Annotated in this window: 54 protein-coding genes; 27 read left to right on the top strand and 27 right to left on the bottom strand. The window is 58.6% G+C overall.

Annotation, left to right across the window (positions count from 1 at the left end):
* Window positions 1-12: 12 nt before the first annotated feature.
* The 4 genes from ACGKZZ_RS13395 to ACGKZZ_RS13410 form a co-directional block, all read right to left on the bottom strand.
* Window positions 13-531: a hypothetical protein gene (locus ACGKZZ_RS13395; protein WP_411224081.1), complete on the bottom strand. Its 519-nt coding sequence runs from the start codon at window positions 529-531 to the stop codon at window positions 13-15.
* Between the two features lie 275 nt (window positions 532-806).
* Window positions 807-1,040 (bottom strand): helix-turn-helix transcriptional regulator, encoded by a 234-nt coding sequence (locus ACGKZZ_RS13400; protein WP_411224082.1) that lies wholly within the window; start codon window positions 1,038-1,040, stop codon window positions 807-809.
* A gap of 124 nt (window positions 1,041-1,164) precedes the next feature.
* Complete coding sequence (locus ACGKZZ_RS13405; protein WP_411224083.1) at window positions 1,165-2,283, bottom strand: hypothetical protein; 1,119 nt, start codon at window positions 2,281-2,283, stop codon at window positions 1,165-1,167.
* A 101-nt stretch (window positions 2,284-2,384) separates the two neighbouring features.
* Entirely contained in the window at window positions 2,385-3,566 is a 1,182-nt protein-coding gene (locus tag ACGKZZ_RS13410; RefSeq protein WP_411224084.1) for a tyrosine-type recombinase/integrase, read from the bottom strand.
* A 581-nt stretch (window positions 3,567-4,147) separates the two neighbouring features.
* Between ACGKZZ_RS13410 and ACGKZZ_RS13415 the strand changes: the two genes are divergently transcribed.
* From ACGKZZ_RS13415 to ACGKZZ_RS13425, 3 genes are read left to right on the top strand one after another with little or no spacing between them, the layout of a single operon-like run.
* The gene (locus ACGKZZ_RS13415; RefSeq protein ID WP_411224085.1) at window positions 4,148-4,666 is read left to right on the top strand and encodes a 2Fe-2S iron-sulfur cluster-binding protein; all 519 of its coding nucleotides are present in this window, start codon (window positions 4,148-4,150) and stop codon (window positions 4,664-4,666) included.
* A complete protein-coding gene (locus tag ACGKZZ_RS13420; RefSeq protein WP_411224086.1) occupies window positions 4,663-5,622 on the top strand; it encodes an FAD binding domain-containing protein in 960 nt (319 codons plus the stop codon). Before ACGKZZ_RS13415 ends, ACGKZZ_RS13420 begins: the two co-directional genes overlap by 4 nt.
* Window positions 5,623-5,626: 4 nt before the next feature.
* Window positions 5,627-7,813 carry a xanthine dehydrogenase family protein molybdopterin-binding subunit gene (locus ACGKZZ_RS13425; RefSeq protein WP_411224087.1) on the top strand — a complete coding sequence of 729 codons (2,187 nt, stop codon included), beginning with the start codon at window positions 5,627-5,629 and terminating at the stop codon, window positions 7,811-7,813.
* Between the two features lie 182 nt (window positions 7,814-7,995).
* On the opposite strand, the gene ACGKZZ_RS13430 is transcribed toward ACGKZZ_RS13425, so the two are convergent.
* Together ACGKZZ_RS13430 and ACGKZZ_RS13435 are read right to left on the bottom strand one after the other, a co-directional pair.
* Window positions 7,996-8,397: a hypothetical protein gene (locus ACGKZZ_RS13430; RefSeq protein WP_411224088.1), complete on the bottom strand. Its 402-nt coding sequence runs from the start codon at window positions 8,395-8,397 to the stop codon at window positions 7,996-7,998.
* Window positions 8,398-8,440: 43 nt separating this feature from the next.
* Window positions 8,441-10,366 carry a PHA/PHB synthase family protein gene (locus ACGKZZ_RS13435; protein WP_411224089.1) on the bottom strand — a complete coding sequence of 642 codons (1,926 nt, stop codon included), beginning with the start codon at window positions 10,364-10,366 and terminating at the stop codon, window positions 8,441-8,443.
* A 172-nt stretch (window positions 10,367-10,538) separates the two neighbouring features.
* Between ACGKZZ_RS13435 and ACGKZZ_RS13440 the strand changes: the two genes are divergently transcribed.
* From ACGKZZ_RS13440 to ACGKZZ_RS13460, 5 genes are read left to right on the top strand one after another with little or no spacing between them, the layout of a single operon-like run.
* Window positions 10,539-10,949: a hypothetical protein gene (locus tag ACGKZZ_RS13440; protein ID WP_411224090.1), complete on the top strand. Its 411-nt coding sequence runs from the start codon at window positions 10,539-10,541 to the stop codon at window positions 10,947-10,949.
* On the top strand, window positions 10,946-11,590 hold the full coding sequence (locus tag ACGKZZ_RS13445) for a TetR/AcrR family transcriptional regulator (RefSeq protein ID WP_411224091.1): 645 nt from the start codon (window positions 10,946-10,948) through the stop codon (window positions 11,588-11,590). The genes ACGKZZ_RS13440 and ACGKZZ_RS13445 overlap by 4 nt, the downstream gene beginning before the upstream one ends.
* Window position 11,591: 1 nt before the next feature.
* Window positions 11,592-12,647 carry an HlyD family secretion protein gene (locus tag ACGKZZ_RS13450; protein ID WP_411224092.1) on the top strand — a complete coding sequence of 352 codons (1,056 nt, stop codon included), beginning with the start codon at window positions 11,592-11,594 and terminating at the stop codon, window positions 12,645-12,647.
* On the top strand, window positions 12,644-15,418 hold the full coding sequence (rbbA, locus tag ACGKZZ_RS13455; protein ID WP_411224093.1) for a ribosome-associated ATPase/putative transporter RbbA: 2,775 nt from the start codon (window positions 12,644-12,646) through the stop codon (window positions 15,416-15,418). The genes ACGKZZ_RS13450 and rbbA overlap by 4 nt, the downstream gene beginning before the upstream one ends.
* A 2-nt stretch (window positions 15,419-15,420) precedes the next feature.
* On the top strand, window positions 15,421-16,545 hold the full coding sequence (locus tag ACGKZZ_RS13460) for an ABC transporter permease (RefSeq protein WP_411224094.1): 1,125 nt from the start codon (window positions 15,421-15,423) through the stop codon (window positions 16,543-16,545).
* A gap of 83 nt (window positions 16,546-16,628) precedes the next feature.
* Here the strand turns inward: ACGKZZ_RS13460 and ACGKZZ_RS13465 are convergent, their stop codons facing one another.
* Both ACGKZZ_RS13465 and ACGKZZ_RS13470 read right to left on the bottom strand, forming a co-directional pair.
* Window positions 16,629-18,548 (bottom strand): heavy metal translocating P-type ATPase, encoded by a 1,920-nt coding sequence (locus tag ACGKZZ_RS13465; protein ID WP_411224095.1) that lies wholly within the window; start codon window positions 18,546-18,548, stop codon window positions 16,629-16,631.
* Between the two features lie 63 nt (window positions 18,549-18,611).
* On the bottom strand, window positions 18,612-18,842 hold the full coding sequence (locus ACGKZZ_RS13470; RefSeq protein ID WP_411224096.1) for a heavy-metal-associated domain-containing protein: 231 nt from the start codon (window positions 18,840-18,842) through the stop codon (window positions 18,612-18,614).
* Window positions 18,843-18,938: 96 nt separating this feature from the next.
* On the opposite strand from ACGKZZ_RS13470, the gene ACGKZZ_RS13475 reads away from it, so the two are divergent.
* The gene (locus tag ACGKZZ_RS13475) at window positions 18,939-19,826 is read left to right on the top strand and encodes a LysR family transcriptional regulator (protein WP_411224097.1); all 888 of its coding nucleotides are present in this window, start codon (window positions 18,939-18,941) and stop codon (window positions 19,824-19,826) included.
* Window positions 19,827-20,096: 270 nt separating this feature from the next.
* Here the strand turns inward: ACGKZZ_RS13475 and ACGKZZ_RS13480 are convergent, their stop codons facing one another.
* The gene (locus ACGKZZ_RS13480; protein WP_411224098.1) at window positions 20,097-20,288 is read right to left on the bottom strand and encodes a hypothetical protein; all 192 of its coding nucleotides are present in this window, start codon (window positions 20,286-20,288) and stop codon (window positions 20,097-20,099) included.
* 93 nt (window positions 20,289-20,381) lie between these two features.
* Complete coding sequence (locus tag ACGKZZ_RS13485; protein WP_411224099.1) at window positions 20,382-20,657, bottom strand: hypothetical protein; 276 nt, start codon at window positions 20,655-20,657, stop codon at window positions 20,382-20,384.
* Between the two features lie 419 nt (window positions 20,658-21,076).
* Between ACGKZZ_RS13485 and ACGKZZ_RS13490 the strand changes: the two genes are divergently transcribed.
* On the top strand, window positions 21,077-22,072 hold the full coding sequence (locus ACGKZZ_RS13490; RefSeq protein ID WP_411224100.1) for an alpha/beta hydrolase family esterase: 996 nt from the start codon (window positions 21,077-21,079) through the stop codon (window positions 22,070-22,072).
* Between the two features lie 212 nt (window positions 22,073-22,284).
* Window positions 22,285-22,581 carry a PRC-barrel domain containing protein gene (locus tag ACGKZZ_RS13495; RefSeq protein WP_411224101.1) on the top strand — a complete coding sequence of 99 codons (297 nt, stop codon included), beginning with the start codon at window positions 22,285-22,287 and terminating at the stop codon, window positions 22,579-22,581.
* A 68-nt stretch (window positions 22,582-22,649) separates the two neighbouring features.
* Here the strand turns inward: ACGKZZ_RS13495 and ACGKZZ_RS13500 are convergent, their stop codons facing one another.
* Complete coding sequence (locus ACGKZZ_RS13500; protein WP_411224197.1) at window positions 22,650-23,702, bottom strand: LacI family DNA-binding transcriptional regulator; 1,053 nt, start codon at window positions 23,700-23,702, stop codon at window positions 22,650-22,652.
* 135 nt (window positions 23,703-23,837) lie between these two features.
* Here ACGKZZ_RS13500 and ACGKZZ_RS13505 point away from each other — a divergent pair, with 135 nt between their 5' ends.
* From ACGKZZ_RS13505 to ACGKZZ_RS13540, 8 genes are all read left to right on the top strand, one after another.
* A complete protein-coding gene (locus tag ACGKZZ_RS13505) occupies window positions 23,838-24,023 on the top strand; it encodes a hypothetical protein (protein ID WP_411224102.1) in 186 nt (61 codons plus the stop codon).
* Window positions 24,024-24,046: 23 nt separating this feature from the next.
* Window positions 24,047-25,195 carry a TRAP transporter substrate-binding protein gene (locus ACGKZZ_RS13510; RefSeq protein ID WP_411224103.1) on the top strand — a complete coding sequence of 383 codons (1,149 nt, stop codon included), beginning with the start codon at window positions 24,047-24,049 and terminating at the stop codon, window positions 25,193-25,195.
* Between the two features lie 131 nt (window positions 25,196-25,326).
* Entirely contained in the window at window positions 25,327-25,839 is a 513-nt protein-coding gene (locus ACGKZZ_RS13515) for a TRAP transporter small permease (protein ID WP_411224104.1), read from the top strand.
* Window positions 25,840-25,851: 12 nt separating this feature from the next.
* On the top strand, window positions 25,852-27,177 hold the full coding sequence (locus ACGKZZ_RS13520; protein ID WP_411224105.1) for a TRAP transporter large permease: 1,326 nt from the start codon (window positions 25,852-25,854) through the stop codon (window positions 27,175-27,177).
* A gap of 12 nt (window positions 27,178-27,189) precedes the next feature.
* Entirely contained in the window at window positions 27,190-28,497 is a 1,308-nt protein-coding gene (gene hisD / locus ACGKZZ_RS13525) for a histidinol dehydrogenase (RefSeq protein ID WP_411224106.1), read from the top strand.
* Entirely contained in the window at window positions 28,490-29,251 is a 762-nt protein-coding gene (locus ACGKZZ_RS13530; RefSeq protein ID WP_411224107.1) for an SDR family NAD(P)-dependent oxidoreductase, read from the top strand. Before hisD ends, ACGKZZ_RS13530 begins: the two co-directional genes overlap by 8 nt.
* The gene (locus ACGKZZ_RS13535) at window positions 29,248-30,228 is read left to right on the top strand and encodes an alcohol dehydrogenase catalytic domain-containing protein (protein ID WP_411224108.1); all 981 of its coding nucleotides are present in this window, start codon (window positions 29,248-29,250) and stop codon (window positions 30,226-30,228) included. Before ACGKZZ_RS13530 ends, ACGKZZ_RS13535 begins: the two co-directional genes overlap by 4 nt.
* A 28-nt stretch (window positions 30,229-30,256) precedes the next feature.
* Window positions 30,257-30,667 carry a universal stress protein gene (locus ACGKZZ_RS13540; RefSeq protein ID WP_411224109.1) on the top strand — a complete coding sequence of 137 codons (411 nt, stop codon included), beginning with the start codon at window positions 30,257-30,259 and terminating at the stop codon, window positions 30,665-30,667.
* 44 nt (window positions 30,668-30,711) lie between these two features.
* On the opposite strand, the gene ACGKZZ_RS13545 is transcribed toward ACGKZZ_RS13540, so the two are convergent.
* From ACGKZZ_RS13545 to ACGKZZ_RS13570, 6 genes are all read right to left on the bottom strand, one after another.
* On the bottom strand, window positions 30,712-31,077 hold the full coding sequence (locus ACGKZZ_RS13545; protein WP_411224110.1) for an Hpt domain-containing protein: 366 nt from the start codon (window positions 31,075-31,077) through the stop codon (window positions 30,712-30,714).
* A complete protein-coding gene (locus tag ACGKZZ_RS13550) occupies window positions 31,077-32,021 on the bottom strand; it encodes a response regulator (RefSeq protein ID WP_411224111.1) in 945 nt (314 codons plus the stop codon). Before ACGKZZ_RS13550 ends, ACGKZZ_RS13545 begins: the two co-directional genes overlap by 1 nt.
* A 577-nt stretch (window positions 32,022-32,598) precedes the next feature.
* Complete coding sequence (locus ACGKZZ_RS13555; RefSeq protein ID WP_411224112.1) at window positions 32,599-33,051, bottom strand: response regulator; 453 nt, start codon at window positions 33,049-33,051, stop codon at window positions 32,599-32,601.
* A gap of 9 nt (window positions 33,052-33,060) precedes the next feature.
* On the bottom strand, window positions 33,061-34,803 hold the full coding sequence (locus tag ACGKZZ_RS13560; protein ID WP_411224113.1) for an ATP-binding protein: 1,743 nt from the start codon (window positions 34,801-34,803) through the stop codon (window positions 33,061-33,063).
* Window positions 34,804-34,872: 69 nt separating this feature from the next.
* Window positions 34,873-36,897 (bottom strand): ATP-binding protein, encoded by a 2,025-nt coding sequence (locus tag ACGKZZ_RS13565; protein ID WP_411224114.1) that lies wholly within the window; start codon window positions 36,895-36,897, stop codon window positions 34,873-34,875.
* Between the two features lie 369 nt (window positions 36,898-37,266).
* Entirely contained in the window at window positions 37,267-37,767 is a 501-nt protein-coding gene (locus tag ACGKZZ_RS13570) for a MarR family winged helix-turn-helix transcriptional regulator (protein ID WP_411224115.1), read from the bottom strand.
* Between the two features lie 237 nt (window positions 37,768-38,004).
* On the opposite strand from ACGKZZ_RS13570, the gene ectA reads away from it, so the two are divergent.
* Genes ectA through ACGKZZ_RS13590 form a run of 4 tightly spaced genes read left to right on the top strand, consistent with a single transcriptional unit; the run spans window position 38,005 to window position 41,725 of the window.
* Window positions 38,005-38,538, top strand: a complete 534-nt coding sequence (ectA, locus tag ACGKZZ_RS13575; RefSeq protein WP_411224116.1) for a diaminobutyrate acetyltransferase — start codon at window positions 38,005-38,007, stop codon at window positions 38,536-38,538.
* Window positions 38,539-38,594: 56 nt separating this feature from the next.
* Window positions 38,595-39,887 (top strand): diaminobutyrate--2-oxoglutarate transaminase, encoded by a 1,293-nt coding sequence (ectB, locus tag ACGKZZ_RS13580; protein WP_411224117.1) that lies wholly within the window; start codon window positions 38,595-38,597, stop codon window positions 39,885-39,887.
* Window positions 39,888-39,893: 6 nt separating this feature from the next.
* Window positions 39,894-40,289: an ectoine synthase gene (locus tag ACGKZZ_RS13585; protein ID WP_411224118.1), complete on the top strand. Its 396-nt coding sequence runs from the start codon at window positions 39,894-39,896 to the stop codon at window positions 40,287-40,289.
* Window positions 40,290-40,291: 2 nt separating this feature from the next.
* Window positions 40,292-41,725, top strand: a complete 1,434-nt coding sequence (locus tag ACGKZZ_RS13590) for an aspartate kinase (protein WP_411224119.1) — start codon at window positions 40,292-40,294, stop codon at window positions 41,723-41,725.
* Window positions 41,726-41,780: 55 nt separating this feature from the next.
* Here the strand turns inward: ACGKZZ_RS13590 and ACGKZZ_RS13595 are convergent, their stop codons facing one another.
* The 7 genes from ACGKZZ_RS13595 to ACGKZZ_RS13625 form a co-directional block, all read right to left on the bottom strand.
* A complete protein-coding gene (locus ACGKZZ_RS13595) occupies window positions 41,781-42,746 on the bottom strand; it encodes an ABC transporter ATP-binding protein (RefSeq protein WP_411224120.1) in 966 nt (321 codons plus the stop codon).
* Window positions 42,743-43,720 carry an ABC transporter ATP-binding protein gene (locus ACGKZZ_RS13600; protein WP_411224121.1) on the bottom strand — a complete coding sequence of 326 codons (978 nt, stop codon included), beginning with the start codon at window positions 43,718-43,720 and terminating at the stop codon, window positions 42,743-42,745. The genes ACGKZZ_RS13595 and ACGKZZ_RS13600 overlap by 4 nt, the downstream gene beginning before the upstream one ends.
* Window positions 43,721-43,724: 4 nt before the next feature.
* Window positions 43,725-44,630, bottom strand: coding sequence for an ABC transporter permease subunit (locus ACGKZZ_RS13605; protein ID WP_411224122.1), 906 nt, complete (start codon window positions 44,628-44,630; stop codon window positions 43,725-43,727).
* A 1-nt stretch (window position 44,631) separates the two neighbouring features.
* Entirely contained in the window at window positions 44,632-45,639 is a 1,008-nt protein-coding gene (locus tag ACGKZZ_RS13610) for an ABC transporter permease subunit (RefSeq protein ID WP_411224123.1), read from the bottom strand.
* Window positions 45,633-46,742, bottom strand: a complete 1,110-nt coding sequence (locus ACGKZZ_RS13615) for a M24 family metallopeptidase (RefSeq protein WP_411224124.1) — start codon at window positions 46,740-46,742, stop codon at window positions 45,633-45,635. Before ACGKZZ_RS13615 ends, ACGKZZ_RS13610 begins: the two co-directional genes overlap by 7 nt.
* Window positions 46,743-46,811: 69 nt before the next feature.
* Window positions 46,812-48,398 (bottom strand): ABC transporter substrate-binding protein, encoded by a 1,587-nt coding sequence (locus ACGKZZ_RS13620; RefSeq protein ID WP_411224125.1) that lies wholly within the window; start codon window positions 48,396-48,398, stop codon window positions 46,812-46,814.
* A 114-nt stretch (window positions 48,399-48,512) separates the two neighbouring features.
* Window positions 48,513-49,442 carry a LysR family transcriptional regulator gene (locus tag ACGKZZ_RS13625; RefSeq protein ID WP_411224126.1) on the bottom strand — a complete coding sequence of 310 codons (930 nt, stop codon included), beginning with the start codon at window positions 49,440-49,442 and terminating at the stop codon, window positions 48,513-48,515.
* Window positions 49,443-49,553: 111 nt separating this feature from the next.
* Between ACGKZZ_RS13625 and ACGKZZ_RS13630 the strand changes: the two genes are divergently transcribed.
* From ACGKZZ_RS13630 to ACGKZZ_RS13645, 4 genes are read left to right on the top strand one after another with little or no spacing between them, the layout of a single operon-like run.
* Window positions 49,554-50,714, top strand: coding sequence for an acyl-CoA dehydrogenase family protein (locus ACGKZZ_RS13630; protein WP_411224127.1), 1,161 nt, complete (start codon window positions 49,554-49,556; stop codon window positions 50,712-50,714).
* Window positions 50,715-51,809 (top strand): CaiB/BaiF CoA transferase family protein, encoded by a 1,095-nt coding sequence (locus ACGKZZ_RS13635; protein ID WP_411224128.1) that lies wholly within the window; start codon window positions 50,715-50,717, stop codon window positions 51,807-51,809.
* Window positions 51,809-52,651: a MaoC family dehydratase N-terminal domain-containing protein gene (locus ACGKZZ_RS13640; RefSeq protein ID WP_411224129.1), complete on the top strand. Its 843-nt coding sequence runs from the start codon at window positions 51,809-51,811 to the stop codon at window positions 52,649-52,651. Before ACGKZZ_RS13635 ends, ACGKZZ_RS13640 begins: the two co-directional genes overlap by 1 nt.
* On the top strand, window positions 52,645-53,433 hold the full coding sequence (locus ACGKZZ_RS13645) for an HpcH/HpaI aldolase/citrate lyase family protein (RefSeq protein ID WP_411224130.1): 789 nt from the start codon (window positions 52,645-52,647) through the stop codon (window positions 53,431-53,433). Before ACGKZZ_RS13640 ends, ACGKZZ_RS13645 begins: the two co-directional genes overlap by 7 nt.
* Before the next feature lie 49 nt (window positions 53,434-53,482).
* Here the strand turns inward: ACGKZZ_RS13645 and ACGKZZ_RS13650 are convergent, their stop codons facing one another.
* The 3 genes from ACGKZZ_RS13650 to ACGKZZ_RS13660 form a co-directional block, all read right to left on the bottom strand.
* Window positions 53,483-54,631 carry a CaiB/BaiF CoA transferase family protein gene (locus ACGKZZ_RS13650; protein WP_411224131.1) on the bottom strand — a complete coding sequence of 383 codons (1,149 nt, stop codon included), beginning with the start codon at window positions 54,629-54,631 and terminating at the stop codon, window positions 53,483-53,485.
* A complete protein-coding gene (locus ACGKZZ_RS13655) occupies window positions 54,631-55,845 on the bottom strand; it encodes an acyl-CoA dehydrogenase (RefSeq protein ID WP_411224132.1) in 1,215 nt (404 codons plus the stop codon). The genes ACGKZZ_RS13650 and ACGKZZ_RS13655 overlap by 1 nt, the downstream gene beginning before the upstream one ends.
* A gap of 207 nt (window positions 55,846-56,052) precedes the next feature.
* The gene (locus ACGKZZ_RS13660) at window positions 56,053-56,223 is read right to left on the bottom strand and encodes a PLD nuclease N-terminal domain-containing protein (protein ID WP_411224133.1); all 171 of its coding nucleotides are present in this window, start codon (window positions 56,221-56,223) and stop codon (window positions 56,053-56,055) included.
* Window positions 56,224-56,389: the final 166 nt, after the last annotated feature.

A 56,389-nucleotide genomic window follows, 5' to 3' on the forward strand; every position in this document is an offset into this window, starting at 1 on the left:
GCTATGTGAGGGCTACGCAGCGCCGGGCCTGCTCAGCACAAAGGGGTCAATATTGGACGCCGATAGGGGGTCAAAGTTCAATGCCGATTGACACTTCGGGCGGTTCTTCCGTATCGCCCAGTGAGGCGCTCGCCGACGCGATAATTTTTTGGTCTTCCAGTACGTAGACCGCCAGTTGAAGATGGGCTTCATGCAGTAAGATGTAGCCTTGGTTTCCTCGCCAACTTTGACGTCCTTCACACGGAGTGCTTTTCGCTTAGCCCCGAGAGAAAACCGTTTTTCGATCTGAGAGCGCAGCGCCTTTGCAGAGGCACCTTCAGCGAGGCCCAAGACGGCCACATGGGCGTGGACTACCCATTCGAAATCGGCGTTCGCTTTGCTGTTGATCGATACATCTATCCCGCCAATGGCAATCAGATCAGGCGGAAGAACGTCACGAAGTCCACGCGCAATCCATTTTTTCGCTTGGACAAGATCAATCCTATAAAGTTCACCTCGTTGAGCTGTAAAGGTGATCGGTACAAGGGTCATGCTCTCGGACCGCAAAGACCGACAGATGTAGGCCCATGCCTCCTCAAGATACTGCAGTCGCTGGTTCCTCATGCATACGTGGCATGCACCTGAGCCGCAGAAATGACCTTCAGTTTCGTTACAGCCTTCAAGGATTACGGCCAAATTAATGGCTTCATTGGTACCAAGACGACGGAGTCGCCTGATGAGCAAAGCGTTTCTGATCCTTGCTGTTACCCTGTGTTCAAACTTGTCATGGATATACGGAGGCTTTTTGCGCTTGCGACGGGAGGTCATTAGCTGTCTCCCTCCATCGATGTGACGTAGGCAAGGATATCTGACTTCCACCAGCAAGAGATGCGTGGTCCGAGCTTAACAGGTTTTGGTATCTCGCCAGATTTGACCAAGTTGTATAGCGTTGAGCGAGAAACAGGGAGAAGCCCATCATCCCCGATAATTTGGCTAAGGCGCAGCAAAACGTCTTTGCTAGGGCGGGTATCTTGTGCGTCTTTCTGTGGAGAGGTTAACATGTTGAAGTTCCTTTCAATGAACACCGTTGTTGGCGTTGAAAGAGAGGTACTTCCTGTTCAGCCTCTTAAAAATTGTCCGACCGGACATGGATAGTCCATCTGTGTATGGACCAATGTGCGCCCATCAAGTCCTTGATTTTGTTGGTTTAGTTATAACTTCCCGAACCAACCCCTCTTCGAAAGGATGCAGTTTTCTCGCTCGAAATTCTATCGGTTCAACCAGTTCTGAAGCAAGGTTCAGTATCTCGCTCTGTCCTGCATCGCCAATTTGGGACAAATAGGTGGTCGAGAAGTAGACTGCCTTGCCGATCCACTCTCTTAGTTTGGGTAGTGACATTTCGGGATCAAAGTCAGCCGTGAGGATCGTATCAAGAAGCGTTCTTTTCTGACTCACACGTACGTGAGCGGCTGCATGCAGCAATGCAAGGGATTCCGTGTTTCTGGACCAAATCTCATGTATCTTCGAGCGTCTCTGGAGATAGGAGGGGAAATGTGGGAATTTCTTCGCCCGCTCAGCCATTTTGTTGACCCATTCGGCTTTTTTCTGTTTCCGTTGAGTTTCATTCCTCCCCTTTTTAAGTTCTTCTTTGAGCTGATTCTCTTCTTTTTTAAGCCTTTCAGTTCTTATCTTAATAGCCTTGTCCGCAAACAGAATTACACGGTTCTTGCTAAGCGCGTATTTATCGCCGGACACTTCAATATCCTGCATCGTTCGCAGGATATTTAGATAATATGATATCGACTGAATACTTAAGGTATCGGCACTCAAGAAATTCTCGATATCGTACTCACTGCCTGTATAGAGAACAGCAATGTTGCCACCCAATGGATGAAAGATGTCTTGGTCAAAATCTTCGCCAGTCAGGATATAGCGTGCGATAATGTCAAGACCGTCAGAACCTTCATCGTCATCGATTTCATAGAGCCCTTCGCTTCTGACAATGTGGCGTTTAGCTTCGAGTTCCATAAGAAAGTGTGAGTGGACGTTATCTGTTGGATCGACAACACATCCGCAAAAGCCCGCAAACAGGAAATTCTTAAAAACACCGTTGCTCTCAGTGTTGTCGAGAAGAATGGGAAGAGCAGCCTTCGCGTTAAATTTCTTGCCCAAGCAAATCTTGGCGAACTCCGCTTGCATCGGGTGTTTAGGGGGGATGTCTATTTTTGATCGAAGGTCTGCAAGCAGATCGTTGATCGCAGCTATTTCATCGCGTTTAACGTAAACATATTTTGAATTCGCCATTTAGGTAGATCGCTCTTTAAGTTGGGATTGTGACTTGATGAGGGGTTGCATTCGGTGACGAGGATTTTGTGTTAGGATAGAAGGTGTCAATCGGAAATAGCTCAATCGTTATTCAAGTAGGATGCCCATTTTTCCATCATTGCTCGACGGCGATCAAGCATGTCTCCACGTCTATAGGCGGCCTCTACTTTGTTCCCCACAGAGTGCGCCAAGGCCATCTCTGCAAGTTCGTTGGGATAGTCTGTGGTTTCGGCAACCCAATCCCGGAATGATGATCGGAAGCCATGCGCAGTGAAGGGCACCTCTAGCCGTCTGAGCATCATTGCGAATGCCATGTTAGACATTGGGCGCTTAGGTTTGGTTCCGGGAAAAACATAAGAGCCCTGCAGGCCCAAGGCTGACACTTCCTCGACAATTTCGAGAGCCCGCTGGGGAAGGGGGATGCGATGCTCGCGCTCCATCTTCATGCGTTCGGCAGGGATGACCCACAGCCCCTCTTCGAGATCAAACTCCGACCAGTCGGCCTTCAAAACTTCTGACGTGCGTGTTGCCGTCAGGATCAATAGTTCAAAGGCGCGTCTGGTGATAAGGCCATCCTTATCGGCCCGCTGCAGCCCCTGCACAAAGGCGGGGACATCCGCGAAAGGCATGGCAGCGTGGTGTTCGACCTTCGCGGTCTGTTTGGGAAGACCTCGCTCAATTCCATCAACAGGATTGTCTGTCGTGCGAAACCCAGATGCCTTGGCCCAATCAAACACAGTCTTCAAGCGTTGTCGCACCCGTCGCGCCGTCTCCGGCTTTTCCAGCCAGATCGGTGACAAAACACGCAAGACATCACCTGACTTGATGTGATCCAGTTGCAAGTTGCCAATATGGGGCACCGCGTAGGTCTCTAGAGTGTTGATCCACTGTTGAGCGTGTTTAGGATTCTTCCACGTTGGCGCGGTTTCAGAATGAACCTGTCGCGCTGCTTCAGCAAAAGTAGGTGTTGTAGCGCGCTCTTTACGACGCTCTTCCAGTGGATTGCCCCCGTTACGCGCAATTGTCCGATACTTGACGGCCAATTGCCGAGCATCTGCGAGAGTCACCAAGTTTGCGCCACCCAAACCCATGTCTCGCCTCCGACCATGAACCATGATCCTCAGCATCCACCGCTTGGCACCGGTGTCTGATACCACGAGGTAAAGACCTTGACCGTCAGAATAGCGTCCCGCTTTGGTCACCTGCCGCACCTTGAGAGCAGAGAGGGCCTTGTCTGGATGCAAACCGCGCCGTTTTGTCATTCTAACACCTGCCAAGCAAAAACCACCCACATTACAGCCCACATTTCGAAGCCAGTTGCAATGGTTTTAGCTGGTTTCTGCTGGACGACCTACTTCGTTTTATCGTATTGATTCAATGCAGTAAACGAACGACTCTGCATCTGCTTGCACTTTGATTGGGGTTCTCCTCGGTCCGCCACTTACAGAGAATTCCCCGTTTTTATTGAATAATTCGCCAGATTGGTTGCTTCGGTTCTCGGAGTTGGAACTTTCCGTTCTGGCAACGATCTTCTTGAGGTCTGTGGACTTGCTGTTTCGCGCCGCGTCGGCGGCGGGCGCGGCTTGCGGTGCTGGGCCTGCGTCAGGCAGCCATGGCGTTATGCAAGAATTTGCCTTGCGTGGGCTAAAGGTACGAGATCGCTCCCGCGGAGGTGCCCTTAGCGAGTGAAGCGTGATGATTGCGACGCGCGATACCAACGAGTTCATTGAAAATGCGCGCCGCGCCAAGCGAACATGCGCGCATCCGACTGACATCAATAGTCCAGGCATCGGAACCATTTTTCAACGGTCGCGTTGAAAGTCACAAGGTTTTGGAGGACAGCATGGAAATGACGCTAAACATCAACGGGGAGGCCCGTGCGCTTGATGTTGATCCTCGAACGACATTGCTCGATGCGCTGCGCAACCACCTTGGCCTTACTGGCTCGAAGAAGGGATGCGATCACGGTCAATGCGGTGCCTGCACGGTCATCGCCGACGGTCGGCGGATCAATTCCTGCCTGACCCTCGCCTGCATGATGGACGGTGTCGAAATCACCACCGTGGAAGGGCTCGGCAAACCGGGCGACCTGTCGCCGTTGCAAGATGCTTTCGTGCGTCATGACGGGTTCCAGTGCGGCTATTGCACCCCCGGACAGATTTGCTCGGCGACCGCGATGCTCGACGAGGTCCGCTCCGGCTGGCCGAGCGTCGTGACCGAGGACCTGGAGGGGGAGACGGTGAGCCTCGACAACGACGAGATCGCCGAGCGAATGTCCGGCAACCTGTGCCGGTGCGCGGCCTATCCCAATATCGTTGATGCGATCCGTGAAGTCTCTGAGCGCAAGTTGGCCGCGGAATGAATCCTTTTGAGTATGTCCGAGCCGACGAAATCAGCGATGCCGTGGGCAAGCCGCGGTTCATCGCGGGCGGTACCAACCTGCTCGACTTGATGAAGTTGGGGGTCGAGACGCCCGACCGCCTTACCGACATCACGCGGCTCGACCTGAAATCCATCGAAGATTACGAAGGTGGTCTGCGGATCGGCGCGCTGGTCTCGAATTCCGACCTTGCCGCCGACATGCGCGTGCGTCGGGATTATCCGGTGCTGCCGCGCGCGCTGCTCTCGGGGGCCAGCGGCCAGTTGCGCAACATGGCAACCACCGGCGGCAACCTTCTTCAACGCACGCGATGCTATTACTTTCAGGACACGGATTCGCCATGCAACAAGCGCACGCCCGGATCGGGATGCAGCGCCATCGGTGGCGTCACGCGCCTCCATGCGATCTTTGGGACAAGCGAGCATTGCATCGCCACCCATCCCAGTGACATGGCCGTGGCGATGCAGGCTCTGGATGCGTCGGTCGAGGTCGAGGGTGGGGACGGATCGCGCCGGATCGCGCTGTCGGATTTCTACCGCCTGCCGGGGGATCGCCCGGATCTCGAAACGGTGCTTGAACCCGGTGAGTTGATCACCGCCGTGGTGCTGCCACCGGCACCTCCGGGCAGACAGACCTATCGCAAGGTCCGCGACCGCGCCTCTTATGCTTTTGCGCTGGTCTCCGTTGCCGGGATCGTTTCGATGGAAAACGGCAAAATCAAACAGGCGAAGCTGGCTTTCGGCGGTGTCGCCCCACGTCCGTGGCGTGACCGGGAGTTCGAAGCCGCGCTGGCAGGTCAGGCGCCCACGAAAGAGACCTTCGACGCTGCGACCGACATCCTGCTGCAAGATGCGGTCGGGCAGGGCGGAAATGATTTCAAGATCCCGCTGCTGCGGCGCACGCTGCGCGCCGTTCTGACCGAACTCTGCGAGGAATGACGCCATGAACCTGCATCACAAGATGGACGAGGCCGACCGTCGCAACCGGCTCGACGAGATGGCGCAGGGCGTGTTGTCCACGCCAATGGATCGCCCTGAGGGGCCGCTCAAGGTTTCGGGCACTGCCACCTATGCCCACGAGGCCCAGCCCGACGGCATGTTACACGGGGTGTTCGCGCGCGCGCCTCGCATTGGCCGGCTGATGGGAATGGACGATACCGCCGCACGTGGCATGGATGGCGTCAAGACGATCATCTCCGGTGAAAGACTGTTGCGCAATCCCGCCCAGGGCACCGCGAACGAAGCTCCGGTCCAGGGCGCATCGGACGTGCATTACGTCGGCCAACCGATCGCGCTTGTTGTCGCCGACAATTTCGAGACCGCCCGCGCCGCGGCCCAGACGATCTCTTTCGACATCGCTGACGCCGATCGCGCCCCCAGCACCCCTCGCGATTATGAAAGCCCTGACGACCAGCAATCCAGTCAGGGCGACCTCGACCGGGCAATGAACGAGGCGGCCGTAAGTATCGACCAAACCTATACGACGCCCTCTCACAACTCTGCGGCGATGGAGCCCCATGCGTCCATCGCGCAATGGGATGGCGAAAAACTGGTTCTGCGCGGCAGCTATCAGATGCTGAAGTACAACCGCAACGAACTGGCCGATGCGCTGGGGGTCGATCCCGAGAATGTCAGAATCGTCTCGCCCTATGTGGGCGGCGGCTTTGGCTCCAAACTTGGTATTGCACCCGAAGCCGTCGCGGCGGCTCTTGCGGCCAGGGAGACCGGTCACCCTGTCGGCGTGGCGATGACACGTCAACAAGTGTTTGAGAGCACCATGCGCCGCTCGGAGACCAGGCAGCGGGTCCGGCTGGCCGCCGATGCCGACGGGCGCCTGAGTGGCGTCGGGCACGATGCCTGGGTGTCGAACCTGCCGGAGGAGACGTTCTTTGAACCGGTGACCCAAGCCACGCCGTTTACCTATCGCGGCGAGAACCGCGTGATCGGAACCCATGTCACCCGTGTCAGCCGTACCTGCGCCGGCTCGGTCCGCGCGCCCGGTGAGGCGGTGGGCGTCACCTGTTTCGAGATCGCCATGGACGAGCTGGCTCATGCCGCCGGGATCGACCCGGTTGAACTGCGCCGTCGCAACATCGCCGAGCAAGACCCCTCGGAGAACAAGCCCTATTCCTCGAACAAGCTCGACGCCGCGTTGACCTCGGGTGCTGCGGCCTTCGGCTGGGATGACAGCCGCCCCGAGCCTGCAAGCCGTCGCGAGGGCGAATGGCTGATCGGGCAAGGCATGGCCTCGGCGGTGCGCGTGAACACCCTCATGGGTTCAAAGGCACGCGTGACGCTTGATCCGGGTGGCACCGCGGTGGTCGAGACCGACATGACCGACATCGGCACGGGCACCTACGCGATCCTGACACAGCTCGCCGCCGAGATGCTGGGCCTTGAGTCGGGCGCCGTCGAGGTCAGGCTCGGCGACACCGATCACCCGCCGGGGTCTGGCTCGGGCGGATCATGGGGCGCGTCCTCGGCCGGATCTTCGGTCTTCCTCGCGTGCCAGAGCCTTCGCCGGCACATCGCGGACGCGCTCGGGACCAGCGAAGAGAACCTGACCCTCAAGGATGGACAGGCGATTGCCGACAACCGCTCGGTGCCGCTGTCGGAGGTACTGGACGCACCCCTCGAAAGCACCGGCGAGATCGAGCCTGGAGACACGGGGGATGACGTCAGGCAGGCCACTTGGGGTGCCTATTTCTGCGAAGTTGCGGTCAATTCCGTGACGGGCGAGACGCGGGTGCGTCGCATGCATGGCACTTTTGCCGCCGGTCGCATCCTGAACCCCAAAACCGCGCGCTCGCAATGCCTGGGCGGAATGACTTTCGGCATCGGCATGGCCTTGACGGAGGAACTGATGCACGATCCGCGTGATGGGCACGTCGTCAACCGCGACTTTGCCGAATACCACCTGCCGGTCAACGCCGATGTGCCGCAAATAACGGTCGAGTTGTTGGATGAACGCGACCCTTGGGCCAACCCGATGCAGGCCAAGGGGATCGGCGAGCTGGGCATTTGCGGAGCCGCCGCGGCCATCCTCAACGCTATCCACAACGCGACCGGCGTGCGGGTGCGCGATCTACCTGCGACGCTGGACAAGGTGCTGGCGGAAATGGCGGATTGATCGCGGCCGATTTTCCGAAACCAAAGCTTCAAACCAGTTTGGTTTGCTCAACGCTTTTCTTCAGGGTCATTTCGCACAAGTTCAGGACGTCGTTCTCATCGCACAATTCGGCCAACCGATGCGGTGGCGCGAGCACAGGAAAGCCGTAAGAATTGGCAACAAACCGGTGCCAAGCATCGGTTTCAGGGTTTGGGAGCTTGCCTGATGTGCTTCCAAGCCACGACCGATATAACCGCCCAAACTCCCGTTCTTAGGATCATCGCCCCAACGGTGCGCATCTCGTAAGCGCCGCCTTCACTTATATGCAGCGCAAAGGCCAGCATCACCAAAAACGTGCTGGCAAGAATACCAATTGATACCCAGACCGCAGGAGAGTGCCGGAGGAACAACCCGATTCCAGCGACAACATAAGCGAAACCAGCCAGAAAATTGAACCACAGCACGAATGGCACGGCATTGCCGACAGCCGCTCGGGCCTCAGCGCCGCCGAACAGGGCACGACCACCGGACAAAATCGTTAACAGTCCGAAAATGAAGGCCACGCCTGCCGCGACCACCAGGCTGGTGTTTCGATTGGTGTTCATCTGCTTAGTCCTTCGTTGTGCCACGCCCGGCAAAGAAAGTGTCCTACGTTTGGAACACATACGTCCCCGGAGCATCGGCCATGGCCGTATAGCCCGCCTCCGGCGCACCCATGGCAGGCGGTTTTGTCAGCGCGCCTGAATGCCCGTCCAGCCACGCCACCCATGCTTCCCACCACGATCCATCCTGCTTGTCAGTCGCGGCTTCCCATGATTGCGGATCGAGATGGCGATCCATTTTATTCATAGTTGCGATCTGAAAGGACCGGCGCGGATGGCCGACGCGACTGACAATGCCTGCGTTGTGGCCTCCGCTGGTCAACGCAAAGGTCACATCGGTATCTGTCAGCGCCCGTATTTCGAAAACCGAAGGCCAGGGCGCGACGTGGTCTTTTACCGTTCCGACCGCGAAAATGGGGGCACGGATGTCGGTCAATGACACCGGACGGCCATCGACGTCGAACCGGCCCTCGGCCAGATCGTTGTTGAGGTAGAGCTTGCGCAGATATTCCGAATGCATGGCGTAAGGCATGCGTGTGCCATCCGCGTTCCAGGCCATGAGGTCGTTCATGAACGGTTCCTCGCCCTTCAGATAATTTTGCGTCACGCGAGACCAGATAAGGTCGTTCGAGCGCAGCATCTGGAACGCTCCGGCCATCTGCGTGGTGTCGAGGTAACCCTGTTTCCACATCACGCTGTCCAAGAAGGAAAGTTGGCTTTCATTGATGAACAGCTGCAATTCGCCGGATTCGGTGAAATCAACCTGACTTGCCAGCAAGGAGAGCGACGCGAACGGATCGTCGTCCTCGCGCGCAATCGCGGCTGCGCCAATCGACAGCAGCGTGCCGCCCAGACAATACCCTGTCGCGTGGATCTTCTGGCCGGGAACGATCGCCTTGATCGCGTCGAGTGATGCGTTCACACCCAGTTGGCGATAATCCTCCATCGTCAGGTCGCGGTCCTCCGCGTCGGGGTTTTTCCAGGAAATCATGAAGACCGTGTATCCTTGGCTGACAAGATATTTCACCAGCGAATTTTCGTGCGACAGATCGAGGATATAATATTTCATGATCCAGGCCGGAACGATCAGGATCGGCTCGGGATGTACGGTCTTTGTGAGTGGGGCATACTGAATGAGCTCGATCAACCGGTTGCGATAGACGACTTTTCCCTTTGTGATCGCGACGTCGCGACCCGGTTGATAATCCTCAGTGCCCTCGGGCGGGAGGTCAGTCATCATCGCTTGCACGTCTTTCGCAAAGATCCGCGCTCCACGAACCAGATTCTGCCCGCCATCGGCGCGGGTCTGTTGCAGGATCTCGGGATTGGTGGCGAGGAAATTGGACGGCGAAACCGTATCAAGCAGCTGCCGCATCAAAAATTGCAATTGGCGCTCATGCTCGGCCGTGACGCCGGGCACGTCAGTCACCACATTGTGCCACCATTGTTGCTGGAGCAGGAAGCCCTGATAGATCAAGTTGAACGGAGTCGACTGCCAAGCCTCACCGCTGAACCGGTTGTCCTGCGGCAATGGCTCGATGCAGGGTTCGGTCTTGTCGGTCGTATCGGCGCATCTGATTGCAAACTGTGCATACCGGCGGGCCTTGTCGGCGGCCTTTTCGGCAAGTTGCAATTGTTTGCCTGGTGCTGACGCGATGTGTGTGGCCCAGTCAAACCAAGCACCCATCACTGCGGCTGGCGACAACCCATGTGTGAAACGGGCGATAGACGTGTTGGCGGCATGATCAAGCGTTTCATGGACGATCGACATTGCGCCATTGTCCTTGGGTGTATGCGCTTGTGCTTTGGCTTGGACCTTTGGAAGGGCCGTTGACTTTGTCTTCTGTCCATCAGGGGCAACCGGACGCGGCAGGGTTTCGTCTGATTTGCGGCGATCCGCTTTCGTACCAGCTGCACGTTCATCACCATCCTTGTGCAGCGACACCACTGTATCCTTGCTCGCATTATCCATGACTCACGGCCTCCTGGGCTTGCATCGAAACGGTTTTGACAATGAAAAAAGCCGAACCGCACATCGTGACAGAATCGTTTCGCTAAAAAGATAGTAATTGATTACTAACTAAATTCAAGCCATGCTGGGATTGGAGCGGAAATCCACCTGTCGCATGTAAAAGAGGGCGATCATGTTTGCCGGCAAATCCAATATCTCAGCAGGGTTCCTGTTTCTCAGCTTGTTCATGCTCTACGGGTTTTTCCTGATTTACCTGCGCGATTTCGCCCCCGGAAAAGAACAGTGGATCGCCGATTATGGTGTTGGCGCGCACTTTGAATCGCGACTGGCCCATGTGCATGGCAATTTGTTCGCGCTGCTCAACGTCGCGGTCGGTCTGGTGCTGTTGCGAATGCAATTGTCCCCCACCTCGACCCGCTGGATTTCCGGACTCGCGCTGGTGGGCATGTTGATGCCGCTGGGCATTCTCGCCGAGGTTCTGTTCGGCGTGCCGCCGATCTTCGTCATTGTTGGTGGGGTGTCGATGGTTCTGGCCTTGGGCTGGCTCTCATTCGAGGTTTGGCAGGCAGAGATTCGGCCATGAACGCATATGTCCGGCAAAAGAACCTGCCAGCTGACGAACGCCGCAACGTCACCGTCGAAGCGGTTGTGGAGCTTGCCGCGCGCACCAATCCCAGCGAGATCACGACGGCTGCGATTGCCAAGCATATGAACCTCACTCAAGGCGCCTTGTTTCGCCATTTTCCGAACAAGGAGGCGATCTGGAAAGCCGTGATGAGTTGGGTGGCCGAACGCCTGATGGCGCGGATCGACACAGCCGCCGAAGGCATCACATCGCCGCTGGACTCCATGCAGGCGATGTTTCATGCCCATGTGACATTCGTTGCAGAACATCCGGGTGCGCCGCGTATGTTGTTTGGCGAGCTTCAGGGCGCAAAGGCAACGCCCTCGAAGTTGCTCGCACGCGAATTGATGGAACAATACGCCGCCCGCCTGACCCGCGTGATCGAAGCGGGGAAAGCCTGCGGGGAATTGCCAGACGAGTTGAATTCCAAGTCCGCAGCAACGCTCTTTATCGGTATGATTCAGGGGCTCGTCATGCAGTCTTTGATCGCGGGCGACACGGAGCGAATGCGAGCCGACGCGCCGCATGTCTTTGCGATCTTCCGGCGCGGTATTGAAACGGCGCAGACGGCAAACAGCGACGTCGAAGGAATCTCTTGATATGTCACGAAAACTGTCCGTAATCCTTGCCTTGGCAGTGTTGGCCGCTTTTCTGGGCTTTTCAGCGTGGAAGGTGCTTCTGGCGCCGGATGATATGCCGCCAGACGGCTTCGCACGCGGCAATGGCCGGATTGAAGCCGATCTGATCGACATCTCGACGCGCCTGACCGGCCGTGTCGCCGAAATCTCAGTGCGCGAAGGTGATCTGGTGCAGCCCGGCGATCTGCTTGCTGTCATGGATACAAGCGAGCTTGAAGCGCAGCAGATGCGCGCACAAGCTGCTGTGGCAAGTTCAGAAGCTGCCGTGACGGTTGCTGAAGCGGGCGTGACACAGGCGGAGGCCAGGCTTGCCCTGTCGCAGAGCGAATTGGCGCGAACCGAGACGCTGAGCACTCGCGGTGTGGTCACTGGCGAGGAATTGGACATCAGGCGCACCGAGGCGCAATTGGCCGAGGCGGGTCTTGCCGCAGCGCGCGCGGGTGTCGTGGCTCAACAACGTACCGTGGACGCCGAAAACGCGGCTCTTCGCGAAATCGAGGCGCGGATCGCCGACAGTGCGCTTTACGCTCCTGCGGCGGGGCGCGTTCTTTACCGGCTCGCGCAGCCCGGCGAGGTGATCGGCAGCGGCGGCAAGGTTCTGACACTGGTCAGTCTTGGCAAGATCTACATGGAATTCTTTTTGCCTGCCAGCGCCGCGCCACGGGTTCGGCTGGGCGACGAGGCCCGCATCGTGGTGGATATCAGGCCCGATGTGTCAATTCCCGCCGTGGTCAGTTTCGTCGCACCGCAGGCACAATTTACGCCCAAGCAGGTTGAAACAATCGAAGAACGCGAAAGCCTGATGTTCCGTATTCGCGTGCGCATTCCGGGCGACCTGGTTTCGGAGCGCCTCACTCAGGTCAAGACCGGTGTGCGCGGCGTGGCCTGGGTGCGGCTGGTCGGGCAAGACGGCACGGTACCGGATTGGCCCGACGGCCTGACGCCGCCAGTCGCAACCGGCCTGCCGTCACCGCTCAATGGCACGCCATCTGATGCCGAAGGCGCAAGCTCGCAATGACTCGCAATGCTGACCTGTCTGACGGCCAGAAACCGTTGGCGGCAGCGGTGCAACTGGTAAGTCACCGCTACGGCAAGGTTCTGGCGTTGAATGAAGTCACGCTGGATTTGCCTGCCGGTCGGATGGTCGGGCTGATCGGGCCGGACGGTGTCGGCAAATCGACGTTGATGGCTCTGATAGCTGGCGCCAAGAAGCTACAGTCGGGACATGTCGAAACCCTTGGTGGAGACATGACCTCTGCGCGTCATCGCGCGAATGCAGGACGGCGGATCGCGTTCATGCCACAGGGGTTGGGCCGAAATCTGTATCACGATCTGAGCATTCAGGAAAATCTGGACTTTTTCGGCAAGCTCTTCGGACTGGGCAAGGCCGAACGGTCGACGCGGATCGCCCGTCTGGCCCGCGCCACCGGCCTTGCAGCCTTTATGGACCGGCCTGCGGGCAAACTGTCCGGCGGGATGAAGCAGAAGCTGGGACTGTGCGCATCACTGATCCATGACCCCGATTTCCTGCTTCTGGACGAGCCGACAACCGGCGTCGATCCGCTGTCGCGGCGCCAATTCTGGGATCTGATCGACACCATCCGCGCCGATCGCCCGGAGATGAGCGTGCTGGTCTCCACCGCCTATATGGAAGAGGCGGCGAGCTTCGGGCATCTGGTGGCGATGGAGGGCGGGCGTGTCCTCGCCGAGGGCAGTCCTGACGAATTGATGGCGCGCACTGCAAAGCCCACGGTAGAAGCCGCCTATGTGGCCTTGCTGGGCGGTGACCGCGCCGACACATCAGCCGCCGAAATACCCGCGGCCAAGACCAAAATGGAACCGGGGCCGCCCGCCATCCGCGCCGAGGGTCTGACCAAGCGGTTCGGTGATTTCACCGCTGTCGATGCCGTCAGCTTCGAGATCGCGCGCGGTGAGATTTTCGGGTTTCTGGGCTCCAATGGCTGCGGCAAGACGACGACTATGAAGATGCTGACCGGCCTGACCCCCGCAACCGAAGGGAAGGCGTGGATATTCGGTCAACCCGTCGATGCGCAGAACTTCGACGCGCGTCATCGGGTCGGTTTCATGTCGCAATCCTTCTCGCTTTATGGCGAACTTTCGGTGCACGAAAACCTGCTGCTCCATGCGCGGCTTTATCACTTGGGTCGGACACTCACCGCACAGCGGATGGCAGAACTGGTGCCACGCTTTGGCCTTGAACCCTATCTCGATCAGGGGGCCGCATCGCTGCCGCTCGGGGTGCGTCAGCGTCTGTCGCTGGCCGTCGCGGTGATACATGCACCTGATATCCTGATCCTGGACGAGCCGACATCGGGCGTCGATCCGCAGGCCCGCGATATATTCTGGGACATGCTGCTGGAATTGGCGCATCGCGATGGCGTGACGATTTTCATTTCGACTCATTTCATGGACGAAGGCATGCGCTGTGACAGGATTTCGCTGATGCACGCGGGCAAGGTTCTTGTGTCCGATGCGCCAAAGGCGCTGATCGCCGCGCGTGGCGTCGACACGCTTGAGGATGCCTTCATCGCCTATATGCTTGACGCGTCGGCAGCCGACGCGCCGGTGGAACAGGGGCTGTTGACCAGCACCGATACGCAAAAGGCTGACTCCGCTGCGTCACGTTTCAGCCTGCAAAGGCTACTGGCATTCACCTCGCGCGAGGCGATGCAGGTGCGCCGCGATCCTGTGCGGCTTGTCTTTTCCTTTGTCGGCAGCGCGCTCCTGTTGCTCATCATGTCTTTTGGCATCTCTCAAGAGGTCCGCAATTTTCCCTTCACAGCCTTCGATCAGGATCGCAGCCCCGAAAGCCGCGCCTATCTGTCGGGCTTTGAAGACTCGGCGTGGTTCATGCAAGCCGCTCCGATTTCAGGCGCAGACGAACTTGATCGGAGAATGGCCAGCGGGGAGCTGGCCCTGGCGTTGAAAATTCCGCCCGGTTTTGGCAAATCCCTGCGCCGCGGGGAAACCGCCGAAATCGCCGGGCTGATCGACGGCTCCGACACAAATCGCGCCGGTACAATCGAAAGCTACGTCGACGGCGCTCACGCGCATGTCCTTTCGGTCGGCACGCAATCGGCGCTGGCTCTGGGCGATCTGGCACCCTCAAGCCGCACGGGCGCTCCGGCACAGCTTATCCCGCGGTTTCGTTACAACCCGGCGATGGAAAGCCTGCCCGCCATCGGCCCTTCCATCCCGCCGCTCCTTTTGTTGCTGTTCCCCGCGATCCTGATGGCCGTCAGCGTCGCGCGGGAAAAAGAGATCGGTACGATTACCAACTTCTACGTCACCCCGACCAGCCGCGCCGAATTCCTGATCGGCAAGCAACTGGTCTACATAGGCATCACGCTTCTGAACTTCGTGATCCTGACGGCGCTGGTCGTGAGCGTTCTCGACGTGCCGTTGAAGGGCGATCCGGCAGCACTTGTCCTGGGTGCGCTACTATATGCCGTGGCGGCGACCGGCTATGGGCTTGTCGTGTCCATGCTGACCAAAACCCAGGTCACAGCGGTCTTTGCGGCAGCGATCCTGTCGGTGATGCCGACGCTGCAATTCTCGGGGATGATGACGCCTGTGTCGTCACTGGAAGGTGCCGCGCAGATCATGGGCACTTTCTGGCCCACCACGTGGTACATGGGTATCAGCGTCGGGACCTTTACCAAGGGGTTGGGACTTTCCGAGCTTGCAGGACACCTGCTGCGTCTGGCGGCGTTCGGGCCGATCCTCACCTTGCTTGCCGTGCTGGCGCTGCGTAAGCAGGAACGCTGAACATGCGGCAGTTGACGAACATCTTCTGGCTGGTGGGAAAAGAGCTGAAAAGCGTGCTTGGTGATCCGGTGATGGTGGTCCTGATCCTGTGGTCCTTTGTCGTTGCTGTCGTGCTTGAGGCAAGCGGCGCTGGCGACACGGTCTACAACGCCGCGATCGCTATTCTTGACGAAGATAATTCAGCCCTGACACGGCAGTTGACAGATGCACTTGGCCCGCCCTGGTTCCAGCCTCCGGTGATGATTGCTCCCGATCAGGTGAGCACAGAAATGGATGCCGGGCGGATCATGTTCGTTCTCAGCTTTCCGCCGGGCTTCGAGGCCGATGTAATCAAGGGTCTTTCGCCGGCTGCCCAACTTGAAGTGGATGCCACAGCCGTGAGCCAGGCTCAGCTTGGCACCGATTACATTTCCAACATCCTGATTTCGGAAACCCGCGCCTTTCTCACGGGCATCCCGGATGCACCCGCCTCACCAGTGCAACTGGAGCTGCGCCGCGCGTTCAACCCCAACGGTAATCCGGTCTGGTTCAAGGCAATGTCCTCGCTGCTCAACCAGCTTTCGTTGCTGACGATCGCGCTGACCGGTGCGGCGATGCTGCGGGAACGCGAGCAAGGCACGATCGAACATCTGATGGTGATGCCCCTCACGCCGTTTGAAATCGCGCTGTCCAAGGTGCTGGCAAATGTCGTGGTCGTTCTGGCGGCCTTTACGCTGTCGCTGACCTTTGTCGTGCAGGAATTGTTGCAGGTTCCGGTGGCGGGTTCGGTGCCGCTGCTTCTGGTCGGAACGGCGGTTTATCTGGCCGCCGCAGCCGCAATCGGCATGTTCCTGGGCACAATGGCGCGCAGCATGGCGCAGTTTGCCTTGCTGGTGATCATGGTGATCATTCCCATCATCATGCTATCGGGGGGCATGGGCGCCGTTGAAAGCCAGCCCGACATCGTGCAGCGTCTCACGACAGTACTCCCATCGCGCCATTTTCTGGCTTTTGCCAAAGCAGTGGTGTTTCGCGGAGCCGGCGCCAGTGCAGTCTGGTTAGAAATGTCGCTCATGGCGGGATTGGGCGCGGCGTTTTTCGCGGCAAGCCTTGTGTTGTTCCGACGGTCGATGGATTTGTCCGGCTGAAGCCGCGATCCCCGGGATCCTTGCCGAACGCGTTGAACCCGCGCCGATGGGGCGCGGGTTCGGAGGTGATCATCTCGATCCACCTATGCAGCGACGCGTTCGGCGGTTCGCGCGGCGGACCTTGTCCTGTGGGCCTTGGGCACCCGCAACAGGCGCATGGCGTTGAGGATCACGATCAGTACCGACAATTGGTGAACCAGCATGCCACCGGCCATGTGGATGGTGCCGGTATAGACCCCGAACAGCAGCCCGACGACGGTCAGAACCGCGATCACGAGGTTCTGGCGCATGTTGTTCAGCGTCGCCCGCGCGATTTCCATCGCCTCGGCGATCTTGCCCAGATCGTCGGTCATCAACGCGATATCAGCCGTCTCAATCGCGATGTCGCTGCCCGACGCACCCATGGCGATGCTGATATCCGCCGCCGCCAAGGCAGGTGCGTCGTTGATGCCATCGCCGACCATCGCCACATGCAAGCCTTCGGCGCGCATGGCGCGGATGCGGTCCAGCTTGTCGTCGGGCATCATGCCGGCATGCACCTCGTCCACGCCGACTGCGCTCGCAATCGCCTCGGCCGCCGGGCGCTGGTCACCTGTGAGCATGACGACACGGTGAACCCCAAGGGCGTGCAGCCGGTCGATCATCGGCTTGGCACTGGCGCGCGGCATGTCGGCGAGCCCCAGCAGGCCCACAACTTCGCTGTTGCGTGCCACGATCACCACGGTGTGGCCCAGCCCGTGCAGCCGGGCGATGCCGTCCTTCGCCTCGGCGTTGAAATCGATCCCAAGGTGATCGAACAGCCGGTGGCTGCCGACGGCGATGTCGTGCCCGTCATGGCGGGCGATCAGACCCATTCCGGCGATCTCTTCCAGCGCATCGGCGGTGGGCAGGGGGCCTTGCTGGCGCGCGGCCTCGATGATCGGGCGACCCAGCGGATGGGTCGATCCGGTTTCGGCGATGCCGGCCCAGAGCAGGACATCGACCTCGCTTTGGCCCCCCAGCGCCACGACCTCGGCCAGACGCGGCTGGCCTTCGGTCAGCGTGCCGGTCTTGTCCAGCGCCAGCGCGGTGATGCGCCCGGCGTTCTCTAGATGCTCGCCGCCCTTGATCAGGATACCCGCGCGGGCGGCACGGCCGATCCCCGCGATCACCGAGACCGGCGTCGAGATGACCAGCGCACCGGGACAGCTGACCACCAGCAGCGTCAGCGCCAACTCAACGTTGCGCGTGACGATGTAGCTGACAATCGCCATGACGAACACGCCAGGCGTGTACCAGCGACCGAAGTTCTCGATCATCCGCTGGGCCGGGGCTTTGGCCTCCTGTGCCTCTTCAACGCGGGTGATGATCCGCGCCAGCGTGGTGTCAGAACCGACACCGGTGGCTTTCAGGTGCAGCAACCCGTTTTCCGCTAGGGTTCCGGCAAACACCTTCGATCCGGGGGCCTTTTCGGCCGGGATCGGCTCACCGGTGATAGAGGCCTCATTGACGGCGGCGTTGCCTTCGATCACCTCGCCGTCGACCGGCAGGCGCTCACCCGCCCGGACAAGGACGGTCTCCCCCAAGCCCACCTCATGCGCGGCGACCTGGATAGTATCGCCATTGCGCAACACCGTGGCGGTCACCGGAGCGGCATCGATCAGCGCCTTGAGCGCGCCACGCGTGCGGCTCATGGTGCGGGACTCAAGCCATGCCCCCAGCATGAACAGGAAGGTCACGGCGGCAGATTCCCAATGGTTGTCGATGAAGAGCGCACCGATTGCGGCGACGATGACGAGCAGTTCGATGCTGAGTTGGCGCAGCTTCAACGACGCCCAGGCCCGCAGCGCGATGTCATAACCCGCAAGCGCCGCCGCGATGGTCATCAGCGGCGCCCAGGGCGCGGCCAAACCAAAACCATACCAGGCCACCAGTGCCATGGTGATAAACAGACCACTGGCGATGGTAAGCCATTTGCGCCGACTGATGGGATGTCTGAAGATGTCTATGAACCCGGAAAACATGAGCTGCCTCCTTTCATGGAAAAGCCCCGCCACCGAATGGCAGCGGGGAAAGCGGTGGAAGGTCTAGAACACCGAAGGCTTGGCGGTGTAACCGGACTTGGCGATGGATTTCACCAAGGCATCCACGTCGGTGAGCGCGGGGTCATGTTCGACCTCGATCCGCCCGCTCGCGAACTTCACCTCGGCCTTCTCCACACCCGGCAGCGCCATCAGCGCGGTTTCGATCTTCGGAACACAGGACGGGCAAGACAGCTCGTCGCTGCGAAGCTTTGTGCGAATGGTGGTGTTGGTCATGACGACATCCTTTCAGGTGATTGATATTGCTTCCGCACCAGATATAGCTTCTTATCTGACGCACAGGGAGTGGCGAAAACGGCAAGGAGGCCTTGCATGAATGCACAGCTCACGAATTGGGACGATCTGCGGGTGTTTCTGGCCGTGGCGCGGGCGGGCAGCCTTTCGGGGGCAGCGCGCAGCCTTGGCGTCAACCATTCCACGGTGTTCCGCCGGATTGCCGGGGTCGAAGACAGGCTGGGGGTGCGATTGTTCGAAAGGCTGCCGACCGGCTATGCACTGACCGCAGCGGGCGAGGAAGCTCTGGGCTTGGTTGAACGCATCGAGGCCGATGTCACGACGCTTGACCGCACCGTGACCGGACAGGATTTGCGCCTCAGCGGCAGCGTGCGGATCACGGCAACCGACATGCTCGCGTTCTGGCTGTTACCGGATCATCTTGCGCGGTTCCGCAAGAGTTATCCGGGCATCGAGGTGGAGATCGTGGTGGGAAACGAGACGCTCAACCTCTCTCGGCGTGAAACCGATGTGGCTCTGCGGATCGGCAACACCCCGCCTGAAACGCTGGTAGGACGACGGGTCGGCCGTCTGGATTTTGCGGTGTACGGTGCGCCGGAATACTGCGCATCTCACCCCGATGCCGATCTCGCAAAGCATGACTGGATCGGCTTTGACAGCGCCCACGCGCCCTTGTCTCGGGAGTTGGAAAAACTCGTTCCGGGCATCCGTCCGTCCATTCGATCAAACTCGGTTGCCTGTGCCGTGCGGCTGGCAAAGGCCGGACTGGGACTCGCAGTGCTGCCTTGTGCCATCGCCGAGTTGAAAGCGGACCTGATCCGCGTCTGCGAACTGCCCAATACCTTCGGTCTTGATTTGTGGCTGCTGACCCACGAAGACCTGCGTCATACCGCCAGAATCCGCGCCGTTCTGGAATTCCTGACACCCGCGCTGACAGCAAGCTTGCACGTGGTTTGCAAGGACTGAGGCGGATGACGAACAAGGAATCGCGTGAACTAAAGCGTTGCCACGCTCGCTGTGCTGGACTGTGCGAGGCAGTCCGGCGTTTCCGGCGCGAGGTCGATTGTTTCGGCGGGTTGGGGATTGGGCATCGCGTGCCTTTCAACGTCGCGGTCGGGAGGGGCAGGGATGACGGATCGACCGCCACTAGCGCTCCGAGATGCTGCACTAAGGCCCGTGACAGAGCGCAGGCGTAGCCGACGGCGTTTTTGATGCTGTCCCCGGCGACGAGGCGGGTCAGGACGCCGGCTTGAGGCGCGCGTCGGCGCCATTGGCGCCGTCAAAAGAGCAGATCGGGAGGCTTGCGCCCTTAGTGGCGAGCTTCTTGACGAGCAAGACCCGCCAAAACGTGTCGGTCTGGCGGGACTTCACTCGGGGGTTGAGGCGGCGTTTCATCCGGATTCCGGACCGGATCTTCTGTCGGATCATCCACCGGATTTTCTACAGGTGGGCGAGATGGCGTTTCAGGCGGCTCTCGCACAGGGACCTCGGTGGGGGACGGGTCTGGATTGTCTGTCATGATCAGTCCGCGATCCGTGAGCGCTCGGTCGGATTGGGGTCGCTCGCCGGTGCATCGCCAAGGGTTTCCTCGGGCCGATGCAGATCGTCCTGCGGTTTTTTAGGCGGCTTCTTTTTCTTCTCATCATCATCTGGCTTGGCCATGTTTTCCTCCTGACACTTACGACGTGGATACAAACTCAACTGCGGCAAGGTACCGGTGGTTCCCTTTGCCAAGGTCACCCCGCTCTGCCGGTTGTTGTAATGAGTATCAGCGCGTTTGTTTGAAGCTTCGAACACGTCGCGCGATCAGTCGTCGTTCCTCGAATGAATGAGCGAAAAAAGTTCATATCCGGATGAACCAATCAGCTTGCATGATCGTTCAGTCCCCGACATGTCCGTTGCATGTCAATCGGACACGGCGGTATGGAGAACAGGGCGATTTTTCCGATTTCCCGCTCTGGCCAACGCAAAGGCAGACGAGCTTCTCGTCCCGTCTGCAGCGGACATGTCACCGGCCGGAAGTAACGAAACGTAATGACCCCGGTGTTCCCTGAAAATTGGGCCAGTCGGTCAAGAGGTGAGGGCAGATGCACGATCCGTTCAAACGCGCGCGTGCAAAGACTCAGCGCAAGCTGAGGCGCGCCGGCGTTTCCGCTCTGACTGATATGTGGGGCACGATGCTTGGCAGCACAAAACCGGCCAAAAGTAGGCGCAAGTTGGCAGGCAAGCCAATCAAGGCGAGTGCAAAAGCGTCAAAGCGTCCGACCAGCGGCAAGAAGACCGAGGCCAAGGCTCGCGCTCCAGTTCAGGCCACATCGCGATCAAATTCGCGCGTACCGCGCGGTGCGTCGTTCGAGGATGGCACACTCGAGACTGCCTTCGGCGCGCGATCCTACAAGCTTTACACACCTGCCGCCGCCAAAGCCTTGGCAGTGCCCCTTCCATTGATTGTCATGCTGCACGGGTGCGGACAGACCTCACGGGACTTTGCCCGTGGCACCGGGATGAACGCACTGGCAGAGGAATTCGGGTTTTTCGTCCTTTACCCGGCCCAGGCGCGCGATGCGCATCATTACCGATGCTGGAACTGGTACGAGCCGGACGATCAGAAACGCGGTGCGGGCGAACCGGCACTGCTTTCAGAGATGACATGCCACATTATCGCCGACCGGAACGTGGATCCCGCCAAGGTTTATGTCGCTGGTCTTTCAGCAGGGGGAGCGGCTGCGCTGATCCTTGCAACGGAATATCCCGACATTTTTGCGGCGGTTGGAGTCCACTCCGGTTTGCCGGTCGGAGCGGCGCATAACTCGGCGTCCGCACCCAGGGTGATGCAAACCGGCGCACCCGGTCAGCGCAATGGTGTCCGGATGCCAACGATCGTTTTTCACGGCGATGCCGACAAGGTTATCAACCCTCGCAACGGTCGCTTCATCGCCATTCGGGCGTTGGAGCCTTTCGACCATCTCGACCGGACGGAAAAGAGCGGCCGCGTTGCAGGCGGCCGTGAATTTACCCGCACGGTGCATCGCGTGGGCAGGGGGCGCTCTTATACCGAGCAGTGGGTCGTTCACGGCTCCGGGCACGCATGGTCCGGCGGCCACGCTGGCGGAAGCTTTACCGATCCGACTGGCCCGGACGCATCGCGCGAGATCGTAAGGTTCTTTCTGCGGCATCGCACCACCAAGAAACGTCGCCAAGCGCGACCTTGATCAACGCTTGGCTTTCGATCTCTTGAGGATTGAGATGATCAGCCCGCGTCACATGAGCGGCGGCGATCGTGAGGCGCATCTCTCATCCGGCGTCGGAAGGACAGGCGGCCTGCTAGGCGGTTTTACGCCGCCCCGGCGTCAGCTGAGTCCGGAACCCCAACCGGTTTGAAGGGTTGATCACATAGTTGAAAACTAACCAATAGGAGATCATCGTGGACCATTCAAAGCATACCCCTCTACGCCCCGAAACCCTTGACGCATCGACTGTCGAAGGTGCGAACGTATATGGCCCGGACGACAATCATATCGGCGATGTTTCGCACTTTCATGGAACCGGACCGAATGCACAGGTCGTTGTGGATGTCGGCGGATTCCTCGGCATCGGTGCGAAGCCGGTCGCGCTCAACGTGTCGAGCCTCAACTTCATGCGCGATGAGAATGGAAGCGTCCACGCGACGACGGCCATGACCAAGGATGAACTGAAAAGTCTGCCCGAACACAAGCATTGAACGTCGTTACTCTTGCACATGGAAGCGGCCGCGACTCCTCGGAGTGGCGGCCGCTTTGCTGTCCGGCGTCATCCGTCGGCCTGTGGTGAACGGGCATCCGCGATCACGGGCGCTGCCAGTGAGCCGCGCAGGACGACATGCGTCTCCAACTTGACGGATTTGCCTGGGCCTTGACCTGTCACCATCAGCACCAGTTCTTGCGCCGCGCAGCGTCCCATTTTTCTGTGCGGAACGTGGACCGTCGTCAGTTGCGGCGTCGTGATCCGGGCCAGCTCGATTTGGTCAAAGCCCGTAATCGAAACATCCTGAGGGACGCGCAGACCCATCTCTTGCGCTTTGAGCAACGCACCGACGGCCAGGACATCGTTGCCGCATAATACCACGGAGGGGCGCGGCGACCGAGCCATCAGCGTCTCCATCGCCACGGCGCCGTTATCTATTTCGTAAGGTGTTTCCACAACGGTCAAGCAGTCGGCGCTCAGTCCATGTGCCGCAAGAGCGTCTTTCAGCCCGTCGATCCTCAATCGTGCACGATCATTGCCCTCGCTGATGCCCGAGATCATCGCGATGTTGTCATGGCCCAGTCGAATGACTTGGTCAGCGAGCGAATACATGGCGTGTCGATTGTCAAACCCGATGGACGGAATGCGCCCGTCTTCCAAGTAAGACCACGCCGCGACCACCGGCATTTTCTGACGATCCAGATAGTCGTATATCCGGGCGTCGCGATCGTGCCCGATGAGCAGGAGCCCGTCCGCGCCACGGGCTACCAGAGTGCGGATCTGCTCTTCCTCGATTTGGGGTTGGTACGCAGAGCTGGACACGAGAAGCGTGTACCCGAGGCTGTATAGCTCTTCTTGAAACGCCTGCAATCCGCGGGCGAAAATGGCGTTCTCCATCGTTGGGATGATCGCCCCGATGGTGAAGGTGCGTCGCGCGGCCATGACTCGCGCGGCGAAGTTCGGTGTATAGCCCAGTGTCTCGACCGCGTTCATGACGCGGCGACGAGTGTCTTCGAACACGCGGTCCGGAGCATTGAGGCAACGCGACACGGTCGCCGTCGAAACGCCCGCAATTCTGGCGACATCATTCAGAGTCGGAGCTGACCGTGTCATGCGGATTCGAACTCCGTGTGTGAGGTTCATGACGACATTAGCACAGTCAAAGCAGAAGAAAATAATGAAATGTAAGCGCTTGCATTGCGAATATGAGCGCTTAAGGTGAAAGCAGGGCCGATTCCCCAAGGAGACATGCCGATGTTCCTCATTGCGTCCATTCTGACCTTCGCCATCTATTTTGCGAATGTCTTATCGGGAGCGTTTACCGGAACGACCTTTATCGGAGATGTGGGAGAGATGCTGGTTCTGCTTGCCGCAACAGTCTTATTCGTTGTGGCAATCCTGAAAAGGGAAGCTGACCGAAACAAGAAAAACGGCGGCTGAAATGACTCAACGGGAGGATACACATGGACACCGATCATATCGAACTCGCGTCGGAGGAGCGGCGTAATTTTCTGAAGATCGCGGCGACAGGCGGCTTCACGGCGGCCATCGTCGCCGGTGCCAGCGGCGCTCTGTTTTCCAGCGAAGCGGCAGCGCAAACAGCCAACGAAGAGCGTGATCGCGAAGCAGCGGCGGACCACGTCATGACGTTGGCCACCGAGTATGTCATCGGAACGACGCGCAGCTATCCGATGATGCAGTTGGACGTGAAGGAAAATCTACAGAACGCGTCGAATGGTAAAATTTATGTAAAACTGGCTCCGGGCGGTCAGTTGGGCACCGGGTCCGCGCTTGCGCAAAAGGTGCAGGGTGGCACGATCAATGCCGGGCAATTCTCACTGTCGAATTTCGCACCCTTCGCGCCGGCCGTCGACCTGATCAACATGCCGTATTTCTGCGGCGCCAATCAGCGTTTCGTGAACCTTGTCACGTCGGATATCTGGAAAACCGAAGTGGATGCGATGGTCGAGCAGCGCGGTTTCAAGCCGATGTTCTACTTCTGCATCGACCCGCGCGTGATGGCCGTTCGCAAGGGCGGTGGCGGGCCGATCATGACACCGGGCGATCTGCAAGGCATCAAGTTCCGCGTGCCGGGCTCAAAGATGCTGCAGCAGTTCTATCGCATGGGCGGTGCCAATCCGACGCCCGTTGCCTGGGGCGAAACACCGTCGGCGATCAAACAGGGCGTCGCGGACGCGCTCGATCCAGCCGTAGGCGCGCTCTACGCGTTTGGCTTCAAGGATATTCTGAGCCACGTGACCTTTACGCAGGCCGTGCCGGACAGCCAGACGTATGCCTGCAATCTCGAATGGTACAATACCCTGCCGGGCGATGTGCAAGAGGCTATCGAATGGGCCTCGGAGATGAGTTTTCACCAGAACCTCGCCAAGGTGCCATCCGCACGGGCCTATGCCATGGCCGAAATGAACAAGAGCGGTGTCGAATTCCATTCCCTGAGTGATGACCAGCTTGCCGAATGGCAGGATACGGTCGGTTACCAGCGCTCGGAATGGGACGAGTACAAAACGGAACTCGCAGGCTCCATGGAGACGTTCGACAAATTGGTCGAGGCCGCGGGAACCAGAGGCAAGTACTACGTCCACGACGCCTGATCGAGCACCAACGGGGCGGGTGCCTGTACGGGTGCCCGTTCCAACCTGCCCGCACAAGATACGCCAGAACGGGACACATAGACTGGTCGGCAGCGCCGGCACCGGATGTTTTGTGATCTCTCGGAGGATATATGGAGACATTGCGAACCATCGACCGAAATGCCGAACGATGGCTGCTTCTGGTCTTCTATGTGATGCTCGTCATCACGATGGCGATCGAGGTTCTGCGGCGAGAGATATTTTCCTACTCCTCGATCTGGGGTGAGGAAATCGTCCGCTATACCTTTATTTATCTGGCTTGGATCGGTGCGTCTGCGGCCATCAAGGATCGCGCGCATATCCGGATTGATGTGATCATGCACTATCTCGGCCCGCGCCTTAAGGCGCTGCTCTACATCTTTGGTGACGTCGTGATGTTTCTGGTCGCGATCATTGCGCTCTACTGGTCTCTCGAGACAGTCCAAGTTTCGGCAAATTTCGGTTCGGTCACCGCAGGCTTGCGGGTTTCGCAGGTATGGTTCCTGATGGCGGTTCCGACAGGTTTTGCCCTGATGATCTGGCGGCTCATTCAATCCTTGCTTCGTGATGTGAAGTCCCTGCGTGACGGGACCGACGTTTACGAAGGCGACAAGCTGTTTGATTGAGGGAACAACCTGATGTGGCCGCAAATCAATCAAACGATCGAGCTTGGCTGGGATTTCTATGTACCGGTGATCCTTTTCGTGTCCCTGATCGCACTGGCTGTTCCGGTCTGGGCAGCAATCGGTTCGGCCGCGATCATCATGTTGGTGATGTCAGGCGATCTGCCGCTCAGCGCGGTGGGGGAAAGTCTGTTCACCGGCATCGACGCGTTCGCGCTGACGGCGGTGCCGCTGTTTATCCTGACGGGTGACGTGCTGGTGCGCACGGGGCTGTCACGCAAGTTTCTGGACGTGGCAGAGGCGCTGACCTGTTTCGCCAAGGGCGGGTTTGGATCGGCCACGGTACTGGTCTGCGGCATGTTCGCGGCCATTTCAGGATCGGACGCCGCGGGTGCCGCCGCCGTGGGTCGCATGACCATCAGCCGTTTGGTCGAAAGCGGCTATCCACGCCCCTATGCCTGTGCGCTGGTCGCGGCAGGAGCCTGCACCGGCATCCTGATCCCGCCGTCCATCGCCTATATCATCATCGGCCTTGTGCTGGGAATCTCGGCCTCGACGCTGTTTCTGGCCGCCTTGATCCCCGGTCTTGCGATCCTTGGCGCAATCCTGATCACCAACATCATCGTCAACCGTATCTACAATTACGAGGGCGGTGGGAGTTTGAGTTTCGGGGAGTGGGCAGGCAATCTTGGACGCTCGCTCAAATCCGGGTGGTACGCGTTCATCGTGCCGGGCATCATTTTCTACGGTATCTTTTCGGGCCGCCTCACTCCGACCGAAGCCGGTGCCACCGCAGTCGTCGTCACAATCTTCATGGGCTTCATCCTGCGCACCTTGAGCCTTGCCGATTTTCCCGCGATGCTGCTCAGTTCCGCCAAGGTCAACGGAGTGATCCTTCCGATCATCGCCTTCTCGGCACCGCTCGCAGAGGCACTGGCCATCATGGGCGTTCCGCAAGGGTTTGTGACCGCCGTCACGTCGCTGACCGACGAGCCGTGGCTTCTCATCCTGTTGATGATCGGAATCCTGATCGCCGCCGGCTGCGTGATGGAGACAACGCCGAACATCGTCATCCTCGCGCCGATCCTGAAGCCGCTTGCGGACAATATCGGCATGAACGAAATCCAGTTCTGCATCATGATGATCACAGCGCTCGGCGTCGGGTTCATCACGCCGCCGCTGGGTCTCAACCTTTTCGTGGTCTCGGGCATCACCGGGGAATCCATTCTCAAGATCGCGGCGCGCGCGGTGCCATTCGTCTTGAGCATGCTGATCGTGGTCTTGTTCATCGCTTATGTCCCGGCGCTGTCGACCACCTTGCTTCCAGAAATCTACAAATAGGACGGTTCAAACATGCCCCGCGAATATTTGAAAAAAGCAACGCTGACCGCAAAATCCGACGCGTCCGAAGTGCATGAAACGGTCAAGGCCATCCTCGATGATATCGAGAAGGGCGGCGACGCGGCAGCGATGAACTATGCCAAGAAGTTCGACCGGTACGAGGGAAACATTGTCCTGACCGAAGCCGAAATCGAAGCAGCCTGCGCCCTGGTGCCCGACAAGCTGAAAGACGATATCCAGTTCGCACATGACAACGTGCGCCGCTTTGCCGAAGCGCAGAAATCGACACTGACGGATGTCGAGATCGAGATCGTGCCCGGAATGATCGCCGGTCAAAAGGTCATCCCGGTGGACGCGGCGGGATGCTATGTTCCGGGTGGCCGCTACAGCCATATCGCCAGCGCCATCATGACGGTGACCACTGCCAAGGTCGCAGGCTGCCGTCATATCACTGCCTGCTCGCCACCACGCCCTGACGTGGGTGTGGCACCTGCGATCGTCTATGCCGCCCATATCTGCGGCGCAGACAAGATCCTTGCGATGGGAGGCGTTCAAGGCGTTGCGGCGATGACCTTCGGACTGTTCGGCCTTCCGCGCGCCAACATCCTTGTCGGCCCCGGCAACCAGTTTGTCGCCGAGGCGAAGCGTATCCTTTTTGGTCGCGTGGGCATCGACATGATCGCCGGACCCACCGATAGCCTCATTCTGGCGGATTCCGGGGCCGACGCGCATATTGTGGCAACCGATTTGGTCAGTCAGGCCGAGCATGGGTATAATTCGCCGGTGTGGCTGGTCACCGATGATCGTGCGCTGGCGGAAAAGGTCATGGCGCTGGTGCCCGACCTGATCGACGATCTGCCTGATGTGAACCGCGACAACGCCTTTGCCGCGTGGCGCGACTATGCCGAGGTGATCCTGTGCGACAACCGCGAGGAGATGGCCGCCTGTGCCGACGAATACGCACCCGAGCACCTGACAGTGCAGGCCGCTGATCTGGATTGGTGGCTGAACCGCCTGACCTGTTACGGCTCCCTGTTTCTGGGCGAGGAAACCACCGTCTCCTATGGCGACAAGGCCACCGGCACGAACCACGTCCTGCCCACGTCCGGCGCGGCAAGCTACACCGGCGGGCTGAGCGTGCACAAATACATGAAGGTGGTCACTTGGCAGCGTGCCACCCGCGAAGGCGCGCAGCGCGTCGCCGAGGCAACGGCGCGGATCTCGCGGCTCGAAGGGATGGAAGGGCATGCGCGGGCCGCTGATGTGCGGCTCGCCAAGTACTTCCCCGACCGAAATTTCGACCTGTCGGCCAATGACTGACCCGGCCGCGTTGTACGATCTGACTGGCCGCGTCGCCGTCATCACCGGCGCAAGTTCCGGTCTCGGCCGGCGCGCAGCTATTGTGCTGGCCAGCGCGGGTGCAAAGGTGATCGGCGTTGCCCGACGGGGAGGAGCGCTCGGCGCATTGAAGGCAGAGATCGGCGCTGCCTGCGAGACCGTCGAGGCAGATGTTGCCGACCGCTCAGGACTGGAGATGCTGCGCGATGCGGCCAGCGCCCCGTTTGGCCCCCCCGACATCCTGATGCACGCCGCTGGCATCAACACACGCGAACCAGCCGATGACGTCACGTTCCCGGGTTGGGACAGGACAATCGCTCTGAACCTCTCGGCGCCGTTCTTTCTGAGCCAGACATTCGCACCCGCGATGAAAGCCAAGGGGTGGGGCCGGATCGTGAACTTCGCCTCGCTTCAAACCACCCGCGCCTTTCCCGGCGGCATCGCCTATGGAGCAAGCAAGGGCGGTATCGGGCAACTGACCCGCGCCATGGCCGAAGCATGGTCGCCGCACGGGATCACCGCGAATGCGATCGGACCGGGGTTCTTTCCGACTGAGCTCACCAAGGCCGTGTTCGACGATCCGGCGCGCGCCGATCGTAACGCGGCGCAAACCTGCCTGCGACGCAACGGGCGGCTGGAGGATATCGACGGGCCGGTTCTGTTTCTGTGCTCCGACGCATCGGCCTATGTGACCGGACAAATCCTGATGGTGGACGGAGGGTTTACCGCGAAATGAAAGCGCTTGTGTATGACGGAGTCGAAACGCTTGGCTACCGCGATGTGCCCGACCCGGTGCCTGCCGAGGGCGAACAACTGATCCGCGTCTCGGCCGTGGGCATCTGCGGGTCCGACATGCACGCCTATCTCGGTCACGACGCCCGCCGCCCTGCGCCTTTGATCCTTGGTCACGAAGCCGCCGGCACAATCACCGGGGGGCCGAAAGATGGAACACGCGTCACCGTCAACCCACTTGTCACCTGTCAGACCTGCGCTGCCTGCAAGTCCGGACGCGAGAACCTGTGTCCGGACCGTCAGATAATCTCCATGCACCCGCGCGAGGGCGCTTTTGCACAGTTCCTCGCGATACCAGACCGCAACCTGATCGACGTGCCGGATGACAATCCGCTTCGCAAGGCCGCGCTTGCCGAGCCTCTCGCGGTAAGCTGGCACGCCGTGAAGATAGCGTTGCAGGCCTTGCATCCCGATATGGATCGCGACGCGCTGGTGATAGGAGGCGGAGCGATCGGCCTCGCAGCCGCGCTTGCACTGAACGCGATGGGCGTGCGTCGGGTTACGATTGCGGAACCGCAGGCGGCACGGCGCAAGTTTCTTCAAACCACCTGCCATCAGACCGTCACCGAAGCCGCAAGCGGACCCTATCCCCTGATCATCGACGCAGTCGGATATTCCGCGACCCGAGCGATTGCCTCCGCCTGTGCGGCGCCCGGCGGCGTCATCGCGCATGTTGGGTTGGGCGAGGATTCAGGCGGTCTTGATGTCCGGCGAATGACCTTGCAGGAGATAACGTTCATCGGCTGCTATACCTACACGGCAGAGGATTTTCGTGAGGCCGCGCAGGCCATTTTCGACGGCCGCATGGGCGCGCTCGACTGGACAGAGAGCCGTGCGATGAGTGATGGGTTTTCCGCGTTTCAAGCGCTACACTCGGGGCGCATCGCCGCGCCGAAGATCATTCTCGATCCTTGGAGCTGACGGATCGAACACCTGAGAGGAGACACCGATGTATCAACGAATCCTGGTCCCAATGGCACTTGATCACGACATCTCACCGCAAACGCTGGAAGTGGCAAAGGCATTATGCGGACCTGATGGCGAAATAATCGGTCTGCATGTGTACGAAGCGCCCCACGAATCCGTCCGGGCATATCTGGACGAAGAGATTCTGAAAGAAGGATACGAAAGCGCGCGTGCCCTTCTGCATGAAAAGGTCAAAGGGCTGGAACGGGTCACTCCCAAGATCATTCGCGGTCATACCTCGCGTTCGATCATTGATTATGCGGCCCGCAACGATGTGGATTGCATCGTCATCGGATCGCACAGACCCGGCCTCAGTAATTTCTTTCTGGGATCGACCGCCGCTCGCGTTGTGCGGTTTGCCACATGCGCGGTGCACGTCTACCGTAGTGGGTAAAAGCGCAATAGCGGGTAGTCGTGACGATCCGGCTTGGGTTGGACCTAGGTTCTTTGATGCTCGTCAATTATCTCTGACAAGAACTGGGTCATCGCAATGATCTTGTCGGCGATTATCACAACGTCCGAATTGTCGCCGGCGCGATACGCTGCAATCCGCAACTCCAATTCGGACGCGTGTTCGCCGAGCCGCGAATGTCCGACTGACCCGGCCACACCTGCTATTTTGTGTAGTTCCTGCTCGATACCGTGCAGGCTTCCCAAGATGTCATCACCTTGGGAAATTGAGTCGAATAGATGCAGAATGCGCGCCAACCTTTCCGGTAACGAGGCGATAAATTTGCTCTGAATCCTCGCCAGCGTATTTTGAAAGGCCATTGACGGCCCTTCGCAGGTGCGTTGATCCAACATCAAGCGACGCCTTTCCAGAGGAACGGATCCGCGTTGGGCGAGATTGTCTTAACAAGTTCGGTTTTGACCTCCGCAAGCAATGCCTTGGGCGAAAAGCCGTTCAGCAAACTCGGCCGCCGGGTTTTTCCGATCTTCACCGAAATAACGTGATCTTCCCGAAGATACATGGAGGAATACAAGCTTCCCAGCTCGGCATTGACGAGAGCCGCGAGTTCACTGTTATCCAGATCCACGGGTTTGGGGAGCACTGCCACAAACCGCCCCGATCCCGCGTAAGACAGCAATGGCCGGTATTGCTTGATGTTATCCAGAAGGATGGCGCAGACATCGTTCAAAATATCCACAAATTCATCCTGGGGCAAAGATGCGAATAGGTCAGAGCTGTAATCAAGCTCTATCCCAAAGGCACATACACTCGACATGCGCATTCTGCCGATCGTCAGAAGATAATTTTCCAACGCCATATAATCGAGAAGGTTATCCCTTTGCTCCAGCGGAACTGGATCAGAGTATTTCCAGATTCGCGATCCTGCTGTGGCGGAGTTATGACTTTCTACTTTCGCGTTTAGTTCCGATATACGTGCAAGCATATTCAATCGCGTCGAGATCTCGGCCGCTTGGATTGGCTTCGCGATGTAGTCATTTGCGCCAGCCGCAAAGGCCTGATCAATCGCGTCACGTTGTTGGATTGAGGTTATCATGACAATTGGTGTTCTTGCCAATCTGGATTGTTGACGAACCTCTTTCGTCAGCGTGATCCCATCCTTATTCGGCATCTGGATGTCAAACAACATGCAATCGAACATGTCAGTCGCAGTGTCGATCTCATGTAAAGCTTCCATCGCTGACATCACCGCAGTGACGTTGCTATAACCGATCTCGTTCAGGGTAGAGACGAGAAGTTCGAGAAAGATGGGATCATCATCGACAGCGAGAATTTTCATGGCTTTTAGAACCTTATTTGAACGCGTATGGCGTCGGTCTGTAATGGTGCCGCACAGAGCTGTTCCTGAAGGATGATGCTTGAACTACCTCTACAGGTCGTGCTGACGGCTCTGAACCAAATCTAAAAGCAAAGTTTGGCGAAAATTTGTCGTAAACAGTGGGTGATCAACAATCGAGTGGATTGTCATTGCTGGTCTGCAAACAATGCCCACCGAATGCGGGGATTGGATGTTTCGCCATTCAAACTGCCTCCTTTATGCCTCTGTTGAACCTTTTTTATAACCAGGTTTTCAACCGGCTGCGAAACAATGTTGGTTTTCTTGCGATCACCTCTGTGATGATATGCGGCTACAGTGCGAATTTCTTTAGGGATCTTGTAAGCCGATACCCGTAAAACAACGAGCAAGTTGATTGCAAAATTATTGGGCGTTGGGTCTTAAACGCCGAATTGGCGTAAGAAAGGGATTTCGCCTGATGAAGAGGGTGCGAACACCCGATGCGCATCATCATGGATCAATGAACGATGCCGATAAATCGGTTTGATGAATCCCGCCAACGACATCGCTAAATTCCGACTCAGCCAGAACTTGATGCAACCACGTCCAGTTTTTCATCCCAAACGGAACGGATCTGTTGACCTAATGTCATCGGATCGAAAGGCTTCGTAATGACGGCCAACGCACCTGCTTTCAATAACTCCACAGATACGGAATCTTCGGCTTTTGCAGTCATGAAGATGACCGGGATATGTTTCAAGTCGGGGCGTGACTTGATCACATCCCACAACTGTGGACCGGTGGTTTCCGGCATCATGACGTCCAGCAATAGCAGATCTGGGATTTGATCTTCAATTTCCGCAAGTGCTTGGGACGCCGATGCTGCCTGTCGCAATTCATAGGAGTCGACCATGGTCAAAGCCATCTTTGCGATGTCCCGAATGTCGTCATCGTCATCGACGTGAAGGATGGAAGAGAGCTGTGACAATTGATGTCTCCTGAAGCGATCTGCGGCTCGAACAATATTCGACATGGCTAAGTATCACGCTGCATCTTGCTTACCAAGGTGCAACGGTTCCTTCTTCATCAGGTCGAAGTAAAATACGGTGCCTTTTCCGATCTGGGTTTCAAATGAAATACGGCCCTTGTGCAATTCGATGATCCGCTTGCAGATCGTCAAGCCCAATCCCGTGCCGGGCCTTGAATACTTGGCTTCGTTTTTCACTTGGAAAAAGCTGTCAAAGATATTGCTTCGGGCACTGTCGGGGATTCCCGGACCAGTATCAGTGACGCAAACCCGCCAATAGTCTCCCATGCTTTTGACAGACAGGCGAACGGTTCCGTCAGGGGGGGTAAACTTGGCCGCGTTCGACATCAGGTTGGCAAGCACCTGCATCAACCTGTCGGGGTCCGCTTCAACCGAGCACGCCTCTTGGCAGGGTTCGACGACGAAATTCACTCCCGTGTCGTTCCCGTACGAAGAATGGGCTTCTGCCGCTTCATTCAGAATGTCGGAAAGATTGACGCGCTGTGCGGTAAAGCTGATTTCTCCTGACTCAATCTTTTCAAGGTCCAGGATATCGTTGACGATCGAAAGAAGTCGGTCACTGTTGCGATGCGCGATCCCGATCATCTTTCGTGACTGGGCGTTCAAATCGCCCAAGGCGCCGGATTCGAGCAAGCGCAATGCGCCCTTGATGGAGGTCAACGGAGTGCGTAACTCATGGCTGACTGTCGAAACCGACATCAGCTTCAATTTTTCGGCTTTGATACGCTCTGAAACGTCGCGTACGACGGAAATGAGACACGGGTCGCCGTCAATTCCTTTCCCGAAATGCGTCACCACCTCAACCGGGCCGGTGTCGTGCATGACTTGAATGCGGACTTGCGCTGTTTCACCCTTCAAAAGCGGCGCGAGGTAGGTTTGGAACACTGAAAGATCGAACCTGCTGAACGTATCCAGCATTGACTTTGTCCCGTTTTCATTCGCGGTCCAGCCCAATTGATCGCGGCCAGCCTGGTTCACGTAAAGAACCTTGTATGTCTCCGGCTCATAGACAAAGACCATGTCGCGCAAACTTTCCAGGACGTCATTTCGCCCTTCGTATGCAGCTTTCGCGCGCGTTGTTGTCAGGTCGGTCCGAATTGCCACGCTGCTTGAAAAGTTTCCATTTTCATCGAAACTCGGCATGACCGTGGTCTGAAAGCTCAACAAGCGGCCGTCGCGTGCCTTGAGAACCTGTTCGCCTTTCCACACCTTGCCTTGGGTCACGTGGTCGCGGACGTCGGCAAATACGTCTTGATCCGCGTAGATCAGGTGCGGTTCCTGGAAAATGATTTCATCAGGCTGGTATCCCAACGATGCGACGAAATTCTCGTTGACCATCGAGACCTTTCCCGTGTGATCGACGATACTGACGATGGTGTGTTCGTTCAGGGCACAGTCACGGATACCGACGGCGTCGGTGCAAGCCCGTGGTGGCGCAAATTTGCCGGCTTTGGCGGTGAAATATGCCATGGCATAAGCGCTTGCGGCTGCAAGCACGGTTGATCCGGCCAATATCGCCATAAGACCGTCGGAGCCGAGATTAGCAAACGATTGAGAATGCAGTCCCCACCCGGAGAACAGCGCGGCAGCGCCTGCCAGGATGGTGGTGCCGCCCGAAATGTGACGCAGGACAGCCGGTCTCGCCATGTGGTTTGTGGACTGTGCTGAACCCATAACATTCACCTTGATCTCGAAAATAACGTTTTCCCATTTGGGTTCTGCGTCGTTCGGAAACATGAATAGTCAGAAAAATGGACGAAAATAAGTCAGCATAGCAGCGTGATAGGGCAATTATTGCGGAGCGACTCAGCCGACTCGTGTCGCAAGCTCAAGTTCGGCAGAGGGCAGGTCGATCTGAACGGTCGTACCTTGTCCAATCTCGCTTTGCACATTGATGGAACCGTCGTGAAGATCGATTAGCTTCTTGACCATGGACAGCCCGAGGCCAAGGCCGCCGTGCTTACGGCTGCTCGTGGAGTCGGACTGGTAGAACGTATCAAATATCGTATTGATCTCGCTTTGGCTGATCCCTTCGCCGGTGTCGGACACTTCAATGCGGGTAAACTCTGCCCTCGGGTCTGGATGACAGGTCCGGATTGTGACGTCGCCCGCGTTGGTGAACTTCAAGGCGTTTGACACGACATTGCTGAGAATCTGGCGCAGCCTGGCAGGATCGGCGCACACGCCTTCCGCGCCGTGATCGACCTCGAGTCTCAGGCCCTTGGCCTCCGCCCGCGCCCTATTTTCTGCAATCACGTCGTCCAGGACCGCTCTCAAGTCAAGAGGTTCCATCTCGATCTTGAGAGACCCGCGCTCGATCGCGTCGATGTCCAGAAGATTGGACAAGAGGGCCATGAGCTGCTTGCCGGAAAGATCAATGTGGCCCGCGAATTTCGTGATGTCATCGCGTACTGCCTTCAACTGCAAAGCCGCAGCCTCATCGTTTGCATCCTCAAGTGTTTTTTCCAGCGATTTATATGATGGCAGAACATCGGGTTTGTTGAGAAACGCATTGTATCCAAGAACCACGGAAAGGGGCGTGCGCAACTCATGGCTCAACGCATTCAGAAAATCGGTTTTGATCGCGTTTGCCGATTCCGCGCGTTGCAAGGCCATTTTCAGCTCGGTGATGTCAACTCGCAAGCCCGCGAGTGTTCCACTTGGCGTGCGTCGCTCCTCCAGTCTCAGCCAGCGACCATCCGACAATTCCTGTTCAAAGACCTGACCGGGGTGCTTTTGAGCGTTCAGACGTTCGGCAAGCCACTCCGTTTCACGCCCGATCGCGGCAGGATAGAATTTAACGTCAAGCCCGCGACGAAGTATGGCCTCAAGGCTGGTGCCCGGTTCCATGATGTCCGAAGCAGCAGGGTACTGTTCGCGGTACTTCTGGTTGCACATGATGAGTTTGCCGTCCTGGTCGTACAAGGCAAAGCCATCACTCAAAGCATCAAGCGCTTCCTTGAGATAAATTTCGGCTTTGTCCTTTTTCGCGAACGCCCATCGAATCAGTTCCGCGATGGCAATCAGGAACAGGGCCGTGACCAAGACAACGGACCAGATCATGATGCGGTTCGGAGGTGACGTGGCCCATCCGGTCGCTGGAATGGCTTGGATCGTCCAGTTGATTCCAGCTTTCTCAAGCTTGACCGCAGCGGGGTCTGCCTCTGGGGGAATGGCTTCCCCGGTGAGCAATTGGCCGTCCTGATCCGTGACAGAAAGCCGGTAGGGCAACGATGTGTCCATCACACCGGCGCTCTGAAAAAAACCATCCGCGTCGATGACAAGTGAAACGATCCCCCAAAAAGATGATTGCGACTCGCCACTGTAATAGAGATCCACTGGCGTTCGCGTGATGAATCCGCGACCACCCTGAACAAGGTCGTTCGGTCCGTCAAATATCGTCTGCCCTGTCTCCAGCGCTTCTCGAACCGCTCCCAATTGCTCGGGGAAATCGGAAAGGTCCAGACCGACGACCTTCTTATTCGCCTCGAATGGGTAAACGTGCCGAAAGATCAGATCCGGCGCGGCGGCCACGTTGATGATATTGTCTATGTCTTCCACCAGATGCGACACCGCGCGCGTAAAGTCGCTTTGTGTGATGTCGGGTCTTGCCGCGATGGCAGCCATGACTCCCTGGCTCAGAAGCAGCTTCTCGTTCACCTCGTTCGCCAGCGCCGATTGCACTTTGTAGGCTTCCTCGAGTGTCATCAATCGTTGATCGGCGCGGTGTCGCACGAGGCTCAGATTATCGAGAACAACGCCAACCATGAGGCACGCGGCAATGATGGAGAGGACATCCACCCGGCGTAGCAAGACCCACAAGAGTTTCATGATTTCTGAATTCCCGATCCGGTGCTAGCGGATTGAATGTGTTTTACGCCCTGCGTGCCGGACGTTGCGATCTCAACTCGTAACAAACATAAGCAATACATCTTGTTGCTGTTAGTCGCTTAAGAAATCAACCCTAGATTGTTGAAATTGGCGATAAATTTGCAACATAATCGTGTTCTGAAGACACCAATGTTTCTAGCCATACCAGCACAGATGTCGATATAACACCCATGTCTTTGACCTCTCCAGGTGTGGAATTCGTAACGCGGCGGCATTTTTCGATTGGTAGGCAAAACAGGGGTTTATGGCGCGGAAATTGCCAAAATCCGTTTGCCTGCGCATGATCCAGTGGAACGACGTGCGTTCGGATCAATCGAATTTCGGGTCAACGGGCAGTTCGCCCGTGGTCAGCACCGTCGATGCATCAATGTTGATTGCGTCCAGCATGCTCGCTACCCGCTCGAGAGATGAGACCAGTTGCGCCTGCTCCCAATCGGCGAGTTTGGCGAAGGCGCGTGTGTAGCGCTGCTGAAGGGGGTCGGGGGCTTGGGCGAGCGTCTTGCGACCAAGATCCGTCATGACGACATTGATCTGGCGCCGGTCGAGCTTTGAGGATTCACGCTCGACGAGTTTGCGAGTGACCAGTTTGTCCACAAGTGCCGTGACGGTCGCCTGACTGACACGCATCTGATCGGACAGCGCTTTGGGCGTGGTGGAGTTTTTCTCATCGACAATCTGAAGCACACGAAGCTGTGCCGGGGTCATGCCTGCCGCCTGCGCAAGATCGCGCGCATAAATCTCGGTCGCGCGCAGAATTCGGCGCAGCGCGATTAGGCTTTCATCCGTGCGGTTTTGCTGGCTCGACATCATGGCGGGGATGATCGCACGAATGACGCAAATGCTTCAATCTTCTAAGCTTGTGAGGGCAGAGGTGGCGGATACCCGTGCCGTGCTCGAACTATGGTTAGATGAACAAAGCATCAAAGCCGCTGTCGTTGCGCAAAATCTAGAGTAATCCAGTTATTTCGCCGCTATGAGCGCTAGATGTTGAATTCTGCCGTGCAGCATACTATTTAGACAGTCGAATTACAAAAGAGGTCTGTGAACATGCCGAAAGATACCACTCCCACCCGAACTCGGATGCCCCGTCTGCGCAAACCGACTGCCGAGGACGGGGCCGAAATATGGGAGCTGATTCGCAGCTGTGACCCGCTTGACGAGAATTCGATGTACGCCAATCTGATCCAGGCGGACCATTTCCGCGACACATGTGTCGTCGCGGAGTTGAGTGACGAAATCGTCGGTTGGATCTCGGGTCACATGATCCCGAGCGAGGATGCCTTTTTTGTCTGGCAGGTCGCCGTCAGCCCGAAGGCACGGGGCCTGGGGCTTGGCAAGACGATGCTGAAAGAACTCATCAATCGCGATGAGGTCGCTGACGCGGCCACGATGAAGACCACGATCACGAAAGACAATGATGCGTCTTGGGGGCTGTTCCGCAGCCTTGCCCGCGACATCGGCGGAGATCTGACGGATGCGCCTTACTTCAAGGAAAACACGCATTTCGACGGCGCACATGACACTGAGCATCTGGTGACGATCACCCTGACAGGCAGCGACGAGATCAAACGCGCCGCCTAAGACGCTCTTCAATCTGAACACAAGACGATACCCTCAAAAAGGGGAAAGGATACTCTATGCCCAAGGACATGGTAGACCAGACATCAATCTATGAGCGCCGCGAAAGCAACGCGCGTTCCTACTGCCGCAACATGGATGCGGTGTTCACCAAGGCGAGCGGTTCGGAGATGTTCGACATCGACGGCAAGCGCTACATCGACTTTCTGGCGGGCTGTTCATCGCTGAACTACGGCCACAACGACCCTGACATGAAAGCCGCTCTGATCGAGCACATCTCGCGCGATGGAATCGCACACGGGCTCGATTTCCACACCGACGCCAAAAGTGCGTTTCTACAGGCGTTCGAAGACCATATCCTCGCGCCGCGCGGAATGGATTACAAAGTGATGATGACCGGTCCGACCGGCACGAATGCTGTCGAGGCTGCGGTAAAGCTCGCGCGCAAGGTCACGGGCCGTCGTAACGTGATCTCCTTCACCAACGGCTTTCACGGCATGACCATGGGCGCCCTGGCGCTGACCGGCAACAAGGGCAAGCGGGGCGGTGCGGGCACCGGATCACTGACCGACGTGACGCATCTTCCGTTCGAGGGATCGCTCGGCGAAGACGTCGATACGCTTCAAGTGATCGAGGCGATGCTGTCGAACCCGTCTTCGGGGATCGACGCACCGGCGGCGTTCATCTTCGAGCCGATCCAGGGCGAAGGCGGACTGAATGCGGCGTCTGACGAATGGATGCGTGGCATCGAAAAGCTCGCCCGTGAACACGGCGCGTTGCTGATCATCGACGACATCCAGTCCGGCTGTGGCCGGACCGGCACGTATTTCTCTTTCGAGGCGTCGGGGATCAAGCCCGACATGGTCACGCAGGCGAAATCACTGTCGGGCTTCGGCCTGCCATTCGCGGCACTGCTGATCAAGCCGGAATACGACACCTGGAAGCCGGCCGAGCACAACGGCACCTTCCGTGGCAACACCCATGCGTTCGTCACTGCACGCGTCGCCTTCGAGAAGTTCTGGGCGGACGACACGTTCGAGAAGTCGCTTGCGCACAAATCGGTCCTGCTGACCACCGCGCTGAACGATGTGGCGGAGCTCATCGACGGCGCGACCCTCAAAGGGCGCGGCCTGATGCAGGGCGTCGATGTCGGTTCCGGTGAACTGGCCGGTGCGATCTGCGCGCGTGCCTATGAACTCGGTCTGGTGATCGAGACATCCGGCGCGCATGATGAGGTGGTCAAGTACCTCGCACCGCTCACCACATCGCAAGAGGTCATGCGGGAAGGGTTCGACATCCTGATGCAGGCCACGCGCGACGTGACCAAGACACTGAAAATGGCAGCGGAGTGATATCAGATGATTGTCCGTGATTTCAACGAACTGAAAAAAACCGATCGCCATATTGCCGACGCACAGTGGACCTCGACCCGGATGTTGCTGGCCGATGACGGCATGGGGTTTTCGTTCCACATCACCATTCTCGAAGCGGGCTCGGAGCATACGTTCCACTACAAGCACCACTTCGAGAGCGTGTATTGCATGAAGGGCAAAGGCTCGATCACCGATATTGCCACCGGCGAAACCCACGCGATCAAACCCGGTGTGATGTATGCGCTCAACCTGCATGACAAGCACGTCCTGAGGGCTGAGGAAGAGCTGCACATGGCGTGCTGCTTCAATCCGCCCGTCACCGGCAAGGAGGTTCACCGCGAAGATGGATCCTACGCCCCGGCAGAGGAGCTTGCTGACTGATTATGACCCGACCTACCTATACAGTCGAAAAAATCGGCGGGACATCCATGTCCCGCGTGAATGAACTCAAGGATACGCTGTTCATCGGCTCCCGAAAGGGGGCCGACCTTTACGGTCGCGTCTTCGTGGTGTCTGCGTTTGGCGGTGTCACCGATCTGCTTCTTGAGCACAAAAAGTCCGGCGAACCAGGGGTCTATGCGCATTTCTCGAATGCGGATTCCGATCACGGCTGGCACGACGCGCTGAACCGCGTCACCGAGGAAATGCAAAAGATCAATCACACGATCCTCGATCATCCCGGCGATATCGAACAGGCGGATTCCTTCGTGGCCGAGCGCACACAGGGCGCGCGCAACTGTCTGATCGACCTGCAACGCATCTGTTCCTACGGCCACTTCCGTCTGTCCGAACACATGCTGCAAATCCGGGAGATCCTGTCCGGTCTGGGCGAGGCGCATTCCGCGTTTGTCACAACGCTGCTCTTGTGCCGCGCCGATGTGAATGCACGATTTGTGGACCTTTCGGGCTGGCGCGACGAAGGCGATGCAACGCTGGAAGAGCGCATTGCCAACGCCATGGAGCGGATTGATCCGGCAACCGAAATGCCGATCGTCACCGGCTATGCCCAATGTGCCGAGGGGTTGATGAAGCAATTTGACCGTGGCTATTCCGAGGTGACGTTCTCAAAGATCGCCGCGATGTTGGGTGCACGCGAGGCGATCATTCACAAGGAATTTCACTTGTCTTCGTCGGACCCGAAACTGGTGGGTGCCGATGCGGTGCGCAAGCTGGGTCGCACCAACTATGATGTTGCGGACCAGCTCTCCAACATGGGAATGGAAGCGATCCATCCGCTTGCGGCGAAGACCCTGCGACAGGCCGATGTTCCCTTGCGGATCACCAACGCGTTTGAACCGAACGATCCGGGCACGCTGATTGACGACCGCCCAGCCGATACGCCGGCTGTGGAGATCATTGCCGGCCTCGATATCCTGACGCTGGAAGTGTTCGAGCAGGACATGGTCGGAGTCAAAGGCTACGACGCAACCATCCTGGACGTGCTCAAGCGGCACAAGGTCAGGATCGTGTCGAAAGTGTCAAACGCCAACACCATCACGCATTACCTTGATACGTCGCTGAAAACGATGCGCCGGGTGGAAAAGGACATCGCTGCCGTCTATCCCGCCGCCGAGATCACGACGCGCAGCGCGTCAATGGTGTCTGTCATCGGTCGTGACCTGACCGGGCTTTCGGTTCTGCAACGGGCCTTGGTCGCGATTTCCAACGCCGGTCATGGCGCCATCGGCGCCAGCCAAGGACCACGCAAGGTCGATGTGCAGATCATCGTGGATCGCGACGCGCTGAACCCTGTCATCAAGGCGCTGCACGCGGACTTTATCGAAGATGCGCAACAGGAACTGTCACGCGCCGCGTAGTGACAGTAAACGCGAAAAAAGGCCCGATCCGGTCTATCACCGGATCGGGCCATTTTTATGCTTGCCCGACATTCTCGGGAAAGAAACAGGCCGCAACGTGACGACCGTCGCCCAGCTTGGGCACTTCGGCACGGCACTTGTCTTGCGCTTTCCAACAGCGCGGCGCGAAGGGGCAACCATCGGGAATTGCCAATGGCGACGGCAACTCGCCTTGAAGCTTGATGCGTTTCTTCACGCCGGCCGGATCAGCCTGCGGCGTCGCGGATAACAGAGCGACGGTGTAGGGATGTTGCGGAGCGTCAAACAGCTCTTCCTTCGGGCCTTTCTCAACGGCGCGGCCAAGATACATCACGATCACTTCGTCAGCGACGTGGCGAACAACGCTCAGGTCGTGGCTGATGAACAAATAGGCAAGCTGGAGCCGCTCCTGCAATTCCAGCAGCAGGTTGAGGATCGCGCTCTGGATCGACAGATCCAGCGCCGAAACCGGCTCGTCAAGCACCAGCACCTTGGGATCGAGCATCAGCGCGCGCGCAATGGCGATACGCTGGCGCTGACCGCCAGAGAACATGTGCGGATAACGATCGAAATGCTCGGGGCGCAGGCCCACGAGTTGCAACATCTCGCGCGCCTTGGCCTCGCGTTCGGTCTTCGACAGGCTGCCGTTGATGACCAGCGGCTCCATCAGAATGTTGCCGACGCGCTGACGCGGATTGAGCGATCCGTACGGATCCTGAAACACGATCTGCACCGACTGGCGCAGGTCGGCCCAATTTTCCCGCTGTACAGGCTTGCCGTTCAGCGTGAGCGTGCCTTCTGTCGGTTCCTCGATCATCGCGACCATGCGGGCGAGTGTGGACTTTCCGCAACCCGACTCTCCGACCACCGCGAGCGTCTTGCCGGGCGTCACCTCGAAATCGACACCGGCCACCGCTTTCAGGAGGCGGGGTTTCTGGAACAGCCCGCTGCTGACCTCGTAATGCCGCTGCAATGCGGTCGCCTGCATCACAGGGGTCGTCATGAGGCAATCCTTTCATCGGTATTGAGCGGATAAAAGCAGCGCGCATATCCCAGATCCTCGCCCAGTGGGGGCGGCGGTGTGGATTTGCACTTGGCATCGGCGAATTTGCAGCGCGGCGAGAACAGGCACCCCTCAGGCCGATCAAACTGGCCGGGCACGACGCCGGGGATCGTCGGCAGCATCCGTTCCGTTGCCCGCTCCGGCAGCGCATCGAGCAAGGCTGCGGTATAGGGGTGATGCGGCGAGGCGAACAGATCACCGACCGGCTGTTCCTCGACCTTTTGGCCCGCATATTGCACGCTGACACGTTCGGCGGTTTCCGCAACGACGCCCATGTCATGGGTGATGAGCACAAGGCCCATCCCGGTCTCGTCGCGCAACGAGGCCAGCAGATCGAGGATCTGCGCCTGAATGGTCACGTCAAGCGCCGTCGTCGGCTCGTCAGCGATCAGGAGCTTGGGTTTGCAGGCAATCGCCATGGCGATCATCACGCGCTGGTTCATGCCGCCCGAAAGCTGGTGTGGAAACGCTGACAGCCGTTTTTCAGGATCGGGGATGCCCACCTGCTCGAACAACTCGATCGCGCGGGCGTGGCGGTCGCGGCGGCTCAGCCCAAGGTGAAACCGGAGGGCTTCCTTGATCTGCCAGCCGACGGTGAAGCACGGATTGAGTGACGACATCGGTTCCTGAAAGATCATCGCCAGATCATTGCCCACGATCCGGCGCCGCGCGCGGTTGTCGATGTTCAGGAGGTCATGGCCGTCAAAGCTGATCTCGTCGGCGGTGATGGTTGCGGTCCAGGGCAACAGGCCCATGACCGCGAGCATCGAGACCGACTTTCCCGATCCGCTTTCGCCGACGATGGCCAGGATTTCCGACGTGCCCACGTCCTGATCGACGGCATCGACGGCCCGGAACGAACCGGCAGAGGTGGCGAAATCGACGCTGAGGTTTCGGATGCGCAATAGGGTCATGGGCCTAGCTTCGCTTCAGTTTCGGATCGAGCGCGTCGCGAAGGCCGTCGCCCATGAGGTTGATTGCCAACACGGTGACAAGGATCGCGAGGCCGGGGAACGTTACCACCCACCATGCGCGCAGGATGAATTCGCGCGCCTCGGCCAGCATGGTGCCCCATTCCGGGGTCGGGGGCTGTGCGCCCATGCCAAGGAAGCCCAGAGCGGCGGCATCGAGGATCGCGGTCGAGAAGGACAGCGCCGCCTGTACGATGATCGGCGCGAGACAGTTGGGAAGGACGGTGACGAACATGAGCCGCAGGTATCCGGCACCGGCGACGCGGGCGGATGTGACGTAATCTTTCTGCTTTTCGGACAGTACGCTGGCGCGCGTCAACCGTACGTAATGAGGTTGCAAAACGATCGCGATGGCGATCATCGCATTGGTCAGCGATGGCCCGAGGATAGCCACCAGAACCAATGCCAGCAGCAGTGACGGAAAGGCCAGGATGATGTCCATGATCCGCATGATGATGCTGTCGAGCCATTTCGGCGCGAAACCGGCCACAAGCCCGATCAGAATGCCGCCAGTCGCGGCGACGGTCACGACCACGATGCCGACAAAGAACGAGAACCGCGCGCCGACAATCAGACGAGAGAGCATATCGCGGCCCAGCGGGTCGGTCCCCAGAACGTATTTCCAACTGCCACCCTCTTGCCAGAACGGCGGAACCAATGTGTCAGCGCGGAACTGCTCGGTCGCGCTATGGGGCGCGATCCACGGGCCGAACAGCGCAAGGAAGGCAAAAACCGCAAAGATCCAAAGCCCGATGACGGCCCCCCGGTTTTCGCGGAAATAAAACCAGAATTCGCGCAACCGGCCCGGCCGGTCGTTGACCATCTTCGCTTCGGCGGAAAGAGCGTCGTCCATATCAGCGCTTCCTGATCTTGGGGTTGATGATACCGTAAAGCATGTCGACAGTCAGGTTGACGACCATCACCATCACGGCGATCAGGAGCAGTCCGCCTTGAACGACCGGATAATCGCGCCGGAAAATGCTATCGACCATCCATTTGCCGATGCCCGGCCAACTGAAGATCGTCTCGGTCAGGATGGCCCCGGCAAGCAGGGTGCCGACGCTGAGGCCGATCACGGTGATGACGGGGATCATCGCGTTACGCAAAGCGTGAATCCCGTTGATGCGCCCCGGCGACATGCCCTTGGCACGAGCGGTGCGGATGTAGTCCTCGCCCAGCACTTCGAGCATGGCAGACCGTGTCTGGCGCGCGATGACGGCAAGCGGGATGGTTCCAAGCACGATGGTCGGCAATAGCAAGTGCAAGACAGCAGAGGAAAAAGCGCCCTTTTGACCCGAGACCAGACTGTCAATCAGCATGAACCCGGTGGCATCGGGAAAGTAATACATCAGGCTGATGCGCCCCGACACGGGGGTCCAGCCAAGGTTGCCCGAAAAGACGATGATGAGAAGCAGGGCCCACCAGAAAATCGGCATTGAATATCCGACAAGTGCGGTGGACATCAGCGCGCGGTCAAAGAACTTGCCCCGGTTTACGGCGGCGATCACACCAGCGGGCAGGCCAAGCAACACCGCGAAGATCATGGCGCAGATGGACAATTCCAGCGTGGCAGGGAAAAGCGCGAAAAACTCATCGAAAACGGGGCGCTTGGTGACGAAAGAGGTGCCGAGGTCGCCTTGCATCACGCCTGTCAAATATTCCCAGAACTGGACGTAGATCGGTCGGTCAAAGCCGAATTGCGCAGACAACTCGGCATAGCGTTCCTCGCTGAGCCCGCGTTCACCGGCCATGACGACAATCGGGTCTCCGGGCAGCGCGCGGATGAAGCTGAAGGAAATCAGCGTCACACCGATGAAGGTGGGAATAAAGGTCAACAGACGGCTGAGGAAATAATTCAGCATGACAACACCGTCAGCTCCTTTGTGAAGTTGGTCAGTGTCTTGCACCCATCCTCGGTGACGAGAACATCATCCTCGATCCTGACACCGAAGTTACCGATTTCGTACAGACCCGGTTCATTGGTGTAGACCGTTCCAGCTGGCAGAACCATGTGATTGCCGCGCATGATATAGGGCGCTTCATGTACGTCGCGGCCCAGACCGTGACCGGTCTTGGTGCGGATGCGATCCGCGAAAGGAGAGGCTTCCAGAACGCCGGTCACCGCATCGTCGATGTCATGTGCGGTGACGCCCGCGCGGGTGATGGCAAGACCGGCCATATTGGCCCGAAGAACGGTGTCATAGACGGCGCGGCCTTCATCGGAGACGTGATCAAGGAAAACGGTCCGGGTGATGTCGGCGCAAAAGCCGTCTTTGCGTGCACCAAAATCATACAACAGCGCGTCGCCCGCCTTGACGGGGTAGTCATGCCGCGCTTTGGCGTGCGGGCGCGCCGAGCCTTCGCCTGCGGCAACGATTGGCGCAAACGCCAGATCGTCAGCGCCTTCTGCGAACAGGCTTTGAACCAGCATCTGTTCGATGTCTTTTTCTGATTGCCCCAGTCGCACACTGTCCAGCGTTCGCGCCAGCGCGCGCTCGGAAATGTCGATGGCAAGCTGCATCGCGGCGATGTCGGCATCGGTCTTGATCATCCGGAGCGCGGAAATCTCGCGCTCGGCGTCGATGATCTTCAGGTCGGGTTGCGCGGTCTTGAGCGCATGATGCACGAAGACCCGCATGATCTGCCCTTCGACGGCCAGAGAGTTGATCGACAGGTGGCGCGTCAAATCGGTGAACGCTGCATCATACCCGTCCTGATCGCGCCAGTCGAACACCGCGCCATCGAAACCGACCAAATCCCAGCTTCCCAATTCGAGGTTCGGCACCAGCGCGGCGGCAGGGCCGTTTGCCGGAATCACCAGAACGAACGGACGCTCGTGACTCATGAAGCTGTGCTGCACGACGCGGGTGAAATTCGGTCCTGGCACAAGCGCTACAGCGTCAACCCCAAGGTCGGACGCAACGGCGGCATAGTCGGTGAGGCGGTCGGCGAGGGATTCGGACAAAGGAATTTCCCGTCAAAAAAAGAAAAAAGGAGGCGGCGAGAATCGCGCCGCCTCCGGTAACACGAGGTTTTACTTCAAGCCAACCTGATTGAAGATGTGACCACCCAGCGGGTGAACAACGTAACCGTCAACCTCGGGGCGCATGGTCATGTAGACAACCGAGTGTGCGATCGTGGCCCAGGGCGCCTGATCCTTGAAGACAAGCTGCGCTTCTTCATAGAGTTTCGCGCGCTCTTCCTGGCTCGACAAGGTCTTGGCCTTGTTCACCAATTCGTCGAACTCCTCGTTGCACCACATGGCGCGGTTCGATCCGCCAACCGCGTCGCAGCTGAGCAGAACGGCAAGGAAGTTGTCGGGATCGCCGTTGTCGCCGGTCCAGCCCAAAAGAACGGCGCCGTCGCGGTCCTCGGCCTTGGAGCGTTCAAGATACTCGCCCCATTCATAGGACACGATCTCTACGTCCACGCCGATTTCGGCCATGTCAGCCTGCATCAGCTCGGCCATGCGGCGCGCATTGGGGTTGTAGGGGCGCTGCACCGGCATCGCCCAGATCTTCATCGACAAGTCCGAGACGCCTTCTTCTTCCAGCATCTTCTTGGCCGCTTCGGGATCGTAAGCATCGTCCTCGACGGCCTCGTTATAGGACCACATGGTCGGTGGGATCGGGTTCTTGGCGATCTGGCCCGAGCCCTGGAACACCACGTCGATGATCGCCTGCTTGTCGATCGCGTGATTCAGTGCCTTGCGGACCTTCGGATTGTCAAACGGTGCAACCTTGGTGTTGTAGGCCAGATAGCCCACGTTCAGACCTTCCTGCTCCATGACCACGATGTCTTCGGCATCCTTCATCGCCTGAACGTCGGCGGGGTTGGGATAAGCCATGACATGACATTCGCCAGCCTGCACTTTCTGGTACCGCACGCTCGCGTCAGGTGTGATCGCGAAGATCAGGCTTTCGACCTTTGCCTTGTCACCCCAGTAGTCATCATTGCGAAGATAACGGATCACTGCATCTTTCTGATAGGCTTGGAAGGTGAATGGGCCAGTGCCGATGGGAGCCTGATTGAGCATCTCGGGGGTGCCCGCTTCCTGCATCGCGTCGGCGTATTCCTTCGATACGATGGATGCGAAATCCATCGCCATGTTGGCGATAAACGGTGCCTCGGGCCGGGTCAGGTTGAACTTGACGGTATAGTCGTCGACCTTTTCGATGCTCTCAACGAGATCCGGCATCGACATGCCGCCGTAATACTCCCACGTTCCGCCGGAATACGAGTTGTACGGATTGTCCGGGTTGCCTTGGCGATCAAAGCTGAAGATCACGTCATCGGCGTTGAAGTCGCGGGTTGGCGTGAACTGGTCATTGGAGTGAAACTTCACGCCCTCGCGCAGCTTGAAGGTGACCGTTTTGCCATCTTCGCTGATTTCCCAGCTTTCGGCGAGACCGGGAACGACTTCTGTCGTGCCGACCTTGAACTCGGTCAGATGGTCGTAAATCGGGTGGCTGGACGCATCAAAGGTCGTGCCGGATGTATAGAGCGCCGGGTCGAAACCTTCGGGCGACCCTTCGGAACAATAGACCAGCGACTGGGCAGACGCGGTGACGCCCATTGTCGCCATCAGCAAGCTGCCGGCCAGTGTGATTTTGAATGACATTCTTCTCTCTCCGTTGTTGTGAGACGTTTTTTATATGCGGCAACCGGACCTCATCTGGCTCCGATCGTCAAGTCCACAAGATAAACGGCTCGTGGGGCGAACGGTGAAAAAAGTTTATTTTACCGGTGCCAAACGGGCCGCAGCCCACTCACCATTCGTGAGCAGATTTTGAATGACGTCGCGTAATAGATCGCGGATCGCGTGCTGCGCGCGGGTGACGGGGCGACCGGCAGGATAGATCAAATGGGCACCGCGCCAAAGACCCGGATCCGCAATCCGGCTGATCGCAAGACTGCCGTCGCGCGATTCGTCCAATACCGCATGATACGGCAGGATAGACGCGCCGAACCCGGCCGCGACCAGACGTTTGATGTTGATATACGAGTCAATCTCGACAGCGATCGTCGGTTCGATCCCGACCGCTCCGAGTGCCGCGTCGATCTGGATGCGCAATCCGTGCGCGTTGCTTGGCACGACCATCGGAACACCGCGCAATCCGGCGAGGCTCATCTCGGCCAGACACTCGGTCTCGCCACGCCAGAGCACGACCAGTTCCTCTTCCAGCATGAGTTCGGAGACAGCGTTGGTGCCCCGCGCGGCCTCGTATAACACAGCGATATCGACGCGCCCCTCGGTCATCCAGTCCGAAATGAACCCGCTCATCGCTTCTGCAATGTTGAGCTTGATGCGCGGGTACTTCGCGCGCGCCGCCGCGATCAGAGGCAGGGCAACGATGCCGCTGATGGTGCCGGTCAAGCCAATCCGGACGACGCCGCTCGGATCGGTATCAAGCGTTCTGACGTCATCTTCCGCGCGCGCCAGATCGTCGATGAGCGTCCGCGCGCGGCGCGCCAGCAAGTCTCCCGCCTCGGTCGGCGTTACGCCCGAGCGGCTGCGGTCAAGCAGGCGCGTCCCCAGCGCGTCTTCCATGTTCTTGACGTGCATCGACAATGCCGGCTGCGCGACACGCAGCGTCTTCGAGGCGTTGGTGATCGAGCCATGCTCAACAATCGCCAGAAAATACCGCAGTTGCTTGATGTCCATCGCCAAGTTCCATGCCAATAAGTTATGAGAGTTATCTAAAACATATATTTGTGCAATGGCGGTGCCGAAGTTACCGTCGCACCAACCTCATTTACCCATGTAGGATACGCCATGAATTTCCTGTCCGACGATTATCAAGATATCCGTGACGGCGTGGCTGCGGTGTGCGCGCAGTTCCCCCCAGAATATCACCGCAAGATCGATGCGGAGCGCGGTTATCCGGATGAATTTGTAAATGCTCTGACCCGTGAGGGTTGGATGGCGGCGTTGATTCCGGAGGCGTATGGCGGCTCTGGCCTTGGTCTTCTCGAAGCCAGTGTCATCATGGAAGAGATCAACCGCGCTGGCGGAAATTCCGGAGCATGCCACGGGCAAATGTACAACATGAATACGCTTGTGCGACACGGTTCCGAAGAGCAACGCAAGCGTATCCTGCCCAAGCTGGCAAGCGGCGAATTGCGGCTTCAGTCGATGGGCGTGACTGAACCGACGACCGGAACGGACACCACCAAGATCAAGACGACCGCCGTCAAGAAGGGCGACAAATACGTCATCAACGGGCAGAAAGTCTGGATCAGCCGGGTCCAGCATTCCGACCTCATGATCCTGCTGGCGCGGACCACGCCGCTGGCCGAAGTTGACAAGAAATCCCGGGGGCTTTCGATCTTTCTCGTTGATATCAAGGACGCGATGAAGAACGGGATGGAGGTCAAGCCGATCCCGAACATGGTCAACCACGAGACCAATGAGCTGTTCTTCGACAATCTTGAAATTCCCGAGGAGAACCTGATTGGCGAAGAGGGGATGGGGTTCAAGTACATCCTGACCGGGCTCAATGCCGAGCGGGCGTTGATCGCTGCCGAGTGTATCGGCGACGGCTATTGGTTCACCGACAAGGTGACGGCCTATGTCAACGAACGCATCGTGTTCGGACGCCCGATCGGGCAGAATCAGGGGGTGCAATTCCCGATTGCCGAAGCGTTTATCGAAATCGAGGCCGCGAACCTGATGCGCTACAAGGCCTGCGCGCTTTATGATGCGGACAAGCCATGCGGAGCAGAGGCCAACATGGCGAAATACCTCGCCGCCAAAGCCAGTTGGGAGGCCGCCAACGCCTGTATCCAGTTCCACGGCGGGTTTGGCTTTGCCAACGAATACGATGTCGAACGCAAGTTCCGCGAAACGCGGCTTTATCAGGTGGCGCCGATCTCGACCAACCTGATCCTGTCCTATGTCGCGGAGCATATTCTTGGTATGCCGAGGTCGTTTTAAGTGTTGCCGCTGGAAGGATTGGAAGTTGTCGCCATCGAACAGGCGGTGGCAGCACCGTTCGCCTCGTCGCGCCTTGCGGACGCGGGCGCGCACGTCGTCAAGGTCGAGCGCCCGGAAGGCGATTTCGCACGTGGTTATGACGATGTGGCTGCCGGTCAGTCGAGCTATTTTGTCTGGCTGAACCGGGGCAAGGAAAGCGTGACGCTCGATTTGGCGTCGGAGTCGGGCAAGGCGGCGCTGGCCGAGTTGCTGGGCAAGGCCGATGTGCTGATCCAGAACCTCAAGCCCGGCGCATTGGCACGGCTGGGCTTCGATGCCGACCGGTTGCAAAGCGACTATCCGCGTTTGATCGCATGTTCGATCTCGGGTTACGGAGAGTCCGGGCCGATGGCGGATCGCAAGGCCTATGATTTGCTCATCCAGGCGGAAAGCGGGCTCTGCTCGATCACCGGAGGACCGTCGGAACCGGCACGCGTGGGTGTGTCCATCGTCGATATCGCAACCGGAGCGACAGCACATGCCGCAATTCTCGAAGCGTTGATCCGGCGCGGCATCACCGGCAAGGGCGCCCAGCTCTCGGTGTCGATGTTCGATGTCATGGCCGATTGGCTGACCGTGCCGTTGCTCAACCATGAGGGCGGCAAGACCCCCGAACGGGTCGGTCTCGCACATCCGTCGATCGCGCCTTACGGAGTTTTCGAACCAAAGTCCGGCCCACCCATCCTGATCTCGATCCAGAGCGACCGCGAGTGGGTCAAGCTGTGCGCCGAGTTTATCGGCGACGCTGCGCTGGGCACCGATCCCCGGTTCGCCACCAATGTCGCGCGCGTTGCAAACCGCGTCGAGACCGATGGGATCGTGGCTGCGGCGTTTGCGAGATATGACGCATCCGACGCAATTGACGTGTTGACGGATGCCAAGATCGCGCTTGCATCGGTGAATGATATGGCCGGATTGTCGAGCCACGCCCAATTGCGCCGCGTGACCGTGGATAGCCCCAACGGCCCGGTGTCGTTCCCCGCACCCGGCACGGTGTTTGTCGGGGAAGAGCGCTCTTACGGGCCTGTCCCTGCTTTGAAAGCCATGGAGGGGTGATGATGGATTTGGACATCGACCATCTTCGCCAGTGGATCGGGCGGGAGCAGATCGACACGGAGATGCTAACACCCACCTTGGTGCGTCAGTTCAATGCGACTTTCGATCGTTGCGGCGATGTAAAAACGGGCGATGTGGCTCCCTTGCTTATCCATTTCTGCCTGACGCAACCGATCAGCCCCCAATCCGAACTTGGGCCGGACGGCCACCCGGCCCGCGGAGGATTCCTGCCGCCGGTGCCCCTTCCGCGCCGGATGTGGGCCGGCGGCGCGTTCGAATTTCATGGCGATATCCGTGTCGGAGAGAGGGTTGAACGCCGGTCCACGATAAGGGACGTCACGTTGAAACATGGTCGGGCCGGGCCGCTTTGCTTTGTTAGCGTCGAACACGAAATCTCAAGCAACGGTCGCGCCGCGCTGACCGAGCGGCAGGACATCGTTTACCGCGACGTTCCCCCGCCGGGGCAACCTGCGATCAAACCTGCCGACCCTGCGCCGTTGGGAACTCATAGTCGGCAGATCGAACCGACCGCAACGCTGCTGTTCCGCTACTCCGCGCTGACCTTCAACGGACATCGTATCCACTACGACAAGCCCTATGTCACCGAGATCGAGGGCTACCCCGGCCTTATCGTGCACGGACCGATGCAGGCGACATTGTTGTGCCAGACAGCGGCCGATCTGCGCGGCACACCGCCCAAATCTTTTGAGTTTCGCAGTGTCTCACCGATCTTCGACAATGCGAATTTCACGGTCAACGCCGCGGAAGAAGAGGGCGGGCTCAAGCTGTGGATCGCGCGGGTCGGAGGGCCGGTTGCGATGGAGGCACATGCAAAATGGTGATCCAGTATCGCTCCCTGCTATTCGTGCCCGCCACGCGCCCCGACCGGTTTGCCAAAGCCGCGGCGTCAGGCGCCGATGCGGTAATCCTTGATCTTGAGGACGCCGTAGCCGATGCGGAAAAAGACCAAGCGCGCACTGCCCTGCGCTGGAGCGAAGCGGGTGTTCCCTGCTTTGTCCGCGTGAATGCGCTTGGAACGCCGTGGCATGATGCGGATCTGGCGGCTGTCCGTGATCTTCCCATCGCCGGGATCATGTTGCCCAAATCCGAAGAACCGGACGAGGTGGCCCGGATTGCATCGGGATTGGGTGGCCGAAACTTGATTGCCTTGATCGAGACAGCGAAAGGCCTAGCCAATGCCCGTGCCATCGCCGCTCTGGAAGGGGTGGACCGGCTGGCGTTCGGGTCGGTCGATTTCTGCTCAGACATGGGGTGCGCGCATGAGCGCGATATTCTTTTGCCGGCACGGTTCGAACTGGTCCTCGCGTCCCGCCTCGCGGGCATCGGCGCGCCGATTGACGGGGTGACGGTGCGACTGGACGATGAAGCCGAGATCGCCTCGGACGCCCGCCACGCGCGCGATCTGGGGTTCGGCGGCAAGCTGTGCATCCATCCAAAACAGATCGCTTGTGTAAAGGAAGCCTTCGCGCCGAGCGACGCCGAAATTGACTGGGCAAACCGCGTTCTGGCCTCGGGCGACGGGGCGGTGTCGGTTGACGGCGCGATGGTGGATGCGCCGGTCAGGGCTCGCGCGAGGTCCATTCTTGCGGCTCGCCAAATTTAAAATCGGATAGCAGTGTCTCCGCTATCAGCGGATCAAAAGGCCCGGTGCATCAGTCGGGCCAGCCGGAACCCTTGATCAAGGCGGTGTGCTCGCCCAGTTTCGGCGCTGTGCGCGACAGCGACAGGTCGGACGCGCCAAAGCTGATCGGGGTGCGGACACCGGGCACGCCCTCGGGCGCGACCTTGAGCGCGCGGTGCTGGATTTGCGGGTCGGAAAACACCTCTGCCACGGTGTTGATCGGGGATGCCGGAATCTTTTGCGCCTTGAGTGCGGACAGCAGATCCGCCTTGCTCCATAGGGCCGTCGCCTGCTTCAGAAGCGGCACCAGTTCACCACGATGCGCGACCCTCCCCGAATTGGTTTTGTAGCGCGCGTCGTCGCCAAGTTTGGCAAGGTTCAAGACCACGCAAAGACGCTGAAACTGGGTGTCGTTGCCGGCGGCGATGATGATGTCGCCGTCCGAGACAGGGAACACCTCGTAAGGTACGATATTGGGATGCTGGTTGCCCATGCGTTGCGGCGAGGTGCCTGTGGCGAGGAAGTTCATCGCCTGATTGGCGAGGCTTGCGGTTCCGGCGTCAAACAGGCTCATGTCGATGTGCTGACCGTGCCCGGTTGCGTTGCGCGCGGCAAGAGCGGCTTGTATCGCGATGACGGAATAAAGCCCGGTATAGATGTCGGTGACAGCAACACCGACCTTTTGCGGCTCGCCATCAGGATCGCCGGTGATCGACATCAGTCCGGACATGCCTTGAATCAAGTAATCGTACCCCGCGCGATCGGCATAGGGGCCGTCCTGACCAAAACCGGTGATCGAGCAATACACGAGCCTAGGGTTCCGCTCTGCCAGCGATGCATAGTCGAGGCCGTATTTGGCCAACCCGTCAACCTTGAAGTTCTCGATCAAAACGTCCGCATCACGCGCCAACTCTCGCACGAACGCGCGGTCTTTTTCGACCGTCAGATCGGCGGTGACAGAGTACTTGCCGCGATTGCAGCTATAGAAGTAGGCAGCCGATGGCGAAGCTTCGCCGTCACGTTCGATAAACGGCGGCCCCCATGTACGGGTGTCATCCCCGCCCGGACTCTCGACCTTGATGACGGTGGCACCAAGGTCTGCCAGGGTTTGCCCGACGAGCGGACCCGCGAGGATGCGGGCCAGTTCCAGGACTTTCAGTCCCTCCAGCGGAGCAGACATCAGAAGAACGCCTGAAGACCCGTCTGCGCGCGTCCGAGGATAAGCGCGTGCACGTCATGCGTGCCTTCGTAAGTGTTGACGGTCTCAAGGTTCTGGGCGTGCCGCATGACGTGATATTCCGCCATGATGCCGTTGCCACCGTGCATGTCACGCGCGTGGCGCGCAATGTCGAGTGCCTTGCCACAATTGTTGCGCTTGATGAGACTGATGGCTTCGGGAGCGGCGGTGCCTGCATCCATCATCCGTCCCACCTGCAACGCGGCGTGCAGGCCCAGCGTGATTTCCGTCTGCATGTCGGCGAGCTTTTTCTGAAAGAGTTGCGTCTGCGCGAGCGGACGCCCGAATTGCGTGCGCTCCAACCCATATTTCCGGGCGCGATGCCATGAATCCTCAGCTGCCCCCATCACCCCCCAAGCGATGCCATATCGCGCGCGGTTGAGGCATCCGAACGGACCTTTGAGCCCCTCGACACCCGGCAGCAATGCGTCTTCGCCAACCTCCACATCGTCCATGACGATCTCGCCGGTGATCGATGCACGCAAGGACAGTTTGCCGTTGATCTTGGGAGCCGACAGCCCCTTCATGCCCTTTTCAAGCACAAAGCCACGGATCTTGCCGTCATGCGCCGCGGATTTGGCCCAGATGACAAAGACATCGGCGATCGGGCTGTTGGAGATCCACATCTTGGCCCCGTTGAGGACATAGCCGCCTTCGGTCTTTTTGGCCGTCGTTTTCATGCCCGCGGGGTCTGATCCGGCATCCGGTTCGGTCAGTCCGAAACAGCCGATCGACGTGCCTGCCGCGAGACCGGGCAGATATTTCTCACGCTGTTCATCGCTTCCATAGGCGTGGATCGGATACATCACCAGGGAGCTTTGAACGCTCATCATGGAGCGGTAGCCGCTGTCGACCCGCTCGACTTCGCGCGCGACAAGGCCGTAGCTCACATAATTCGCGCCAAGCCCGCCAAACTTCTCGGGAATGGTCACGCCCAACAACCCCATGTCGCCCATCTCGGCGAAGATCTCGGGCGCAACGCCCTCGTTGAGATACATATCCGACACGCGCGGCGCGAGTTTGTCGGCGGCATAGGCCGCAGCACTGTCGGCAATCATGCGCTCGTCTTCCTCAAGAGAGGCGCGCAGACCCAACGGGTCTTCCCAGTCGAATTTTGCCAATGATGGTCCGTGACCCGATTGCGATGCGTCCAGCATGTCCAAGTTCCTCTTTCCAAGATGTGCCGACTGTCGTTCGACCGGATCGAGCTTCGGCGTCTTTCCACTATGCCGTATATGTAGCGTTTACGACGGTCAGCGGAAACAGTTACTTCACATCTCATCCCACGCGAGTCGCCACACGCGAAAAAGCGACAGCGGTTGTTGCCGCTGCCGCTTTGGCATTCTGCCTCAGGTTTGAAACGTCTATCCCTTCGGGCCTGCGATCAGCCAGATGATGAAACCGACCACCGGCAGGATGAGGATCAGCAATGTCCACAGCACCTTCGCACCGGTTGACGCCCCGCTGGACCAGATTTTGACCACCGCATAGATGTCGGCAATCAGTACCAACAGTCCCAGAATTCCATATTCCATTGTCACGCTCCTTTGATAAAACTGTGATGACAACGCGGGCTAAGAGACGCTTGTTCCAGTGATGGTGATGGTTTCAACCGGGCAACACGGGCGAGTTGGCGTATTTCGATCGCCGTTTCGGTGACGAATTGACAAATGCGTGACCAGTGGAACCCTTTGATCTGAC

It is taken from the genome of Marivita sp. S2033 (assembly GCF_046592965.1).
Lineage (GTDB): Bacteria > Pseudomonadota > Alphaproteobacteria > Rhodobacterales > Rhodobacteraceae > Marivita.

What these genes read in the sequence shown, in the direction of transcription:
- ACGKZZ_RS13430 (WP_411224088.1), bottom strand. Translation starts at nt 8,397, where the DNA reads ATGAACACCAATCGAAACACCAGCCTGGTGGTCGCGGCAGGCGTGGCC.
- ACGKZZ_RS13415 (WP_411224085.1), top strand. Translation starts at nt 4,148, where the DNA reads ATGGAAATGACGCTAAACATCAACGGGGAGGCCCGTGCGCTTGATGTT.
- ACGKZZ_RS13625 (WP_411224126.1), bottom strand. Translation starts at nt 49,442, where the DNA reads ATGGACATCAAGCAACTGCGGTATTTTCTGGCGATTGTTGAGCATGGC.
- ACGKZZ_RS13400 (WP_411224082.1), bottom strand. Translation starts at nt 1,040, where the DNA reads ATGTTAACCTCTCCACAGAAAGACGCACAAGATACCCGCCCTAGCAAA.
- ACGKZZ_RS13630 (WP_411224127.1), top strand. Translation starts at nt 49,554, where the DNA reads ATGAATTTCCTGTCCGACGATTATCAAGATATCCGTGACGGCGTGGCT.
- ACGKZZ_RS13610 (WP_411224123.1), bottom strand. Translation starts at nt 45,639, where the DNA reads ATGCTGAATTATTTCCTCAGCCGTCTGTTGACCTTTATTCCCACCTTC.
- ACGKZZ_RS13585 (WP_411224118.1), top strand. Translation starts at nt 39,894, where the DNA reads ATGATTGTCCGTGATTTCAACGAACTGAAAAAAACCGATCGCCATATT.
- ACGKZZ_RS13565 (WP_411224114.1), bottom strand. Translation starts at nt 36,897, where the DNA reads ATGAAACTCTTGTGGGTCTTGCTACGCCGGGTGGATGTCCTCTCCATC.
- ACGKZZ_RS13465 (WP_411224095.1), bottom strand. Translation starts at nt 18,548, where the DNA reads ATGTTTTCCGGGTTCATAGACATCTTCAGACATCCCATCAGTCGGCGC.
- ACGKZZ_RS13480 (WP_411224098.1), bottom strand. Translation starts at nt 20,288, where the DNA reads ATGATCCGACAGAAGATCCGGTCCGGAATCCGGATGAAACGCCGCCTC.
- ACGKZZ_RS13535 (WP_411224108.1), top strand. Translation starts at nt 29,248, where the DNA reads ATGAAAGCGCTTGTGTATGACGGAGTCGAAACGCTTGGCTACCGCGAT.
- ACGKZZ_RS13595 (WP_411224120.1), bottom strand. Translation starts at nt 42,746, where the DNA reads ATGACGACCCCTGTGATGCAGGCGACCGCATTGCAGCGGCATTACGAG.
- ACGKZZ_RS13570 (WP_411224115.1), bottom strand. Translation starts at nt 37,767, where the DNA reads ATGATGTCGAGCCAGCAAAACCGCACGGATGAAAGCCTAATCGCGCTG.
- ACGKZZ_RS13600 (WP_411224121.1), bottom strand. Translation starts at nt 43,720, where the DNA reads ATGACCCTATTGCGCATCCGAAACCTCAGCGTCGATTTCGCCACCTCT.
- ACGKZZ_RS13405 (WP_411224083.1), bottom strand. Translation starts at nt 2,283, where the DNA reads ATGGCGAATTCAAAATATGTTTACGTTAAACGCGATGAAATAGCTGCG.
- ACGKZZ_RS13520 (WP_411224105.1), top strand. Translation starts at nt 25,852, where the DNA reads ATGTGGCCGCAAATCAATCAAACGATCGAGCTTGGCTGGGATTTCTAT.
- ACGKZZ_RS13410 (WP_411224084.1), bottom strand. Translation starts at nt 3,566, where the DNA reads ATGACAAAACGGCGCGGTTTGCATCCAGACAAGGCCCTCTCTGCTCTC.
- ACGKZZ_RS13655 (WP_411224132.1), bottom strand. Translation starts at nt 55,845, where the DNA reads ATGCTGGACGCATCGCAATCGGGTCACGGACCATCATTGGCAAAATTC.
- ACGKZZ_RS13605 (WP_411224122.1), bottom strand. Translation starts at nt 44,630, where the DNA reads ATGGACGACGCTCTTTCCGCCGAAGCGAAGATGGTCAACGACCGGCCG.
- ACGKZZ_RS13645 (WP_411224130.1), top strand. Translation starts at nt 52,645, where the DNA reads ATGGTGATCCAGTATCGCTCCCTGCTATTCGTGCCCGCCACGCGCCCC.
- ACGKZZ_RS13560 (WP_411224113.1), bottom strand. Translation starts at nt 34,803, where the DNA reads ATGTTTCCGAACGACGCAGAACCCAAATGGGAAAACGTTATTTTCGAG.
- ACGKZZ_RS13660 (WP_411224133.1), bottom strand. Translation starts at nt 56,223, where the DNA reads ATGGAATATGGAATTCTGGGACTGTTGGTACTGATTGCCGACATCTAT.
- ACGKZZ_RS13590 (WP_411224119.1), top strand. Translation starts at nt 40,292, where the DNA reads ATGACCCGACCTACCTATACAGTCGAAAAAATCGGCGGGACATCCATG.
- hisD (WP_411224106.1), top strand. Translation starts at nt 27,190, where the DNA reads ATGCCCCGCGAATATTTGAAAAAAGCAACGCTGACCGCAAAATCCGAC.
- ACGKZZ_RS13450 (WP_411224092.1), top strand. Translation starts at nt 11,592, where the DNA reads ATGTCACGAAAACTGTCCGTAATCCTTGCCTTGGCAGTGTTGGCCGCT.
- ACGKZZ_RS13515 (WP_411224104.1), top strand. Translation starts at nt 25,327, where the DNA reads ATGGAGACATTGCGAACCATCGACCGAAATGCCGAACGATGGCTGCTT.
- ACGKZZ_RS13470 (WP_411224096.1), bottom strand. Translation starts at nt 18,842, where the DNA reads ATGACCAACACCACCATTCGCACAAAGCTTCGCAGCGACGAGCTGTCT.
- ACGKZZ_RS13620 (WP_411224125.1), bottom strand. Translation starts at nt 48,398, where the DNA reads ATGTCATTCAAAATCACACTGGCCGGCAGCTTGCTGATGGCGACAATG.
- ACGKZZ_RS13510 (WP_411224103.1), top strand. Translation starts at nt 24,047, where the DNA reads ATGGACACCGATCATATCGAACTCGCGTCGGAGGAGCGGCGTAATTTT.
- ACGKZZ_RS13505 (WP_411224102.1), top strand. Translation starts at nt 23,838, where the DNA reads ATGTTCCTCATTGCGTCCATTCTGACCTTCGCCATCTATTTTGCGAAT.
- ACGKZZ_RS13545 (WP_411224110.1), bottom strand. Translation starts at nt 31,077, where the DNA reads ATGTTGGATCAACGCACCTGCGAAGGGCCGTCAATGGCCTTTCAAAAT.
- ACGKZZ_RS13640 (WP_411224129.1), top strand. Translation starts at nt 51,809, where the DNA reads ATGATGGATTTGGACATCGACCATCTTCGCCAGTGGATCGGGCGGGAG.
- ACGKZZ_RS13530 (WP_411224107.1), top strand. Translation starts at nt 28,490, where the DNA reads ATGACTGACCCGGCCGCGTTGTACGATCTGACTGGCCGCGTCGCCGTC.
- ACGKZZ_RS13425 (WP_411224087.1), top strand. Translation starts at nt 5,627, where the DNA reads ATGAACCTGCATCACAAGATGGACGAGGCCGACCGTCGCAACCGGCTC.
- ACGKZZ_RS13420 (WP_411224086.1), top strand. Translation starts at nt 4,663, where the DNA reads ATGAATCCTTTTGAGTATGTCCGAGCCGACGAAATCAGCGATGCCGTG.
- ACGKZZ_RS13555 (WP_411224112.1), bottom strand. Translation starts at nt 33,051, where the DNA reads ATGTCGAATATTGTTCGAGCCGCAGATCGCTTCAGGAGACATCAATTG.
- ACGKZZ_RS13650 (WP_411224131.1), bottom strand. Translation starts at nt 54,631, where the DNA reads ATGTCTGCTCCGCTGGAGGGACTGAAAGTCCTGGAACTGGCCCGCATC.
- ACGKZZ_RS13395 (WP_411224081.1), bottom strand. Translation starts at nt 531, where the DNA reads ATGACCCTTGTACCGATCACCTTTACAGCTCAACGAGGTGAACTTTAT.
- rbbA (WP_411224093.1), top strand. Translation starts at nt 12,644, where the DNA reads ATGACTCGCAATGCTGACCTGTCTGACGGCCAGAAACCGTTGGCGGCA.
- ACGKZZ_RS13440 (WP_411224090.1), top strand. Translation starts at nt 10,539, where the DNA reads ATGTTTGCCGGCAAATCCAATATCTCAGCAGGGTTCCTGTTTCTCAGC.
- ACGKZZ_RS13445 (WP_411224091.1), top strand. Translation starts at nt 10,946, where the DNA reads ATGAACGCATATGTCCGGCAAAAGAACCTGCCAGCTGACGAACGCCGC.
- ectB (WP_411224117.1), top strand. Translation starts at nt 38,595, where the DNA reads ATGCCCAAGGACATGGTAGACCAGACATCAATCTATGAGCGCCGCGAA.
- ACGKZZ_RS13475 (WP_411224097.1), top strand. Translation starts at nt 18,939, where the DNA reads ATGAATGCACAGCTCACGAATTGGGACGATCTGCGGGTGTTTCTGGCC.
- ACGKZZ_RS13540 (WP_411224109.1), top strand. Translation starts at nt 30,257, where the DNA reads ATGTATCAACGAATCCTGGTCCCAATGGCACTTGATCACGACATCTCA.
- ACGKZZ_RS13435 (WP_411224089.1), bottom strand. Translation starts at nt 10,366, where the DNA reads ATGGATAATGCGAGCAAGGATACAGTGGTGTCGCTGCACAAGGATGGT.
- ACGKZZ_RS13550 (WP_411224111.1), bottom strand. Translation starts at nt 32,021, where the DNA reads ATGAAAATTCTCGCTGTCGATGATGATCCCATCTTTCTCGAACTTCTC.
- ectA (WP_411224116.1), top strand. Translation starts at nt 38,005, where the DNA reads ATGCCGAAAGATACCACTCCCACCCGAACTCGGATGCCCCGTCTGCGC.
- ACGKZZ_RS13460 (WP_411224094.1), top strand. Translation starts at nt 15,421, where the DNA reads ATGCGGCAGTTGACGAACATCTTCTGGCTGGTGGGAAAAGAGCTGAAA.